Genomic DNA, 57671 nt, shown 5'->3' on the forward strand with positions numbered 1-57671 from the left:
TCACCACACCCACCCACCCGGCCGGTGGCCGACGACCCGACTCACAGCGCATCTCGACTGCAACAGCGATCCATCACTGATAGGCAGAGAAGCTCGGAACGTCAACCAACTCTCGACAGTAGTAACGTGATCTCGTTTTTAGACGATCGGCGTGACCAAGAAAAATGGATTCGCTGAAAACCTATGACTGCGAAAAAACTGGATCCTGAGGATCGACAGTTTCTATTTTTCTGGCCTGAACGAAATCTCTGATTTTTTCGCACCAGGCTTCGCTGAAAAATTGAGAGGTGCTAGTCTTCAGCCAGCGAGCACAACAGAAGTTGGTGGCTCAGCTTCGAGTCCACGACATGGGTGGACCCCACGACCGCCGGCCAAAGCGAGAACGTGGGGTCCCTCGGTGAGGACGAAGTCTGATGGGTCTGCCCCTGCAGAGGGCGGGCCCATCAGCGCTTACAGGTGTGCCAGCCAGATCTTGAAGGCGTAGTACGCCGTCTGTGCCAGTCCCCCTGCGAGTCGAGCCGCCTCGGCAGCTCGACTCAGAAGCTTCGTCTCCACCGGCTTGGGGTCCCCCTGCGGGACGCCGTTGCCGGTCACCTGCATCACCTCCCTCCTGGGTGAGAACACGTGTGTCTCACCCCCTCTTCGAGGGAGGGCCTGCTATTCGAGAACATTACACGATGACTCCCGCCTTTCCGCTCAGAGATGGGGAGACTGATGTCGTTAGCGGGCCATTCCGGAGGCGACAGGCCGGGGGTTTGTGTTTTCCGAGGAAAAGCGCTTCTGCGTCCTGCGGGCCCTCACCTGCGGATTTCTCCTGGCCTCTGGCCTGGAAGCCCTACGAGCTTCGGGGTCGGCCCGGCATCTGGATTCCGCCAGCAAGTTCAGCAAGCTGCCTTCGGGCGACTCCTGACGGGACGAAGGGCCTGGCGCGGCCATGCCCCGGGTGCTCGCGCGGTGGACCCGGCTCCGGCCCGGCCTGGGCGATGAGGCCACCGGCCGCCGGGTCTCCTCCACTACCAGGCGGTGCTCCTCCCGGGCGGGCGGGTGGGCCTCTTCTTCCGACGACGGCGGCGAGGCCGAGACGTAAGCGACGTGTTCCTCCATCTCGCGCGCGATGGGTCGGTTCCAGAAGTCCCGTACAGACTGCGACGGTAGCCGCAGGGGTCTGTACGGTCCGCGCCCATGACTCATACGAACAGGACTCAGCCTGTCCTTCGCAGGCCGCGCCGTCAGCCGGGCCGCCCTACGCTCCTCACCCCGGCCGTCGCGGATCTGCTCACCCGCGCGACGGCCGTGGGCCTGCCCATGAAGCAGGCCGCCGACGCCGCCGGGGTCGGCCGATCCTCCTTCCTGAGCTGGATGCGTGTCGGCGAGGACGTCGTAGAGGAGAAGCAGGGCGGGAGGCTCGACGTCGACTCGCCCGACCCGTGCGCGGCCCTGTACGCCCGAGTGACCCGAGCCCGCGCAGCGGCGGCCGTCCGCGCCACAGGCAGCATCGAGGAGGCAGCCCGCGGCGCGGTCGTCTCCGAGACCTACCGGACGTGGACCGACCCGATCACCGGTGAGACCCGCAGCGAACGACGGATCCGCCGGCGGCCGGGTGACTGGCGCGCGTCGGCCTGGCTGCTCGTGCGACTGGGCCCTGAGCCGAAGTCGCTCGACGAGCTGCTCGACGAAGAGGACGCGCGGATCCGTGCGGAGCGGTGGGAGGACAGCATGGAGCGGGCCCTCACGCCGCACCTGCAGGAGCTCGCCGCACGCCTGCAGAAGACGCTCGCGTAGTACGAGGCGGAAGACTCAGCCGCCCACTCACCGGCTCCGGGAGGGTCCTGACCGGCCCTGGGAGGGAGGCCGGTAACTGGGTGCCCTCTGTGCCTCGATACGAGCGTTGTGGGTCTCCTGCGCCTGCCGGACCTCTGTACGCGCCCGCGTCTCTGATTCGTGAAGCACCGGATGGTGCTCAGAGATCCGGGCCCGCAGAGCCTTCTCGGTGCGTGCGTCGGTGGCGACGCCCCGGTACATGACCCCGTTCTCCCGGGCCTTGACGGCCTGGCCGTGGGCGCGGGAGACGCGCTTCTCGTCGCCGGTGTCGATCTGCTGGACGCGGGCGGGGATCCGGACCTCTCGCATCTCGGTGAGCCGCGCGGCGAGGGTGTCGACGTCCGGCACCTGGTGCTCGGTGGCACCGAGCACAGTCGCGTACGGGCTGCTGCGCACGATCTCCCACGCGGCCTCGGCGGCGCGGGAAGCCGCGATGCGGGCGTCGGAGGCTGCCACCCACCCGGCGGCGCGGTCCTCGGTGGCCTGCTGGGTGAGTTGGCGGTGTTCCTTGCGGGAGGTGCCCGCCATCCGCAGCGCGATTCGACCCTTGCCCTCGGCGGCCGCTAGGACGCGCAGGTGCTCGTCGGCGGCCGCGGCGACCTGGGCGGCCGCCTCCTCCCGGGCCTGCTCGACACGGGCGACGGCCCGCTGCTCGTCGGCGCGATCGAGCAGCGGGTAGATGGGCGCGACTTCCCGCCGGCCCCGGGTCTCGCCGCGGGCCCTGTCGGCGGCGAGCTGCTTCTGCAGGGCGCGCTCGGTCGCCTCGGCTTCGGCCGCTGCCTTGTCTTCGCGCCGGGCGTCGACGGGGCCGTTGGCGATGAGCCGGGTGAGCTCCTGGTCGGTCCGGTCGCCGTACGGGCGGCGGTTCCAGGCCCGGACCCCGGCCAGCTCCCACTCCTCCTGCATGTCGGCCAGGCGCTGCTTCTGCTCGTCCGTCAGCCGGTACTCACGCTGCTGTGGTTGGGCTTCGCGCTGGCGTGGGTCGTGAACGGTGGTGGACCGTGCGCGTGCCGCGCTGGCCCTGACGGCATGGGTGCGGGTCGGCGACGGCACGATCGCCGGGGCCGGGGCCGGCGGTTCGTGGAGCAGGTCGGAGACCATCGCGTCCGGCCGCGACTGCCCGAGGTACCGGGCGAAGGCGTCGACGGCGCGCTCCAGGCGCTCCTTCTCGGTGCGTGCGTCACCGAGCCGGGCCCGGGTGTCCTCGCTCTCGATGACCGCGAGCGGGAGCCACAGGTGGTTGGCCTTCTTGCCGCGGGTCAGGCCCGGGTACGTCGCGAACGCGTTAGCGCCGTGCCCGTACAGCAGGCTCGTGTCGCAGGTCATCCCCTGCGAGGCCGCGATCGTCATGGCATACCCCAGCGACAGGGCCCCGGAAGCGACCTGGTCCGGCGTCAGCCACACGGACACGAAGGCGTCGTCCTCGCCCCGCGTACGGGTGCGCCAGGTGATCTCGATGCGCCCGTCTTCGGAGATCTCGCTGACGACGGCCCGGTACCCGTTCAGCAGGTCCGGCCCCTCGCCGCGGCGGCTGCGGTAGTCGTTGGCCCGCACCCGTACGGCGTCGCCGGTGGCCAGGGTGAGCCGGTCCCCGCCGGGCAGGGCGTAGGTGTGCTCGGTGCCGAGTTCGCCGGCGGCGCGGCGGATCTGCTGGGCCCCGGCGTTGAGCGCGTCGACGTCGGCGTTGCGGGCGGCGAGCACCACCAGCTCGTTGACGAGGTCGTACGTGTCGGGCCAGCGGTCGCGCCGGAGCTCGTCCCACGCGGTCAGGATCTGCGAGCGCGCCTCATCCGCGGACTCGGTGGGGTGGATCCGTCCCCGGTCGGCGAGCAGGCGCAGCGCCTGGTCGTGGTCGCCGGTGCGCCACACCTCCAGCGCGTGCCGTTCGGCGGCGTCCTCCTGGCGGCGGTTCTCATGCAGCGCGCGCCCGCCGACCAGCCGGTGGACCTCCCTGAACCAGCCGCCGGCGCCCACAGCCTGGAGCTGGAGAGGGTCGCCGATGCCGATGAGCTGCGTGCCGGTACGGGCCGCCTCGCGCATGAGGACCTCGGCCGACCTGTCGTCCACCATCGTGGCGTCGTCGACGACCAGGACATCGACGCCGGTGAGACCTGTGCCGGTGCGGATCTGCTGGATCCAGGCCGCGACCGTACGGGCGGGGATCCCCGACGCCTGGGTCAGATTTTGGGCGGCGACGGCGCTCAGGCACGCACCCGCGTACGTAGTACCGGTGGCGTCCCACCCGATCCGGCACGCCTCCATCAGCGTGCTCTTGCCGGCTCCGGCGACGCCGACGACCGTGTCGATGCCGTGCCCGCCGGTCAGCATCCGGGTCACCGCCGCGCTCTGCTCGCCAGACAGCTCGAAGCCGGACGCGACCTCGAAGACGCCGACCGCCGCCGCCTGATCCGAGGTCAGCGCGACCCGGCCTTCGCCGTGGCGTGCGAGCGCCTGATCCCGTACGTACGCCTCCGCATCCAGGATGTCCTGCGTCGTGTACCGGGCCGTCGACGTCATGACGGTGGAGCCGTAGTCCGGCACGCGCACCGCGTACCCGGCCACGTCCAGGACGTCGTCGACGAGCTCGTCCAGGCGCCCGGATCTGTCGTCGATCCCGTCCCGCAGAGCGTTGCCGACCGCTGCGAGCAACTGCGCGCGGGAGAACGTCGTATCGCTCCGGGTGAGGCCGGCATCGGGGTGGAACACGAGCGCGGCGAGGTCGGCCGGGGGCGGGATCTGCGGACCGCTGCCGGGACCGTCGATGCCGAGCCCCCCGTCCGGGCCGGGTGGTCCGGGGGCGGCGGCCGCGACCATCGCGTCGACGTCGACACCCGCGTCCTCGGCCCGCTGCCGCCAGCTCTCCCGCATCCCCGCCGTGCCGGCGGAATGCTTGGCCCGCTTGGTCTGCAGGGAGACCTTCGCCTTCTCCTGACGGCTCGCGTCGGTGCCGGCGGTCCGGTCGACCAACGTCGCCCGGCGGGAGAACTCCGTCCGCAGCCGCTCCGGCACCCCCGCGACCTCCCATGCCCCGGTCTGCTCGTTCTGCTCGCGCCGGACACCGAACCGGGCATAGGTGAGCGCCCGCACCCGCGCCTTGAACAACGCGTCGGCGGCCGCCGCGTGCCGGTGCAGGTCCTGCCCGGAGTTCGCGATCGACCGCCACTGCCCGTCCTCGCACAGCGCCAGGTTCGGGATGGTGACGTGCAGGTGCAGGTGCGGGTCGCCGGGCTGCCCATCCCCCATGGGCCGCGCCGCCTGGTGCTCCACGGACCAGCCCATCAGCCCCCCGGTCGCAATCCGGACCGGGCGCCCCTCCTCGCTGCCGACCGCGTAGCCGACCCAAGATTCGAGCTCGGTGAACACGTCGCGCTTCGCCTGGTGCACCAGGTCGCGCAGCTCCCGTTCCTCGAGGTCCGCCATCACGCCCTGCAGGACGCTGTCGGACTTGGGGAGGTCCAGCACGAGGTCCCATCCGCGGACCCGGTCATCGACCCGGACGTCGGCGTGCTCCCGAGCCTCGGCCAGCTCGCGCTCGCCGTAGACCTCGTCCAGGGAAAGGCCGGCGGCGCGCGCGAGCTTGTGCAAGGTGGTCACCTGCATCCGGTGCATCTCACCGAACCGGTGCACCATCCGCTGCTGCTGTGCCAGAACCTTCTGCTGCTTCGGCTTGCCCTCCAGCAGCTCGGCGGCCGTCAGGCTATTCTCCCCCGCCGCGGCCTCGATCGCCTCGACCAGCCGGGCGGTCGTCAGCTTCGCCCTCTCGTGGGCGCGGACCGAGGTCTGCGTACGGATGAGCCGGGCGCCCGTCTCCGGGTGGCAGCCGGTCATCAGGCGCCGGGCGGCTTCCTTGCCGTCCTCGCCGAGGACCTGGCCGTCGGTCAGTCCGATCGCCTGCAGACCGCTGCCCATCCACACCAGAGCAGCGCCCTGCAGCCGGTGGTCGGTCCGCTCGTCGACGGCGCCTTCCCGCACCACGGTCTGCTCGGCCGACGCCTCCACCACCGCGCACCCGGCCTGCTCCCGCAGCCGGTAGTCGATCTGCTCGTCTGCCGTGATCTTCGTCAGCCAGGCCACCGGCCGCCCCCGTTCGTGCTGCCCCGTCAGCAGGGCATGCGTCTTACGCTTTCCGGAGCGCAGGGAGTCCCGACAGGGGAACCCCCTTCGTCCTTCCCCAGAATTTGATCATGGCTGGAACGTTCGAGGTCAAGCACATCACCGTACGCCGGAATCCGGCGACGACCTGGGCCTCGTGGTCGCCCCCTCCCCCGCTGCACGCCACCGTGAAGAGATCGTCAATGATGAAATCGTGCGCGACAGCGCGTTCGTCATCACATCGCCGGGAGGGACATGTCTTTCGAAGAGGAGTGGGCCGACCTCAAGGCCGCGGCGGCCGCACGGATGCAGCTCAACGGTGCGCCGACGAGGGACCCAGGCACGACACCAACCGGCGCGGATCTCGTCGTCCACGACGACGAGCTGGGGAAAATCGGCCATTTCGCCTACCGGCTGCACAACAACCTCAAGGCGGACGGAAAGCTCGCCCAGACCACGACCAGGACGGCAGGCACGAGTCTGACGGCGGACGGGTTCGAGATGGGCAAGGCGCTGGCCTCCGCATCCACGGCGTGGGCAAAACAGGTAGGAATGCTCGTTGACGCCTGCGCGCACATCTCCAACCACCTCGACTACACGAAAGCGTCGAAGAAGAAGGACGACGATTGGGCAGCCACCCAGGTCAGTGCGACAAAGATCTCTGACTACTACGACGTCCCCGACGAGCACGCACGGCCCTCAGTACCGAAGCCACAGGGCCCGATCATGTGATCCGTCGCTGTTCTCCATCCGATCCTTCTTCATCTGAGCGAGGTGCCCGATGCTGGCCTTCCAGCAGCTTCTGAATCTCAGGACGAAGCCGCTCGATTCGGCAATCGACGACTGGGTTGCCATGGCCAAAAAGCTGCGGGAGCTCGCCAAGGACGCCGAAGACATGAACGTCTTCGCGCAAGGGACGGCCTGGAAGGGCCAGAACGCCGGCGTCACGAAGCCCTTCGTCACGAGGGCGGCCGGCGAATTCCAGGACGCGGTGACCCAGGCTGAGAGCATCACCAACCTGCTCAAGGGCGCCTACAGCGAACTGACGAAAGCCAAGGCCGAGCTCGTGGAGATCTACGAGAACCCGCCCCACGGCCTCAAAATCGACCCGTACGGGGTCGTCATCCATCTGGAGAGCTCGGACCCCGGCTCGGACGACGTCGACGTACTCGTCAAACGCATGGAGGCCATACTCCAGCGCGCGGCCGACGCCGATGCCCTCTGCACCGGTGGCCTGGCGGCTCTCACCGAAGACCCGCACCAGTTCAGCTCCGTGCACTACGCCTCCTTGCGAGACGCGAAGACACTCAAGGAGCAGGCGGCGCAGACGAAACTGGACACAGCCGAGTACGTGCCTCCCGAGAAGTGGGGCAGCGGCACCGTAAAGCCTGTCGCTGAATTTCTCAGCTACCGCTCCTGGATGGGCGGTGGCGAGTCGCTCCTTCGTGGAGACCTGAACGGCGCGGTTCAGGGATTCATCGGTGGCACGCCCGCTTACGCGGCCGGCGAGGCGAGCAAGCACCTCGAGAAGGGTTCGATCCTGAGCGACGTGAAGGGAAAGCACCACCGTCCAACCGCTCTGAACACGGTCGGCAAGTTCGGAGGGAAGATCTTCGGCGCTCCCGTAGCCGTGGTGGCGACCGTGGTCGACTTCGCCTACACCCCGTCGAAGAAGGGCCCGGAAGACACTCATGTCGATGCCCCGGCAGCACCGGGGAAGACGAGGTATTGATGAAGCACCTGCCAGGCACGCCACCCTCCGGCCGCCGGCGCTCGGGTCCGCCGGAGCCCGGTCGCCGGAGCCCGAGCGCGAGGCACCTGCTACGTCCCCGGAGTTCACGGTCATTCGTCCTTGGTCTGTGCATGTCCGTCGGCGGGCTCGCCGGCGGGGTGCGCGCCACTCTGGACGGGAAGGGGATCGGGACGATTCTCGGCATCTTCGGTATCGGGGTTCTCGGGCTCGTTCTCGCCACCGCGTGGGTCGTGACATACGCGCGCGAGCGCTGAGAATCTTGAGTCGGACGTAGTCCTGCCTTGGTCGTCACAGGAGGCACGGAACGATCCGCGTACCTCACAAGCGACGGCAGGTCGACAGCGCAACGGCTGGAGAATTACGCCGCCCGGCCCCATCTGAAGCTCAGATCCGTTCTCGGCGGATGCCCTGAACTCGATCCCCTCACCGGGCACGTCCGCGCGTTCCGGAAGATGCTCACCCAGCTCCAGGGCGACCAGCTCCCGCAAGGGATCTACGCGGTCCAGGCCCACGAACCGGTCGTGCGCCTCCCGGGCGGACTCGCGGGCGGCGGTGAAGTGGGTGCGGCGGCCTCGGGGGGCGAGGTAGTGGTTCTCGACGGTCTGTGTTCAGCGCACACAGGTCGGCCAAGGAGGGATCCAGCGAGTCAGATACGCGCGGCCCGTGCGGTGCCCAGGTGGCTCACACAGAGCACTGCTGTCGTGAAAGCCCACAGGGTCAGGGAAGCAGGAGCGTGGTCTGCATGACCTGCCGGCCAAGATTCCTTTCCGAAGTCATCCCCTGTGCGGCTTGGGGTCGTGGAGTCTGGTCCATGTCCGGATGTCCACGCCTCTGCTGTTGATGTCCTGGATCACGTGGCTGGCGTAGAACCTGGCCTCCTCGATGAGTTCCGACGAGACGCCCAGTTCTCTCGCGAACTCTGCATCCGTGGGTTCGCGCCCCAGAGTGCTGAGCGCACGTCCGTACAGCTGCGCTTCCTGCATCTGCCGGACGATCCGAAACAGGTGTGCGCTCCTGGCCTCGGCCCTGCGAACGGTGGTCCTCCTGATGACCCACACGACTCCTAGCAAGGCACTCAGCACCAGGACCGAGAGAGTCGTGGCCCACGGCGAGTACCCATCGAACCTTCGAACGGCAGTCCTGATCCCGGGGCTGCTGGCAGGGATCAGCTCTCCTCCCCCGAAGGACGCGAAACAGCTCACGAGCGCGAAGGCCAGGCAGCCTGCCGTGCCAGCCAGAAGGAGGGTCAGCGCACGTGTCCCCCGCCTGACGTGCTGGGCGACCGTTCCCCTGTGGAGTCCTGTCATGCCGGCGATCTCGGCATGGGTGTAGTCGAACCCTTTGGCGAGCATGATCATGCGCTGCTGCTGCCTCGGCAGGGTTCGTAGAGCCGCCTCAAGATCGAGATAGTCGGCTGCGTCGTCCTGACCGACCGCTTCGACAGAGGAGACGTGGATGAAGCGGTCCTGATCCACGGAGTGCAGGTTCGTATCGATCGGCTGCGCCACTCCGATCCGGCGGCTCTCGTCGCGGACCTTGTTGGAGATCACCTTGTACACATAGCCGGCGAGGTTGTCGATCGGCTGCTTGGAGCAGTTGGCCAAGGTGACAGCCAGCGCCTCCTGCACCAGGTCGTCGGCACCCAGCCGTGACTCCGGAATGCCCTCTCGCGCAAGACACCGGCGGGCGTGGGCGAAGAGATCCCGCTTCTTGTCCACGTACATCACAGCCAGCGCGGCTGCTGCCTTCTCCTCCGGTTCAACCACGGCTCTTCCTCCCCCGTTGCCTTCCGGCTCCTTCGCGTTGGCTCAGAGGGTGGACGACAACGCTCCTCGCCCGCTGCACTTCGGCCGCCTTCGCCCGGACGATCTCGGCCTTGGCGAGGGCTCGCGAACTGTCAGCCCAGCCCTGAGCCCGGATCAAGGTCGCCTCCCCTTCGGCGCGATGGCGCGCCGCCAGGCTCTTGACCAGCTTCTTCACAGACGGTGCCAGCACGACCAGCACCAGCAGAACGACGAGCTCCATCGCCCCTTCTCCTCATCTCCGTCCTGTTCACCTCCGCTCTTCGGTGGCGGTTCCAGGCGCTTCGAGATGTAAGGGGAGCGGCAGCCCGTTCTGCATGACCTGCCAAAGCTCCTCACGCCGTCCTCGCAGTGAGAGAGATTCATGCAGAACTGCCCCGCGTGTGCGGGTGCGGGGCGGCCGGCCTCCGCACACCTTCTCCTATTGCTACCACCCTGCTACCTTGAATGTATGACCTCCCAGAAGAAGCAGACTCAGCTCCGGCTGGAGCCGGGAGTGCTCGCAGCCGGAAAGGACGCGGCGGCAGCTCGCGGCCTCGATTTCAACCGGTACATCGAGCGACTCATCGCCGAGGACACATCCGGAGCCCGAGCCGCCGGGATGGCGGGTGCCCAACGCCTCCTGGACGAGCACGGTTCCTTCCTCGACGCCCTCGAGAGGGATCTCGACTCCCAGCACTCCCCCGCACCCAGCCGGGGTGCCGCTGCGTGAGCATGTCCTTGCACGTGGACCTCTCCTGGATCCTCGAAGTAGCCGAACGCGCCGGCCACCACGACCCGGCCCCGGAAGACCTGGGGGTCCCCCTGGCCGCGGTCGCCCGTCACCGCGCGGAACTCCTGGAGACTCCGGTCTACCAGGGTGTCTTCGCCAGAGCTGCGGCTCTGGTGCACACCCTGGGGCGGCTGCGCTGGCTGGAGCGGTCCAACCTGAGCGTGGCGAGCGCCGTCGCCGTGATGTACCTGGAAGCGAGCGGCGTTCCTGTGGCACCGACACGGGAGCAGTTGTCAGCCCTGGCACACGAGTTGTACGACCCGCACTGCACAGCCGCACGCATCGCGGCTCTTCTGCGGACCTGGCGGGACTGAGATCGGTGCGGGTGTTGTCCGCGGACAACACGCTGCACGCGCGGGCCGTGCGTAGGGGGCCATTCGTGTTGTCCGCGGACAACACGCTCTCCACCACTGTCTGAAGACCCGACCACAGCGGCAGTGGCTGCCCGTTCGCCGTGAACTCGGGCGACCACCACAAGATCGCTCAGGGTTGTACCGCGGGCCAGCAGGGCCGCGGTGGATCCGGATGGCGTTGGTCTTGCAGGGCCCGATGGGTCCCCGAGGAAGATTGACATGGCGCCGTTGTTCGCCGAGGCCGCGTCATAGATGCCGCCCGAGCATCTACGCTCGATGCCCGGGCGGCAGTGATCGCGCCGGATGGGTTCCGAGGGGGAGTAAGCGATGCGCGCGGGGTGGATACGGCTGTGGAAGTGGACGGCGTACGGCGGGATCGGACTGAGCTTGTATGCGGGCTGGTTGACGTTCGATGACATCCGGGACCATGCCTCCAGCGAGCGCCACATCAGCGCGGCGTGTGATCGGCTGGTGTCCGGGGCCGCAGTGATGGATCTGCAGGGCGGGATGATCCGGGCAAAGGGCAGCGACTACGAGAAGTCCAGACTCGATGTGGACGAGCTGCCCGGTTCCTGCACCGTCTACAAGGTGCCTGGGCCCGGCAAGACCACGAGCCTGTTCACGCTGACTGTGCGGGGCAGCGACGCTTCCACACCGTTGTACTGGGTCGGTGATGACGGTGATCTCGAGCCGTTCAGTGACAGTCGCGGGAGTCAGAAATCTGATGTCACAGCGATCGCTGACCGGCGCCCCGAACCGCGTCCGATCGGCGATGGTGCGCTGGGCCGGTACGGAAACTGGTACACCACCATCCGCGCCGAGTGCGGCCCGGGCAGCCGTGCGACGGCTCCGAAGCTGCTGAATGTGACGGCCCGCGCCGACTACGAGGACGTTTCCGCAGCGGACCGTGAACGCCTCGCCCACATCGCCCGCTCGGCCGCCGAGAAGCTCACCGACCGGATCGGCTGCCGGACCCAGCTGCCCGCCCTGCCTGACGACCAGTTGGCGTCCGTCCCGTCTGCCCTTCGCCCCGCACAGTCGGCGGGCGGTTCATGCCTCTGGTTTGCCCGACACGTCAAGGAACGAGAACAAGGCCGACTGCCCGACCGTGCCCTCGCGGCACCGACCCGGGACTCCTACCCCGTCGAAGGCTGTCTCCTGGCGGTCAGCCCCGACCAGGTGGGCCGTATTGCCGACGGCTTGCACGACGACGACCTCGATTACGCACGCAGTGCGCTCACGCACTCACCATGGTGGCTGCGCACCAGCTCCTACTTCGGCGCGGAGGCGCACACGGTGGGATACGACGGCAGTGACAACGAGCCCAAGGTCGTCACCGCGGGAACGGCCGGACACGCGGGCGGCGCGTGGTGGGCCTCCTCCATCTGCGACGGCAAGCCTGCCCTGCACACCCTCAGTTCCAGCTACACCTATGACAACGTGCTCGGTCCCCAGACGCTGTCGGCGCTGTTCCACGCGTACGTCGACGACATCACCAAGCGGCGCGGCTGCACCCGAGTGACGTATCCGGACGCGAAGGACTTCCGTACGCCCTGAGCGCCATCCCCACTGAGCACGTCATCTGGCGGATGATGCCAACTCGAATGCCCGCGCGGAGCAGGCCCTGATCGTCCAAGGACTCCGCCACCGTCGGGATGGGACCCTCCCCGCGTGCGCGGGGAGCAGTCCTCGGTCACGACGCTGACCGAGGTCTCGCCGGGGCCATCCCCGCACGCGCGGGGAGCAGGCGATGTGGCGGCCCACGCCGTCAGGGTCGGCGAGGCCATCCCCGCACGCGCGGGGCGCAGTTGACGTCGTCGAACTTCCCGACGCTGTTGCGGGGGCCATCCCCGTACCCGCAGGGAGCAGAGGGAAAATCTCCGTCCGCCGCAGGTCAGAGCGGGGCCATCCCCCGCACGCGCGGGGAGCGGGTTTGTGACGGGCCAGGATCTTGAGGTGTGGGGCCATCCCCGCACGCGCGGGGAGCAGATGTCGATACGCCAGTTGACCAGGGCCGGGACGGGGCCATCCCCGCACGTGCGGGGAGCAGCTGATCCAGCCGGTCCGCGAAGCGCTGGACGTGGGGCCATCCCCGCACGCGCGGGGAGCAGGACTGGATCCACTGGGTGCGGTCCCGGCGGGGGGGGCATCCCCGCACGCGCGGGGAGCAGAGCACCGTACGCGCGTGCCGGTACTCCGACGGGGGGCCATCCCCGCACGCGCGGGGAGCAGACTCCCTGACCTGCCGTTCTATTGGCCGCCAAGCCGATTCTGATGCACTTTCATCGAATCCGACATTGTTCCCCAACCCCTCAATTCGGGCGCCACTTCAAGCGGTTCGACTCGATCATCTCTCCCGCAACGGGGCGACACGCCACAAATTTCCGACCCCGCCTGCACCACAAACCCGCATCGAGGTGAGTAAGGTAACCGCATGACCGTCCCATACTCCCCCGACGACAGGGAAAAGGTAGTCGCCAAGCTGCCCGCCGCCTTGCGACAAGAACTCAAGGTCAGGGCCGCCGAGTTCGGCGTCGACATCAAGGACGCCGTGACCGAAGGCGTCCAGGCGTGGCGTGCAGATGATGCCGAGCGCGCCCCCGTGGACACCACAGGCGGCAGCTCGTTCTCCACCTATCTCCCCACCGGGCTGTACGGGGAGTTCAAGGACGACTGCAAGCAGCGCGGCATCCCCTTCAACCAGGGCATCGCCCAGGCGATTCGCCTCTGGCTCGACACGCACCCCTCCCCCCGTAGAGGCGCGACGCGGCCCAGCTGGGCCCGCAGGTTCATCTTCGGCAACCAGAAGGGCGGGGTCGGGAAGACGGCCACGTCCTCCGGTGTCGCCCAGGCGCTGGCCGAGGCCGGCAACCGCGTCCTCCTCATCGACTTCGACCCCCAGGGCCACCTCACCAAGCAGCTCGGGTACGACCTGTTCGACATCGAAGCCCCCAGCCTGGCCAAGCACATGCTGGGCGAGGCGAAGGGAGAACTGCGTGAGCTGCTCGTCCCGATAGAGGACGGTGCCTTCAGCGGTCGGCTGTTCATGCTGCCGGCCTGCAAGGACGCATTCCTGCTCGACGCCAAGCTCGCCACCAGCCGCTTCGTCCGCATCAAGGAGACCGCGCTCGAGAAGGCGCTGGAGCCGCTGGAGAGGGAGTTCGACTACATCGTGGTCGACTGCCCGCCCAGCCTCGGCTACACCATGGACACCGCGCTGTACTACTGCCGCACACGCGAAGGTGAGACGCCGGGCCTGTCCGGCATCTTCATCCCCGTGCTCGCGGAGGACTCGTCCGCCGACGCGTACGACATGCTCTACGACCAGATCCAGGACCTGTGCGCCGACATGGAGGTCGAGATCTCCATGCTCGGCTTCATCGTCAACATGTACGACAGCCGCAAGGGCTACATCGCCACGTCGTCGCTGCACAGCTGGAAGGAGATCGGTGACCCGCCGGTCATCGGTGTCATGCCTGAACTCAAGGAGCAGCGCGAGTCCGTGCGGCTCAAGCAGCCTCTCCTCTCCTACGCCCCGGAGTGCGAGCAGTCCGAGATCATGCGCGCCATCGCTCGGAAGGTCATGTCATGAGCGTCGCTGACCGGCTCGGCACCGGCTCCTCCTTCGGGGGCGTGCCGCGCGGCCGGAGCGCCCGAGGTCGGGCAAAGGCCATAGTGCAGGGCGATGTTCCGGCGTACGAGCTGCGGCGTCTGCAGCTGGACGATGTCGCGCCGACCCCGCTCAACCCTCGTCGCAACTTCGGTTCGGAGGAGGATCTCACCCGCTTCGGTGAGGAGCTGCGCGTCGCCCAGCTCGCGGCGTGCGTCGCCGTGTCCCGTCCCGCGTACCTGAGGCTGTGGCCCGAGCACGAGGCGCAGATCGGCGATTCCGCGTACGTACTCGTCAATGGCGAGCGGCGATTCCGCAGCGCGGTGCACGTAGCTCTGGAGGCGTTGGACTTCGTCGTACGCGACGATCTGGCCGCCTCTCGCGAGGAGTTCGTCGATCATCTGCTCAAGGAAAACCTTGAGCGGGAGGACTTCGATGTCGTCGAGCGTGCGCGCGGCGTCCTCGAGCTCGTACGGGTATGCAGCGAGGAGTCGGAGAAGGGGGCCCGGGCCCGGGCTGCCAAGCGGTTGGGGCGTGACCGTTCCTGGGTCACCAATCAGCTCGCGCTCCTCGAACTCCCCTCCGAGCTGCTGACGATGCTCAGCTCGGGATCTCTCGCCGAACGTGACGGCCGTCTGCTCGCACGGCGGCTGAAGGAGGAGCCGGCGCTCGACGGGGCTGGGCTGCTGGCGCATCTCAAGGAGACCCGGGAGCAGGAGGCTCGCTCGCGCGAGGAGGAGAAGCGTCTCCTGCAGCAGGCCAAGAAGACCGCGGCGACGCGGTCCTCCGCCCCGGCCGAGAGCACAGGAACCGTCGACCTCTCCCCCGCACCCGAATCCGTGTTGTCCGCGGACAACACGCCGCGCGAGACGGAGGCCGCTCCGTCGGCCCCGCATCCGACCCCTTCGCCTGGCAAGAATCCCGTCCCCGCTGAGGAGCGCGTGTTGTCCGCGGACAACACACCTGCCGAGGAGCAGCGCCCCCCGGCGGCAGCGGCGCCCGTCCCTTCTCCGACGTTGTCCGCGGACAACACGCACGGCACCACAGAAGACCCTGCCGAGCCTGCGCCCCAGGCGTACGGGACAACTGCACCGGCGGAGGAGCGCAGTCGGCTTCTTGTGCGCCAGCTCGGGACGTCAGTCGAGGAGCAGGCACGTACCCTCGCGTCCGGCCTTCCTCCTGAGCAGCTGACGCAGCTGATCGAAGAGCTCCACGCATACGTGTGAGAGGGCTCATCGGTTCGGTGCGCCGGAGGCAATCGCCTCCGGCGCACTTCTGTTTCCAGCTGCGGCAGGGACCGCCGGGGGGCCGGCCGGCTGCGGCCGGCCTGCGCAAACGGCTCAGCCTCCCCGGCGTACCGAAGAGGCAGGACCGGCCGGCTCAGACCTCTGGGTCGGCCTGTCGCTGGGACAAGGTGATCCGGCGGCGCTCCAGGTCCACACCCAGGATCTTGACGCGTAGAGCACGTCCGATCTCGATGCCGAACTGGGGGTCCTCCACCTGTGTGCCGGTCAGCTCGGAGTTGTGCACCAGCCCTTCCAGACCGTTCTCCCTCTCCTCTATGCGCACGAAGACACCGAAGGGAACGAGCTTGGTGACGGGTCCGAGAACCGAAGTGCCGACCCGGGCCGTCAGCTCCTTCATCGGGTCGTCCTGCAGAGCTCTGAGCGACAGGGCCAAGCGCCCCCGGACCGCGTCCACACCCAGGACCTGTACGGGAATGCGTTGGCCCACGGAGACGACATCGGACGGATGAGCCAGCGGGCGCCATGACAGCTCTGGGATGTTGATGATCCCTACGTGCCCCTCGACATCGACGAAGGTGACGCCGAAGGGGGCTGTCTCGATCACTGTGCCTGTCACAACCTGGCCGGCCCGCAGTGATTTGAGGAAGGCCCATTTCCGGTCGTCCGGTGTCGGCTCGGTCCGCCAACGCGCCCGTACGACGCCGTCGCTGTCGGGCAGGACAGCAGTGAACAGTGGCACGCAATCATCGGCGTACACGGGCATCAGGGCTGCCGCCGTGGCGCCCGTCATCCGCACGGTCAACTCCGCGTGGTCCGCCTCATCTGCCAGAGCACTGTGAACCCGGCCGTCCGTGTCCTGCCACACTGCTTCCACCAGGCCCTCCTCGGGAAGTGAGCCGAGGACGGCGCCGACATCGGGGGAGAGGGCAGGCCAGACAGCCAGTCGGGCACGCGGCACAAGTCCAGCGCGTACGGCGCCGAGGGTCTCACCACTCAGTTGATGCCACCGGGAGGCTCCCTCGACGTACGTCTCCTCGAGCAGCCCCGCGCGTCCTGAGGCAACGGCCCAGGCCAACGCTGACCAGAACTCGGCGTCTGCCGGCCGTTGCACGTCCGGCGATTCCGCCTCCACGGCGTAGGGGGAGGCGTCCAGGTTCTCAGGAAAGAGGCCCAGCGCACGGGTCCGCGCCACCGCAACCTCGCTGGGCCGGCTGGTGCAGACGTACAGGTACTGGTCCCATCCCACATGCACTTCGAAGATGCCGTCCGCCTCCAGCCGGCACCAGGCGCCACCCTCGCGCAGCATGCATCTCACCAACTCCAGAGCGGTGGGCAGCTGCACTTCCGCTCCGTCGTGGAATCCGTGCAGGCCGTTCGGGAAGAGAGCGCCCAGCCCGTAATCGTCCGCTGCCGCCGCAACTCCGAGGTGAGCCAAGGACGGAACTCCGGGTTCGCGTACGGCGAGACGGTCGATCCCGGCGTCTGCGGCGAATGCGGCGACCGCCTCGAGGTAGGCCGCTTCGGACTCGCCGCGATCGCTCACGATGTCCTGGGGCCCGTGGTAGTGACCATGCTCGTCACGGTCGGCGGGGTCGTACTTGGTCACGCGGTAGACGTAGGGAAGCACGGCTCCATCCTGGGGCATGAGCTTCTTTGGACGACAGGTCGGGAAGATCGCCGCTACGAGGACGTGGCGAGGAAGCAGGGGTGGGAGTGTGTTGTCCGCGGACAACAACTGAGGGACTAAGCGCCTTTCTGGAGCATGCCGGGGCGCGTGCCCAGGCAAGGCCATGTCGGGATGAGCTCTTTCGGTTGTTGTCCGCGGACAACAACCGAAAGAGCTCATGAACTGAGATCAGGGGCCTACCACTAGCCCGCGTGCGCGGGGAGCAAACACCCGGCATGTCCGCAGACGTGTAGGCGGTGGGACCATCCCCGCGTATGCGGGGAGCAGATCGTCATGGCGTGCGGCATCGTCCCGGCCCTGGGACCATCCCCGCATGCGCGGGAAGCAGAGGACGTCCGCGAAGGGGTTCACGGTGCCGTAGGGACCATCCCCGCCCGCGCGGGGAGCAGGCCGTACCGCCGCCGTAACGGACGTCGGGCGCGCGATCATCCCGCGTGCGCGGGAAGCAGGCGGACAGCGGCTTGCGCAGCGCGTCCAGGAAGGGAGCATCCCCGCGTGCGCGGAGAGCAGACGTTCGTCGGCCCGAACGGCGTCCACAGGAGGGGACCATCCCCGCAGGCGCGGGGGGAGGGGTGGCGGTCAGAGCTGCGTAAGGCGTCTCGTCCGAACCATTCCCCACTGGCGGAGGAGCAGACCCATAGCTCCCAGCGCGTGTCCGAGTAGTGGGGGCCAACCCTGCGGACGCAGGGAGCGGCTGACGACACTGATCGCGAGACTCAAAGGCGCGGAGTCATCCCCGCGCGTGCGGGGGAGCCATGTGAGCCGCGCTGTATGACGTCCTGCTCGTATGGGCCATCCCCGCATGCACGGAGATCAGTCGGTCGGTGTGCAGCTCCGCCGCACCGTTGAGAGCCATCCCTGCGTTTACCGGGAGCAGTCCGGGCCCCGATCAAGCCGTTGCGACGATGAGGCACCCCTCCTTCGCAAGTGAGCAAGCGGGTAGTGAGCGCGAGCCCCTGCTCGCGGCGCCATCCGAGCCTGGACAGGGAACAGGAGTCGGAGTGCAGGCTGAGACTATCCCTCGGCCACTGAAGACAGAGGGTGCCGAGCGTCTGACCACAATCCGGGTTGGGACCATCCCCGCGAGTGCGAGGAACGGGACCGCAAGATGGCCCTGGTCCTCCCCGACGTGGGGTCATACCTGCGGGCGCACGAGAAGCGGATCGGCGCACTGCTCTAGCCGCGCAGGAGGTTGGGACCATCCCTGCTGACGCGGGGAGTACATCGGTCGCGGCTACGCCGCCCCTAGGCCAAAGGGGCCATCCCTGCGGACGCAGGACACAAAGACCTGCCGCCAAAGGTACTTGAGCTTCGGGCCACCGCCGCACTGGCGGAAAGCAGAGTGCACTGCCCCATGGGATGAAGGCCTGGTCGTGATCTGCCCCCGCCGAGAGCGGGCGGCAGCCCCGAGGCCCAGCTCGGTGCAGGCGCTATCCCTTCATATGGAGGAGGCCCATGTCTCTCGTTCGGACAGCGTCGGAGTCACCGCCCTACATCGGCGAACTGCCAGGCGGTGCCCGTCTGCCGACCAGTTCCAGGACCAGGACATCACTGTCGCTGAACCTCACCCCTCCGAAGGAAGCCCGCATTAGCCTCGATCCGAGCGAACAGCACACAGGCGGGGAGCACGGGTGGCACGCATCGTCGGAGTACACGGAATTCGGCAGTCGCAAACCTCGAAGTCACGGCTGACTGCGGAGTGGAGCAAAGCGATCAACCGTGGGCTCGGCAGCATTGAGCAACCCGTCATCGGGGCAGGCGCTCTAGAACTGCCCCACTGGACCGGGCTCCTGGCGCGCGGAGCCGACCGGCTCGGCGCAGAGGATGACCTCTTCGGTACGGCAGCGCCCCTGAGCCAGGAGGAGATGGCGTTCGTCACCGACGCCTTGGAGGAAGTCGTCCACCGCGACGACCTATCGAGTTTCGAGGAAATCGAGCTCCAGACATTGGGATTGCCCCGCCTCTGGCCGGCTCGCCTCACCCGCCTGGTGATGGCATACGACCACCGCTACCCCCGCGGCGGAGGCAAACTGTTCGTCTCCGCGATGCGCGAAGTGCGGTTCTACCTCTACGAGCCCGGACTTGCGGCTCGTGTCAGGGAGCTGGTCGCAGATGCTTTCGGCGATGACACCTCCGTAGTCGTGGGGCATTCACTGGGAAGTGTGATCGCCTACGATCTGCTGCGTCGGAGCCAGATCCCTCCGGAGCGGGTGGCCAAGGTACGCACCCTCGTGACGTGCGGCTCGCCTCTGGCAATCCCAGCCGTACGCCGCGGGCTCGGCATCGTCGACGGCGAGCCGTTGAAGCTGCCTGGTGACATCGCGTGGGTCAACGCCTTCGACCCAGGGGACTTCATCACCGGCGGCAGGGGATTGAGCCACACGTCGTCGGCTATCACGGACGCGCGGGTCCGCAACGGTGTGGTCGATCCCCACAAGGCCCTGACCTATCTGCGAACCGCTCCGGTAGCGCACGCCATCGCCGGCGGGGAGCGGTGAGCGAGCCGAACACCGACGAGTGGGGTAGGCGACGGCTCGTCGAGATCGCCATTTCGGATTACGACGACGACACCTACCCCACACCACAGGACCGCGAGAACTTCAGGAAGGGCATCGAGGCCCAAGTGGCCGTTGTCGAGGAATGGTGGGTTTCGAGCGGCTCCTCGTACGGGAGACGTGGTTTCGATGTCGTGAAGCCGAACGGCCTGCGCACCGTCCGCGATCTGCGTTCCTTTCTCGACGAGGAGGAGCTGGCAGACGCCGACGACGACGAGGTCCTCGTCGCCTACATCACCGGCCATGGCGTGAGCCGTGATTCCGAGATTCACTTCCTGCGTCTGCCCGACTCGGACCAGAACCGGGTTCTCAACACCGCTTTCCAAACCGCCGAACTCGTCACAACTTTGCTGGACTCCCACGCCTCGCACGTCCTCGTGATGGTCGACTCCTGCTTCTCCGGAGTATTGAGAAGGGACCTGGACAGGCGACTTGCCGCCCTCAGCGACGAACGGCGCGGGCTGAAATCGCTCGTCGTACTGACGTCGGCTGACGAGTACACATCGCCTCGCCTTGAGGCTTACTCCCGCCTCCTGAAGGCGATGATGACGCACTTCAAGAAGGAGTCCGCAGGCTACGCCCTTCCATACCTGAGCTATGGGGACTTCTTCACCGCGATGACGAAGGTCTACCTACCTTCACTCATGGCTGACGTGCAACCGGTATGGCCGCCGGAGTCGCTGCAACGCGACAAGGAACATCAGGAACCCAGCCCCTGCCTGCCCAACCCCGGATACACAGCGAAGCCCGACGTCGTCGAACCGGCGCGTAGCGCCGTCGCCTGGAGCCCCGCCGACCGCGACTCGTACTGGCTGTCACGGGCATCCGGCCAGCCATCTCCAACCTCAGGGGTGACCGGCTGGTACTTCACCGGACGGACAGCTCAGATGAGGCGCGTGAACGAGTTCCTCGCACGGGAGGAGGGCACGCTTATCGTCACCGGTGAAGCTGGCTCGGGGAAGTCGGCGCTGCTCGCCCGAGCCGTCACCCTGAGCGATGCCCGCTTCCGGTCTGACGAGACCTACCGTCATGTCATCGAGACGACCGCACCCGACCTCCTCGTGCCGGTGGGAGCGATCGACGCTGCGGTGCTCGCGCGCAATGCGGATACCGACGAACTGACCGCCGCTCTGTACGAGGCGCTCACCGGTCGGCTGCCTGAACGGGGGGCCGGGATCAGGACGGTCGACCTGATCCTGGACCATGCCCTGGATTACCTCCGTCGCGAGGGCCGGGCCCTGACCGTCGTCGTGGACGGCATCGACGAGGCAAGGAATCCGACCCGGACCATCACCGACCTCATCCGACCACTGTCCGAGCAGTGGTCCGACGACGGACGGCCTGCAGTGCGGATGCTTCTGGGCATTCGCAGCGCGCACGCCCCTGTCGCGGGAAGGCTGCAGCCTTCCCGCGACAGGGCATCCGACCTCCTGAACCTTCTGGTCCGCTCCACGGAGTCCGGTGAACCGCTGCGGACGGACACCTGTGCCGCACCAGACATCGCCGCGTACACAAACACTCTGCTCAGGGCGTTGTTCGGACTGAACGACGACGCCGTACACCCTGATGTCCAGCTACTAGAAGAGCTCGCGGCCGCCGTGGCGGAAGAGGTTGCCCCGTCGTTTCTCGACGCCCGGCTCGCTGCGGAGTCACTGGAGAGGCGTAGCAGCCTCCCGGCCCCCGATGACCCTGAGTGGCGTGCCTCCCTCCGTCAGGGCACTCAGCTGCTCCTGCTCCGCGACCTCGAAGAGGTAAGCCGCAACACCGGCCTGCCAGCCGAGGCCGTCATCCAGGTTCTGCGGGCCCCAGCACTCGCTCGGGGCGCTGGTCTTCCGTGGGCCGAGGTGTGGCCGTGCGCTGTGGCTGCGCTCATGCCGCTCCCTACTACTGCGGAAAGCTTGATCCGTCAGGTTCGTGAGAGTCGCCTCGCCGGCTATTTGACGACCGCTGTCGAGGACGGTCGGTTCGTCTACCGACCCATCCACGAACGTGTGGGGGAGCTGCTGCGGAACACTCCCCACCTGCTCCTCGTCGAGTCGCTCACATCCGCTCACTTGCTCCCGGCCCAGGCGAACGTCAGCGAGGACCACCGCCGGCTGGCCGTCGCGTTCAGCTCCATACAAGAGTCCGACAACAGCCCACCGCATCCGTATCTGCGCCATCACCTCGTCGAGCACGCGGCGGCAGGCGAAGTGCTGAACGACAGCGTCGTCACAGGGAAGTTCCTCCCGTACGAGACGAGCGGGAATGTCCGTGGTGCGCTCGGACTGTTGTCGGAGCACACTCCGGACACCACACGGCTGTTCGCGTGGACAAGGATCGAACCGTTCCTGGGCGACGCTCCGCCCCCGGCACGCGCGGAGAGCCTGAGCTTCGCGCTCTGGGAGCACGAGGACGAGCGCCCCGTACGCACTCCGGCCATGGGCCACCCGCCGGAGTCCTTGGGGCGCCTCCAACCGCAGTGGAAGGACTTGACGGTCCAAGGCAACGTCCTTGCACGTCAGGAGGCACCGATCCGCTCCCTCGCATCCTTCGGTCTGCACGATGGGACGCCGCTGGTCGCGGTGGGTTGTGACGACGGCACCGTACAGGTGTGGGACCCCTCCACCGTGACTCCTCTCGGATCATCGATTCACCTGCCTGGTGGGACTGTCCGGGCCATTGCCGTTGTCCCTGGCCCGACCGGCCGGCCATGGGTGGCCGTGGGGACGGACGGCGGAGTTCAGGCGTGCGACCCGTTGAGCGGAGAAATCGTCGACCTGCCGGTGCGAGAACCCGCTCTCTGCATGTCCTCGTACACCGACGAGGACGGCCGGGTACTGCTGGCAGTGGGTACGGCGGAGGGGATCGTCCTGTTCGACACCGCCGGGATACGGCGAACGGCCGATGCCCAGGTGCGGCGCATCCTCGTCGGCTCGGTGACGGCGCTCGCGGCCCTGGAGCGCCCCGGCGGGCCCACCCTCTTAGCAGTGCAGGGCACCGACTCCGCCGACGTTCTCGATGGCAGTTCTCTCCGAACGCTGTGCAGAGTCCCGGTCCCAGGTCACGACGTCTCCGCGCTCTCGCTGATCGACGGGCGCAATGGCGAGGCTCTGCTCGCCCTCGCCACGCGGGCACGAGGCGGCGCGGTTCTGTTCTGGGAAGCCGTATCCGGTGAGGCTCGCCCGCACAGCACGATCCGGCGTGGCGCGTCCGTCCTGACCCCCTGCCGACAGGAGAGCTCCCGGGATCGCACCCTGCTCGCACTCGGTGGGACCGACGGCTCGGTGCAGCTATGGGACCCCACGACGGGTGAGGAGTCCTGCCGGTTTCCCACTGACCACACGGACGAGATCAGGGGGCTCACCGTCGTACCCGGCCCGGAGGGCGTTCAGGTGCTGGTATCCGGCTCTGCCGATCGGACCGTACGTGTCTGGAACCCAGAAGTCTGGCAGCGGCGCGCAGTAAGCCGTCGCGGCCCTCGGACCGTCGCTGGAAGACGATTCGCCCTGTCAGCGCACGGAGACGGCGGACCTCACGTCCTGGTGTCGGCCGGCCCCGACCGCAACCTGACCGTGCGCTCGGCGGAGAGCGGCGTGGTCCTCGACACCATCGCTCTGCCCCACCGTTCAGCGGCCGAGGGCCCTGTGAACGCTCTCGCCACGTACAGGTCGTCGGACGGCTCCACGGCGGTGGTCGTCGGCCTGCCGGACGGCAGCGTCGCCCGCTGGAACGGAACCTGGCTGCCGCTGAACGTCTGGACGTCGGCCGAGGACCGGTCCACGGCATTCGCTGTTTTCCCGCACGAGGGACGGACCGTGCTGGCTGTGGGGACAAGCAGCGGCTCGATCGCGTACTGCGACACGGAAACAGGCTTGGCGCTGGGGTGGCGCCACGGCGGGGGAGCCGGCGGGCCCATCCACGCCCTCGTACATCTGCCCCTGCGCGCAGGGGGTGTACTGGCTGTCGCCACCGGTGAGGGGGTTCTACTGTGCCGCCCGTTGCAGGTACCGCATCACGAGTTGCCGGCATCAATGGGCCCGGTGGCCTCGCTGGCTGCCTATCCAGGCGAGGACGGGGAGGACGGGTACCTGGTTGCCGGGGGAGCGGACGGCAGGATCCACGTGTGTTCGCCCGACCCGAGTGAGCCGACAGCCTTCACTCTCCCGATCCGCCATGACGGGCCGGTGTCCGCCCTCTGTGTCATCCGGTCCCCACACGCCCGGCCATTCATCGTCAGCGCGGGCCTGAGCGATACGACTCTGCGTCTGTGGGATGCCGGGACCGGGGAGGAATTGCTACGGCTGGTCACGGCAGCCTCGCTGACGTCGCTCGGAATCGTGCCCGCGGGAGAACGCGGTGGGGGATCATCACAGCCACTCATCATCTTCGGTGGTCCTGCCGGTGCCGCCGCCGTAGACCTTCTGCCATCGTCGATGTAGCCCGGCTCGGAACGGAAACCGACGTTCGAGGACCTGTGGCCTGGTCATCGGCACAGGTGGCCACTACTATCGGCCCGCCGCTGCGCACTGCAGCACCATCGCTCCGCAATGCGGGGATGGCCCTTGTGGGGACTGAAGAAGTATCGCCCCCCGCCACGCGGGGACGAGGACTGTACGCGGAAGTCAGCCGCTCACGCCATCCGCCCAACTGCTGACCTGGCGTGCAGCTTTGCCCGATGTGCCATCGCTTCCCACTCTTCGTCGGGCGACGAGACATCACCGGCGGCGTCGCTGCGGGAGAGCGCCACGCTCTGGGAGACCAAACCGCTGAAGGCCGTGAGGGACAGCGAGTCCGATGGCCCTATCAACGAAGGAAGTCCCCCAGCCTCGATGCCGACGTACCGAGCGACGGCATCCACCAAGGCTACGCGGATGGCGTCCCAGGGCGCGCCCCCTGTCGCTCGGTAAGCCTTGGCCACGGTATCGGCGTGCAGTACGTCCGCCCCTTGGCGATTGAGCGCGTATGCCGCCGTGTAAAGGCCCTGATGGACTTCGGCACGGCAGCGCTCGCCATCCACGAATCCAGGGCAGTCGCATCCTGTCAGTCTCGGCAGCACAGCCGCCGTGACGTGTTCGGGCGCCGCATGTCGGATACGGGACCCCGGAGGAGGCAGCGGCAGACCCGCTTGCGCCGCTTGCTCCCGCCATACCGCACAGGCTCGCTCCCGGTCGGGGGAGACCCCCTGCCCGGCACCGAACGAGACCATCTGTGCTGGACAGGCGTGACCGACACGACTGACACCTGCCAGGAACCCGGCCGCTAGGCGGGCGCTTCGCTCGTCTGCGGCACCAAAGCCGTCAGCGACGTCGGCCCGCTGCGCAGGGCTCAGCACCTGCTCCCACATCTCGAGCATGACCGCGCTCGCGGTGACCATCTCGAAGACCAGCGGACTCCATGCCGGCTTGTCCTTCGACACCCTCGGGCCGGGAGAGCGAATGCTCCCCCAACACCATTGATGCGAAAAGCTGTTGAGTTCTCCTGAATCATGCACTTGGCCCCCGTCCGCCATGTTACGTTCTCGCGCATCTCATCAGGCAAATGTGGTGACTGGAGTAAGGATCAGGTGACATTGTCCGAGTTACAGCCCCCTCCGGCAGGTGAGTTACGCCCCTCCTGGGACCCTCGGAAGCAAGCATGCGTTCCGGTGCTGACAGCGGCCAAGGAGAACACGCCAGTCACCCTGATCGACGCCCTGCGGCATGCGGACGAGATCCATGCAGTCTCGGGAACAACACCGGGGGAGTCCGTCGCCCTCATCGAGTATCTGCTCGCCATCTGCTACGCCTCCGGCACCGGCCCAAGGACCGCCGACGAGTGGCTCGCACAGGTGGAGGACAGCCATCCGCTGACCGCAGCCGCCGACTGGCTGGAGAGTCGCCCCGACGAGCACTGGAACCTCTTCCACCCCACGGACCCCCTGGGGCAGAACGCCCTCCTGAACCCCTACATCGACCGGCACGGGACGGGACCCGCCCAGCTCGTCATCGAGCACGCCGGCGACTACAACCAGTTCTTCGACCACCATCACCTCGAGCACCCCGCCCCCCTGCCTGCCGGAGCCGCCTTCCGCGCGATGCTCACGCAGCACGCCTATGGCCCCGGCGGCCGGGCGAGGATCTCCGGGCAGGAAACCCTGGGCCCCACGCTGACCAATCTGGCCGCAGGGCGTCTCGGCACCCGCATCCGCGTCATCGCACTGGGCGAGACGCTGGGCGACACCCTGCGGCTCAACCTCGTGCCCCTCACCGGCGACCCCGGCCACTTCAACCGCACCTGGACGGCGGCTCCCGAACCGCGCCGGGGCTTCCTCAGCAAGCCCGCCGGACGGCGCGTGGAGGGACCGGCTGACCTGCACACGGTCCTGGGCCGCTCGATCCTCATGCGGCCCGCTCTCACGGAGGGCGGGGAGCCAGCCGTCGACCGTGTCCTGCTGGGGGCTGGTGAACTACTCGCATCCCTGGCACCCCACCACATATCGGACGCCGTCTACGAGAAGACGCCTGACGGCGGTGTGAAGCCGCTCCGGCCTTCTCCATCCCGAGCCTTGTGGCGCGAGGCCCACGCCTTGTACGCGGCAGTGGCGGACCGGGACCACGGGCCAGATCTGTACGACCGTCTGGCCCGCCTCAGTGGCCGGCAGCTCAATCTGTGGGCGGTCGGGCTGATCGCCAAGCAGACCACGGCGCTCACCTGGGTGTCGGACACGTTCCCCTTCGTCCCTGGCCGCGAACGTGATCTGCGTTATGCGGCCGAGCGGGGCTCTCTCGTCGCAGAGCACGTGGCGTCGGCCCTCTCCAGAGCGGCCTATGTGGCGTGGACCGTGACTTATCCAAATCCCAAACCGGCTGACAAGAGCGGACAGATCTCCCGATTCGACGCGCGGCCGGAGCACTGGGCGCACACCCAGGAGCCGTTCCACCTGTTGCTGGACGACACGGCGGCCGCTGAGAACGAGAGGGCAGTGGACGCCGCGCTTGTCGAATATGCGGGTGTACTCGCCGGAGCCGCAGGTCGTTTCCTGCGCAAGCGCCTCGACTCGCTTCCTGCGAACTCACGTGGTTACCAGGCGCGGGCCCAGGCTGTCCGACGTTTCGAAGCGGACCTCTCCGGGTCCGCAGCACCGGACGAAGTGAAGGGGGACAGCACGTGAGCGACGACGCGCAGCCCACTGGGACCGCAAAACCGAACGGCACCGATCCACGCGAACCCACCCGCAGCCAGGAGCTCACGCAGTGGCTGGTGGGCCTGGTGAACAGCCGCGACTACGGACGACTGGCCGAACTACGCCGACCCACGATCAGCCAGAACGCCCATGTCGAAGCGGGCTGGAAGGCGGGCTGGAACGACGAAAAGCGCCGTGAGATCTTCGAACAGGTTGCCTTCTTGTTCGCCGTCTACCACAGGGGAGCGGTGCAACCCTCCTGGGGCTACGGAAGTCTCGGTCACTCCGCACGCAGGATCGGCTCCAGCATCGGACGTGGTCCCGACGACGCGGGGGCAGCCCGCCTGATCGACCGCATCGTCTCCAGCCGCCGGCCCCCTCTGCGTCATCTCCAGCACACCATCACCCGGCTGCGCTCGTGCGGCGAGCCACCGCCTTCCTGGGCCCGCCTCGCGGACGACCTGGCCCGCTGGACCGACCGTGAGGCGCGCATCCGCTACCGCTGGGCCGTGGACTTCCACGCGCCGCCGACCAGGGCCAGGGCCCCCAAGGCCGCCCCGACCACGCCGAAGGACTCCCTGACGTGAGCACTCAAGTTGCCCTCAAGGGGCACCAGTTCCTCTCTCTGCACCTGCTCGAAACGCTCGTCGCCGTCCTTCCTGTGCGGGACGAGAACGGTGCGCCCAAATCAATCGTCTACGGCGGCGTAGAACGGCACATGATCACCAGCCAGGCACGCCGCCGCGCAGAGCGGGTCTACTCCCGGGACCGCGCGAACACTGCGAAGGGTCCTCTTGCAGGGCACACCATGGGCATCCGCACGCGCGAGTGGGCACTGGTAACAGCCCGTGCTCTGGAGAGCCGCCATGGCTGGACCAGAGAACAGTCCGTGGCCACCGCACGTGCCGTGCTCCAAGGCATCGGCCTCAAATTCGGGGACCCAGCCAAGCAGACGGTGGTCAACCTGACCAAGGTGTTGCTGTTCGCACCTGCTGACGCGGGCGACCGAATCGCCGATCATCTCCAGTCCGTGCGGAACTCGATCACGACCTGGGCCGAGGGATACACAGCCCTGTCCTCGGCGGCCGCGGCCAAGAAGTCGAAGGGGCGCCGCAAAAGCAGCACCGAGGAGAACAGTGAGGACGATGAGGCTGAACCGGCCAAGCTTCCCGCGCTGCCCAAGGCGACCAGGGACGCGGTTCTGACGGCCCTGGCACCCCGAGACGCCATCGACATCGCTCTCTACGGCCGCTTCCTGGCCGAGATCGCGGACTCGCCGAACGTCGACGGCGCGATCCAGAGCAGCCACGCCTTTACCGTTCACGAAGCCGAGCACACGGATGACTTCTATGCCGCGGCGGACGACGTCAAGCTCAACCGCAAGAGCAATGCCCTCGACTTCCTCGACACGGCGGACGACGCGGGCGCGGGAATGACTGGCTACCAGTCACTGATCTCCGGGACGTTCTACCGCCATGCCGTCCTCGACCGTCACAGGCTGAGGCAGAACCTGCGCGCGGCCGGCATGTCCGAGCAGGACTCCGAAACCGCCGCCGTGGCCGCGGAATCGGAGTTCGTCAGCGCTTTCGTCAACGCCTTCCCTCAGGCCAAGAAAAACTCCACTGCCTCGACCGGGGCGCTGCCTGCCCTGGTTCTTGCCTTCGACGGAGACCGTCCCTTCAACTATGCCTCCGCTTTCCAGCGACCCATCGACGAAGCAGCCGAGGGCGCTCCGGCCGGTGAGCTGGCTGTTCGGCGCCTCCTCGCGCATCACGACTTCGTCCGTACCCGTCGGGACGACATCACGGCCGCTCGGGTGCTCACCTACGAACCCGCCGTGCACGCAGTCCTGCAGGAGCTGGGTGTAAAAGACGTTCCGTCGGTCGAGGGGCTGACAGCGTGAGTCCGCAGGTCCTGCTGGTCCGGCTTGCCGCGCCTCTCCAATCGTGGGGAATGGTGTCGAGGTTCTCCCGACGCGACACCCAGCCCCGTCCGACGAAGTCCGGGGTGATCGGTCTCTGTGCCGCTGCGCTCGGTCTCGACCGGGCCGACGACCTGGGTGAGCTGGCGAAAATCCGCTTCGGAGTACGGGCCGACCATCCGGGAACCCCGATGCGCGACTACCACGTCGTGGGTGCCGGCCGGTTTCCCGTACGGCCTCGCGATGTCATCACCGACCATCGCAGAGCGGCGAAACTGGCTACGTCGATGGCAGCGGCTGAGGGCTCTGCGTTCGGGCATCACGAGCTGACCGACTGGTACGGAGCACCTAAGTACATCGGGTCCGAATCGGGTTCAGGCGCTCTGGTCTCGAAACAGCTCTCCCGGAACGCCCTCGTCACGGAGCGCTGGTACCTGGCGGACGCAGCCTTCGTCGCCGCGTTGGAGCACCCGGACCGGGACTTCCTCTCCGATGTAGCGGCGGCCCTGGAACACCCGAAGCGTCTGCTGTGGCTGGGACGGAAGGCATGCCCCCCGTCGGGGACGCTGGCCGGACCGCTCATCGCCGATTCCGTCGAGGAAGCGTTCCGGTGCACCGCGCTCCTGCCAGGGCATGGCAACGGCCTGTCTCCGTCTCTTCGCCCCTGGGCGTGGGTCGAGACCGCACCAGGCACCACGACAGCATCGCCCATCCAAGACCAGCCCGTCTCCTTCGACTCGGAGCGGAGAACCCACAGCACGAGGTGGGAAGTACGCACCCGCGTCACCATCGCCGAAAATGCCACCGAATGGGACGTCATCCCGTGACCGAAACTCGCGCCACCGCCCGTTTTGTGGCCACTCATAGCGTCCTGTCGATGGACACCCGACATCCGTACACCGCAAAGTCCCTTGTCGATGCGCAGGACATGCACCGCACAGTCATGAGCGGCTTCCGCGGCTGGGTGGCGGACGGCGAATCCGACGCCCGGGCACAGATGGGCATCCTTTCAACATGGTCGGTCGACCTGAAAGCAGGGGCGCTCGTCCTGGTCGTGCAGTCGCGTGTACCGGGGGACTGGGCCGGGGTCCCGCGCGGAGCACTGACCGACAAGCCGCACGTTCTTACCGTCGACCGTACCCTGCGGGCGGGAGACTCCCTGACCTTTCGGACCGTCATCAACCCCGTCCGCAGCCGTCCGTCAGGAGCTCCGTCTCCCGAGCGCACCCGCGGCCGACGCACTGAACACACGCGACCCGACCACGTACGGAACTGGTTCATCCGTCGCCTTCAACCCGCGGGAGAGCCCCGGACGGGACCGGACGGCGTTGTACGAATCGGTGCCATCGCAGGGGAGGACTCCCTGGCTGTCAGGATGCTCCCGGCGGTCACGAGTCCCGGTCATCACAAGAACCTGCGGATAGCCCGCGCGGAGATCCGGGGAACGCTGACGGTGACCGATCCTTCTGCCCTGGTGGAAGCGATGACGCAGGGTATTGGGCATGGTCGAGCATATGGCTGCGGACTCCTGTTGACTCGGTAGGTGCAAGCCCGCGCAAGGATGGGCCCGCGCACTACGCCGGGCACCGGCTCAACGACGAGTGCTCCCCGCCTGTGCGGGGATGGTTCCTACGACCTGCCGTACTCAAACGGAGCCTGGGACCATCCCCGCGCGCGTGCGGGGATGGTCCCAGGACCGGCGGGAGGTCCGGGTGGTGTTCTGGTGCTCCCCGCGCGTGCGGGGATGGTCCCTGGTCCATCATGTCGCCGAGATATTTGGCGGAGTGCTCCCCGCGCGTGCGGGGATGGTCCCCATTCCTGCCAGCAGCCGACGCACCTGCGCCTGTGCTCTCCGCGTGCGGGGATGATCCCGCGTATGCCTACAACGAGGAGGCCACGCTTCCGTGCTCCCCGCGCGTGCGGGGATGGTCCCGTCTGCCGCATCGAGGATCTGCCCGACCTGTAGTGCTCCCCGCGCGTGCGGGGATGGTCCCACCCCGGCCGAGGCACGGGAGACCGGACGGATCTTCGCCGCCCACCTCGGCACCTACCCCCGTACCGCCCCGGCCACGGGCCTGCTCGCCGCGCAGGCCCGCACAGCGGCCGACCACCAGCGGCGGACGGGTAACTTCCTGGCCCCGCCCTTCGGCCCGGTCGAGGGCGTCGCACCCCTGCCCGCCGGGACTGGGGCCGCGCCCTTCACCGGCCCCGCGCCGGACGTGCTGTACGGGTGGAACGCCGACGACATGTCAGCCTTCCCCGAGGGCCTGTCCGATAGGGGAAGCGTCACCGAACGCACCCAGCTCCTCTACGAGGAGCCCCTGCGGGACCTGCACGCGCGGCTGGAAGCCCACGGCGCCCGCGTCCACCGCTACCGGCTGGACTGGCGCCCCTCCGGTTCGCCGCACGGCGCCACGCACTGCGTCGAGATACCGCTGCTCCTGGGATCGGAGCACGCCTGGCGGCACGCCCCGATGCTCGGCGACCTCGGCTGGTCGGAGGTGGATGCCGTGGGCCGGGGGATGCGCGCGGCCTGGGCAGGCCTTCGCCCGGGCAGGGGACCCAGGCCCCCTGCCCGCACAGCTCGTCGCGCTACCACGCTGACAGGACCCTCTAGGGTCGTCTCACCGTGTGACGCCGGGGCATCTGTCGCCGGCGCCTTAGCCCCTGAGGAGGATCCGTGCCGTCGGTGGAAGATACGCCAGCCCCTTCGGAAGCGAGCCTGGCCATGTCAACGCTTGGATTTCTGCCGAACACTCTGGATTCCCAGGGATCGCCGATCTGGCTCAGCGAGTTGGCCAGTGAAGAGCCGAACCACACCCTGCACGTCGTACGCGACCTCGAACCGGCACAAGCGCTAGAAGTGCTTGGGGCCAATCCGCAATCGTTCCAACCCTGTGAGCTGCCCAGTGCGAAGCCGGACAGGTGGAGCTCCCTCCCCGGTGCGGCTCTTGGCATCGAACCGGGAACTTCTGCCGCGTTGCTGGCAGGACGCATCGGTGCGTGGACATTCGTCTACGACGACTCCGGGTTCACCGGCCACGATGACACGACGTCACTGTCCGCCAACGGTCGGGCAGCGGCCACGAGCATGTACTCCATCAACGCCGACGCCAGCCTCACCTACGCCGTCGACGGGACGGAACTTGCCTGGATCAACGTCGACGACCTGAACCTCAAGAAGGATCTGCCCGGCATGCCTGACGCGCTGCGCGCCGCTTTCCACGCGGCCGGCACCGTCGAGCACGACTATCTCGAGCCGGGCCAACCCGACTACGACATATGTATGCGCGCCGTTTGTGCTCTTGCGAGCCTGTTCTGCACTGTCGAGGACCTACATCGACTCCCGCTACTGGTCACACCGTTCGGTTGACCCTGAGCCCGTGAATCACTGCACCACCGACTCGCTTCAACGATCGGTGCGGGCCGGGACGAGCGGCTCGCCAGGACGCGGCCGACCAGTCGGGGCCAGAGACCTGTTCTCTGCACGTGTATGACGGCAGGCGGGTGCCTGCAGCCCCCGGCAGGTGCCCGCCTGCGCCTGCCGGGGGCGCACCCCCGGGCGACAGCGCCTGGAGCCTCACAAGCCCTCACCGGCACTTCTTCATCCTGCTGGTGCACCAGGCGATCGCCGACCTGGTCTACACGCACGACCGCCTGGACATCTCGAAGCCCTCGATCATCTGAAAAGCCGATTGAAGGAGAGATTGCCCTACAGGGGGAGGGACCAGACTCTCTCAGTCCCTGGTCCCTTCGGTCCCTCGGTAAAAGGCCAGGTCGGGGCGGTGCTCCTAGGGACCGGAGGGACCGAAGGGACCAAAATCCCCTGTTCCAGCTGCGTGCAGGCGCGTGTATGCGCGCGTACGTAAGACTGACCCTTACATATCTCTGGTGCGCTGATAACTAGCAAAATGGGTCCCTTCAGTCCCTCCGGTCTTCGGTATATGTGCTCTGACCTGCGAAAACACCACCGGGACTGAAGGGGGACCGTTCAGTCCCCCCGCCCTTGCATGCTTTCAGTCCCTCCGCCGGACAGTCAGCGGACAGTCGGCCGGAGCATCCCGCCCCTGCAGGAGACCAACCACCCGACAGACGGGTTCTCACTGCCCCGAACCAGGGACCGGAGGGACTGAAGGGACTGTTTTTGCCATAAGTGCTCATGCCTCCCACAGAGAGGCAACCCCGTCCGCTAGGCTCTGCCTGCTATAAGGGAAACTCAGTCCCTTCAGTCCCTCAGTCCCTCAAGTGGTCCCGCCTGACCAGGCAATATGTGCAGGACCGAGCGAGGGGCAACCTGAAGAGCAGCTTTGGCCGTACAAGCCGCACAAGAGGAACGGACCGACGAACAGTGCAGCGCCCCGCCGACACCGCTTCCTCCGGGATCGCGCAGCAGCCGCGTCCCGTGGACGTGGCCCGGTGGCTCGCAGGCCGTGAGTGGCCGGTCCACCCGCTCGCACCGGGCCGCAAGACGCCGGCCGCCAACTGTGAGCAGTGCCGGGTCCGCAGCCACGAACCCGCCGGCTGCCCTTGCCATGCGCAGGGCAAGTGGTGTCATGGCTTCCACAGCGCGACGACCGACCTCGCTCTGGTCGACGCCTGGTGGAGCAGGGAGCCCCGCGCGGGCGTAGGCGTCTCGTGCGGGCCTGCCCACCTTGTCGTCCTGGACGTCGATGCCCATGCCGCTCAGGTCCCGGACCGTGACCGGCTCCTCCCGGGCATCCGTATCCCTGAGCAGGTCAACCTCGCCGGCCTCGCCTCAGGCTTCGACACGCTGGCCCTCCTGGCTGCCTACCGGCAGAAGCCGAATCCGGCCGAGGACGAGAGCACTCTGCGGGTCCGCACCCCGTCCGGGGGACTTCACATCTGGTACGTCAACTCCGAACCGGCTGTGCGCTATCGCTCCTCCACGGGGTCGAGCCCAAGGACCGCGCTCGCCTGGCAGGTCGACGTGCGGGCGCACGGGGGATACATCGTGGCGCCGACAACCCGTACCGCAGCAGGCGTCTACACGCCCCTGGGAGCCGTACGGGACCCTGCCCCGCTCCCCGCCTGGCTGGCCGCTGAGCTGATGCGCACGGGCCATGTGACGCCTCGTGTGTCCCCGGTTCCCGGCCCGCGGCCGCATCGCCCGACCAGGACCCCACGAACCGGCGGCGCGCAGGCGTTCTTGCAGCCGCTCATCGAGACCGTTCGCGCGTGTGCGGCCCAGGCCGAAGGCACCGGCTTCACGGAGAAGCTCAACCGGGCGGCGTTCACAGCGGGAGGGCTCGCCGCAGCAGGACATCTGAATCAGGCCGAAGCCCGCCAAGAGCTCGCAGAAGCCGCTCACTATGCTCGTCCCCACCAGAACCGCCGTAATGAGACGATCATCGACGCAGCCCTTTCCGCAGGCGCCAGCCGCCCGTTCCACCCCAAAGGACTCGCATGAGTAGCGCCGAGAGCAGCCGCTTCGATGCGGCCGCCGCCGCTCAGCAGATGCTCGACCTCGAGGGCGCGGCCCCCGCGTGGGTGCCCCCCCAGCAGGTACAGGCGCCTGTTGTGGCCGAGGCACCGGCCCTGCTGCCGCCCATGCTCACCGACCGCGGTAACGCGAAGCTCTTCGCGCAGCTCTACAGTGACCAGTTCCGCCACGTGGAGGGCCTCGGCTGGTACTGCTGGGACCAGTTCCGGTGGAAGCGCGTGGGCGGCGAGAAGGCCGCTCTGTGGGCCGCGGGCGACATGGCCGAGCAGATGTCCCCGACCGATCCCCGCGGCATGTTCAGCGACCGTGAGATCGCCCAGCACCGTCGGCGCACCATGTCCACGAGCGGGATGAAGGCGTTGCTCCACCAGGCGAAGGCCGCGCCCGCGCTCAGTCTCGACCCCGACATCCTCGACGGCGACGCCTACTCCCTGTGCACACCCGCCGGCGTCGTCGATCTCCGTAACGGCCGCCTGCACAAGCCCGATCCCATGAAGGACCTCCACTCGCGTGCCACCCAGGTGGCGCCCCAGGCGATGCCGACCCCGCGCTGGCACGCCTTCCTGGACGACACCTTCGGCGCCGACGCCAAGGGTCAGGAGATGATCGACTTCCTGCACCTGCTGCTCGGGTACTCCATCACCGGCGATGTCGGCGCGCAGGTCCTGCCGTTCCTCTGGGGCAAGGGCGCCAACGGCAAGTCGGTCCTCCTGGACGTCATGATCCAGGTCATGGGGGACTACGCCGACGCGGCCCCGCCCGGCTTCCTGATGGACAAGGGCAACTTCGCCGAGCACTCGACGGAACTGACGGAGCTGCACGGCCGCCGCATCTTCGTCTGCAGCGAGCTCAAGCCCAACGACAAGTTCGACGAGGCCCGGGTCAAGCTCCTCACCGGCGGGGACAAGATCAAGGCCCGCCGTATGCGGCAGGACTACTTCAGCTTCACCCCGACCCACAAGCTCTGGCTGCTGGGCAACCACCAGCCAGAGGTCGGCACCGGCGGGCACGCGTTCTGGCGCCGTATCCGGCTCATTCCCTTCGAGCGAGTCGTCGCGGCCGACCGGAAGATCGACAACCTGGCCGGCGAACTCGTCCAGGAGGAGGGCCCCGGCATCCTGCACTGGCTGATCCAGGGCGCGATCCGCTACCTCACCACCCGTGACCCGCTGAGCGGCCCGTCCTCCGTACGCCTGGCCACCGCCGCGTACGAGACCACCGAGGACCACATCGGGCGCTTCCTGGGCGAGTGCTGCCTGCGCCAGAGTCCGGACACCGGGGACCTGCGTGTCGAACAGGGCCTCCTCTACGCGACCTACACCAGCTGGTGCAGTTCGGAAGGCATCAGGGCCGACACCGCCCGGGCCTTCGCCGGCCGCATCCGGCAGGAGGTCGGACTCGCGTCCCCTGCAGAGATGCTGAAGTCCAGCGGCAAGAAGTACTACCCCGCCGTCGCGTTGCTGAAGGACGACATCGTCCATCCTGACGGACCGACAGGAGGACGCCCATGACGAACCAAGGCCTCCTGCCCAGGATCCGGACATCGCCTTACCATGGGAGTGTCCCGAATCACCGCACTGCCCGGTCCGCGCCGAGTAGCCGTAAGCACCACCACATCACCGACAAGGAGCTGCGTCCATGAGCTCGCTGCTGCATGAAAGCCAGCTCGCACACGAAGCGAACGTGGTGTGGCTGGAGGACCTCGACGACCTCGACTACGTCCGTCAGGCGCTCGACAAGAGCGCTCGCCGTGGCGGGAAGCCCCGTTACGCCCGTGACGGACGCATGGTCGGCTATGCGGAGCTCGACAGGGACGCCGAGGCCAACCCCGACAGCGGCCTCTTTCAGCGCCGCACCTTCTTCCTGCTGCCCCACGACAGACCGAACGACCCCGAGGGCCTCTACAAGGAGGGCGCCCCGGGCGAGGCGGTCGACCCGAGGACGATCGAGCCGCGGCGGGTGGGGGAGAAGACCCCGCGTTCGCAGGGGAAGCGCAGAAACGAGATAGTGCCCTCCTGAGAGCCCCTCCCGAGGGTGCGCTCCCGACGGGCATCCCCCTCCGTCGAGATCCGGCATCGGATGCCCCTCGTGCGCTCCACCAGGGACGCGGCACGAGGAACATCCTGCCGAGGGCGGACTCACCGGACAGTCATCGGGACCGGCGCAGTTCCCTGACGGCGGCGACGGTGCCCAGACAGATGATCATCGTCGATCCGAAGGCGGTGCCGCCGGACAGGACCGCGTCGGTGAGCCCCGAGCCGCTGTGTTCCTTCAGCATGATCACCACGAGGGCGACGACGGCGGAGAAGAGCACCATCACCAGCAGCCACAGCGCCCAGGTGTGGGAGGGCGAGGGCGGTGCGGGAGTCGGCGTGGCCGGGGGAGTCACAGGGGCCCCTTCATCGGTGGCGGAGGTGGGCGGACGGGAGCCGCTACGGACGGTCGTCATGAGCGCGTACCGGTCTTCGGCGGCGTGACATCGGCGGCATCGTCCGGATCCGAGAGCATCAGACGTTCCGCCACGGTCGTCCGGGTGTGAGCGACTGCCGCAGCGAGGCGGCCGTGGGCCGCGGCTTGAGCGTCGAGCGCGTCGAGGACCGCGACGACGCGCTGCTGCTCCGGGTAGGGGGGAAGCAGTACGGGCTGGTTGCCCAGCGCCGCAGCACTGATGGACGGCGCACCCGTCGCGGTCGCGCGGTCCCGTACCCAGGCAACCGACTCGGGCCGCCCCAAGTAGGCCGCGAGATAGCCGGGGTGGACGTGCGCCCGTTGCCTCTCGCCCATCCTGAGCCGGATCACATTGGCGCTCATCAGTCGGCCGGCCCCCGCGTCCCGTACGAGGGCCGGAGGGCCCATGGCCCCGGTCCGTACGCAGACGATGTCCTCGGGCCCGAGCAGGAAGCGCTCCAGGCGCCGGGCCTGTTCCGCCGTCACGTGCCGGTCGTCGGCCAGTTCGGCGATGCGGCCCTCGCGCAGATTCTGGGGGTAGACCAGAGGCACACCGCCGTCGGTCGTGACGTGCCCTTTCAGCAGGCTGTACGACGGACCCGCCTGGATCGTGCACAGGTCGGACAGCGTCACGCGTTCCCATCCGGTGGCGTCGAGCAGTGCCCTCTCCTGCTGCGCGTGCTCTGCCCGCTGCTCCACCTGTTCCAGAGCGGAGGCCGCGGCGACGTCCGCTTCCCAAGCCTGCTGCTTACGGAGCTCCAGTTCGGCCAGGGCTTCCGCGTGCGCGGTCTCAGCGGTGTGCCGGCGGGGTCTGTACGCGTCGATGTGGTCCATCGGGCTGAGCGACCAGTCCTGCTTCCCGACAGCCTCCCGGGTCACGACCGCGGTCGGCACGGCCGGGTTCCGCCCGCTGTCGTCGCCCGGGTGCGAGCCGCCTCGGTAGGCGTCGAGGATCGCCTCTACGTCCGCGTCCTGGAGGGCACGCTTGCCCCGGACCGGGGTCCCCACCTCCCGCGCGTCGAGGAACAGGATCTCGTCACAGGCCAGTGACGGATGGACCAGGAACCACACCGAGACGGGCACAGACGTGTCGGAGAACAAGCGGTCCGGCAGGGCTACGACGGCTTTCACCACGCCGCGCTCCACCATGGCCCGCCGGATCTTCTTCTCCGAGCCGTTCGCGGAGTTGCCCGCCTTGTTGGGCATGATCACGGCAGCGACGCCGTCCTCCCGCAGTGAGCCGAGCACGTGCTGTACGTATGCGAGGTTGTCGTTGCCCAGGGGAGGAGGCCCGTACGGCCAGTTGCCCTCGATGCGCGGTTTCCCGGTGGAGTCGCGCATGTTGAACGGGGGATTGCTCAGGACAAGGTCGAACTGCTCTGCGGGGGACGCTGTGGACGCGGCCCAGGGCGGTGTGCCGGAGGAGACATGCACGCTCGGCCGCGCACCGAGAAGGGCCAGGTTCATCGTCGCCAGCGGTGCCGTGTCCCGCCCGTGGGTGAGTCCGCGGACCCGCATCTCGCGCGGAGCCGTGCCCTGCTGAGCACACCAGGTGGTCGCCGCGGCGAGCAGCTCCCCGCCCCGGGCGTACGGATCGTAGACACCCAGCGGGGCGCCGGCTGCCGTGTTCTCCACCGCGATGCGGACCATGACGCGCGCCACGGCGCGCGGAGTGAAGAACTCACCGCTGTCCAACCCGGCGAGCAGCTCGTACTCGTCGAGCATCAGCTCGAAGGCTCCCGGGCCGAGTTCCCCCACCAGGCGCACCACGTGCCTTAGATCTCCGTACGAGCGGGGCTCGAGGCGCACCAGCGCCTGGCGCATCGCCGGACGCATGCCCAGCAGCCTCAGCTGCTGGTCGACGGCCGCGGCGACGTGCTGGAGGAGGGCGGCGGCGCCGTCCGAGCCCTGCCCGGTCGCGGACATCTGGAAGACGCCGTCCCAGTGGGCCCCGCCGGACCGCCGCAGGAAGTGCAGCGATACGAGCAGGTTCACGTAGTCGACCCTGGAGCCGGCTCCCCGGACCCGGTCGCACAGTTGCCCCATGAGCTCACGCACGTGGTCCGCGGTACGCGGATCGGGCCGGCTGCAGGGCACGGCCGGCCGGGGCGCCTCCGTACCGGCCGGAGTGCTTTCGACGAGGGTCCGGCGCGCCCGTGCTCCGTACGTCGTACCGTCCGGATCTCCGTGCAACCGGCTTCGGGGAACGGGCCGCTCATCCAGCCAGGCGAGGATTTCGGAGCGCCGGAACAGCTCCAGGTCCCCGCCGCGCTCGGGGGAGGGGAAGCCGGGGATGCGGCGCCACTCCGTGATGGAGGCCCGTGAGACGCCCGCCAACGCGGCAATCTCTGCTTGCGAATGGAGCTGATCCCGGTGGTCAGCGATGGACATGATCTGAACTCCCTCGTGGCCGCCGCTCGGCGGCCCTTCGCTTCGAACCATAGGGAGTGAGAGCTACGAGCGTTGCCTGCGCACCAGCGATGCGCACATAGTGCGCTGGCATCTCTTACCTTCCCCGGTAGGGCCTGGATACCTCAAATATAGGCGCCATATGGCCTTCTGACTGCCCGTTTCACCTCCTCCTGAGACCTGGTTATCCTGAAGGGCCTTCAGGACTGTCTCGTCGTTCCGAGGATTCTGAAGGGAAGAGGACGACGGACGGAGTCACGATGTCGGCGGTGCGCGCGATGATGGATGTGTGGACTACAGCCTTGTGATCGCCGCCGCCCAGGCCGCCGGCCCTTGCCCGCCCGGCGAGGAAGCCTCCTGGGGTCGTCGCGTCCAGACGCTCACGGTGGACCTGCACATGGTCGCCAAGCAGGCGGCGCAGGACGTCGACCGTCTGGAGAGCGCGAAGACGTTTGTCGCGTTCCTGGAGAAGGTCGAGATCGAGGAGACCAGCCGCCGCGGCCTGCTCACCCTGCGGCCGCCGTCCGGGGACGCGGAGAACATCCGTACGGAGCAGGAGGAGACGGACCGCGGCCGTCAGTTGATCGAGCGGGCCCGCTCGCTGGTCGGACGGTGGGTGCTGGTCTACCGATACAACGAGGAGAAGGCGGGAAACCGGCAGCACAACGTACGCATGCTCGCGCACCTGGTGGACCTGGGCGACGGAGCGATCTCGGTGAACATGGCGAAGAAGGTCCTCCTGGACGACGCCGGCGGAGTCGTGGCGCGGGCGCAGGGCGCCTGGGAGAGTGCGGGCCTGCCGGACACCGGCACGGTGGGCGTCGAGCAGCTGCAGAAGGCCCGTGCCGAACTGGCGGGGTGAGTATGTCTGGCGATGTTCGGCGTTCCGCTCGCTGGTCTCTGTAGAGTCGAGCCTTCCAGCTGCCGACTCACCTCTCAGCGAGGCAGTTCGAACTTTGGCCGTTATGGTCGTGATGCCGGTTTCTGTGAAAGTGTGCGAAAACGCGTCCCCCCTGCCGTAAACCCGCAGGTCGCCCAGTCTGCTCCCCGCGCACGCGGGGATGGCCCCCGGCCTCGCGCATGCGGGAGATGATCCCGCCCCTGCTCCCCGCGCACGCGGGGATGGTCCCTCGATCACGTCGAAGATCCCCGACTGGAACGGGTGTGAGTAGTTGCGGTACAGGAAGTGCCGTTGAGATTGATCATGGTCGGCTAGCACACGGGATGCGGCTGCCGCTGAGGTTCGTGGAAAGGCCGCCGGGCGGCTGTTGGCGCTGGCTACGGTCCGCCTCGTGCCGGTGGAGTTTCTGACTGATGAGCAGGCCGAGGCGTACGGGACGTTCACCGAGGTGCCCACGCGCCCGGAGCTGGAGCGGTTCTTCTTCCTCGACGATGACGACCGTGATCTGATCGCGCTGCGTCGTACGGACGCGCACCGGCTGGGCATGGCGGTGCAGATCTGCACGGTCCGCTACATCGGCCGGTTCCTGTACGGGCGGGCGTGGACGCACGCCGAGGGCCCGGTGGCACTGTTCAACCACGCGGTGACGTGGCTGCGGAAGAACCGGGTGCTGCTGCCGGGGGTGTCGGTGCTGGCCCGGCAGGTGTCGGAGGCCCGTACGGCGGCCGAGCGGCGGCTGTACGAGGCGGTGGCCCGCGCCGCGCACCGGGCCGATCCCGCGCTCGCGCCGGCGCTGGCGGAGCTGCTGGTGGTGCCGGAGGGCAGGCGGGTCTCGGAGCTGGAGCGGCTGCGCACGCCGCCGGTGAAGTCGACGGGCACCGCGATGGTCCGTGCGATGGAGCGGGTTGAGGAGATCTCCGCGTTCGCGCTGGGGCGGGTGAATCTGTCGCGGGTGCCGGTGAACCGGCTGTCCACGCTGGCCCGGTACGGGCAGCTGAGCAAGGCGCAGACGATCGAGCGGGCACCGGAGCCGCGGCGGACCGCGCTGCTGACGGCGGTGGTGCGGCAGTTGGAGGCGCAGGCGGTCGACGACGCGCTGGACCTGTTCGCGGTGCTGATGGCGAACCGGCTGATCAGCCCGGCCCGGCGGGCGTCGGACCGGGAACGCTTGGCGATGCTGCCGCAGCTGGAGAAGGCGGCGCGGATCCTGGCGAAGGCGTCGAGGAGCCTCACCGAGGAGCTGGACCTGGTCGCCGAGCATGACGCGGACCTGGACGTCGCCGCGCTGTGGGCCGCGGTGGAGGAGACCGTGCCGCGCACCGCGGTGGCCGGGGCCGTTGCGACGGTGGAGGCCCTGGTGCCTGAGGACGACGGGTCGGCCGAGGCGGCGATGCGCGAGAAACTCGCCTTGCGCTACAACACGGTGCGCCCGTTCCTGTCCCTGCTGGGTGAGTTGGAGGCGCTGGACGCGGCCCCGGCCGGGCGGCGCATCCTGAAGGCGGTCCGCCGCCTGCCCGCGCTCTCGCGCCGCCGGGTCAAGGACCGGCCGCTGCTTCCCCGCGAGGTCGACGGCGACCTGGTGCCCGCGATGTGGAAGCGCGCGGTGTTCTCCAACGCCAAGCTGCCCCAGGGGGCGGTCTACCGGGACGCGTACGTGGTGTGCGTGCTGGAGCAGCTGCACCGCGCCCTGAGCCGGCGCGACGTGTTCGCCGCCCCGTCGAACCGGTGGGCGGATCCGCGCGCCCGGCTGCTGGACGGTCCGCGGTGGGAGGCGATGCGCCCGGACGTACTGGCGGGCCTGTCCCTGACCGAGGAGGCGACCGAGCACCTGGCCCAGCTCACCCGCGGGCTCGATGCGGCGTGGCGGCAGATGACCGACCGCCTTCAGGAGGCCGGCGCCGACGCGAAGGTGGAAATCGTCGTTCCCGAGGGCGGCGGCCGGGCGAAGCTGTCGGTGGACAAGCTCGGCGCGGTGGGCGAGCCGGAGTCGTTGACCTGGCTGAAGGCCACCACGGAGGCCATGCTCCCCAGGATCGACCTGCCGGACCTGCTGTTCGAGGTCCACTCCTGGACCGGGTTCCTGGACTCCTTCGGGCACGTCTCGGACCGCCCGTACCCGCATGGAGGGCCTGCTCGTCTCCCTGGTCGCGCTGCTGGTTGCGCAGAGCTGCAACATCGGCCTGACCCCGGTCATCGACCCGGCCAGCAAGGCACTGACCCGCTCGCGCCTCTCGCACGTCGACCAGAACTACCTGCGCGCCGACACCATCGCCGCGGCGAACGCCGCGCTGATCGGCGCGCAGTCCCGTATCGAGCTGGCCCAGATGTGGGCGGCGGCCTGCTCGCCTCCGTCGACGGCCTGCGCTTCGTCGTCCCGGTCAAGAGCATCAACACCGGACCCTCGCCCAAGTACTACGGCTACAAACGGGGCGTGACCTGGCTCAACGCCGTCAACGACCAGGTCGCCGGGATCGGCGCGATGGTCGTGCGCGGCACCCCGCGCGACAGCCTCTACACCCTGGACACCCTGCTGAACCTGGACGGCGGGGTGAAGCCGGAGATGGTGGCGACGGACAACGCCTCGTACTCCGACATGGCCTTCGGCCTCTACAAGATGCTCGGCTTCCGCTTCGCGCCACGCTTCCGCGACCTGGCCGACTAGCGGTTCTGGCGGGCCGACCTGCCCGACGGCGAGGCGGCGGCCGCCGGGTACGGGCAGCTGGAGGCCGTGGCCTGCAACAAGGTGAACCTGAAGCGGATCGCCACGCACTGGCCGGACATGCTCTGGGTGGCCGGGTCGCTCATCACCAACCAGGTGCGCGCGTACGACCTGCTGCGGATGTTCGGCCGCGAGGGGCACCCGACCCCGCTGGGGGCCGCGTTCGCCGAGTACGGGCGCATCGACAAGACCATGCACCTGCTCGCCCTAGTCGACCCGGTCGACGACACCTACCGGCGGCTGATGAACCGGCAGCTGACCGTGCAGGAGTCCCGCCACCGGCTCGCCCGCGCGATCTGCCACGGCGGCCGGGGCCAGATCCGCCAGGCATACCGCGAAGGCCAGGAGGACCAGCTCGCCGCCCTCGGCCTGGTCCTCAACGCCGTGGTGCTGTGGAACACCCGCTACCTGGACGCCGCCGTCGCGGCGCTCCGCGCCGAGGGCCACGACATCAAGGACGAGGACGTCGCCCTCCTCTCCCCGCTCAAGGACCGGCACATCAACTTCCTGGGCCGCTATCTGTTCAACATCCAGGCCAGCGGCCCCGGCAAGGGCCTGCGCCCGCTGCGCGACCCGGACGCCCCCGAGGAAGCCGACAACGAGGAGTAGGGCCGCCGCCCGCCGCCCCGTACGCGGCGAGGGGCCCCGGCGCCGAGCCTGGGCCCCTCGTGGCGGGTGGTGGAGGTCAGCAGCAGTCGCAGCCGGGGCGGCAGCCGCACGCGTCCGCCCCGGCGCCGGCGGACGGCACCGCCGCAGCCGTGGGCACGCAGCAGCCCTTGCCCTGCCAGGCGTCGCGACCCTCCTTCACCGCGATGACGGCGATGACGAGCGCGGCGATCGGGTCTGCCCAGGACCAGCCGAGGGCGGCGGTGAGGACCAGGCCGACCAGCAGCACGGCGGACAGGTAGGTGCACAGGAGGGTCTGCTTGGAGTCGGCGACCGCGCTGGCGGAGCCGAGTTCGCGGCCGGCCTTGCGCTGGGCGGCCGACAGGAACGGCATGATCGCCAGCGACAGGGCGGCGATCACGATGCCGGGGACGGACCGTTCGGCCTCGCCGGTGCCGGTCAGCGCGCGGACTGCGTCGAAGGTGACGTACGCGGCGAGGGCGAAGAAGGACACCGCGATGATCCGCAGGGTGGTCTTCTCCCTCGCCTCGCGCACGGCGTGCTCGCGAGCGGAGAACTGCCAGGCGACCGCCGCGGCGGAGGACACCTCAATGACCGAGTCCAGGCCGAAGCCGATCAGGGCCGTGGAAGAGGCGATCGTCCCGGCCGTGATGGCGACGATCGCCTCGATGACGTTGTAGGTGATGGTCGCGGCGACCAGCAGCCGTATCCGGCGGGTGAGCGCCTCGCGGCGGGCCGGGGAGGGACCGAGGGAGATGGATATGTCCGCGGTCATGGTCAGCAGCAGCCCTTCTCGTCGGCGTCCGGGCACGTGCGGTCGGTCTCGACCGCGACCACGGCGGTGCGCAGGTCGTCCAGGGCGTGGCCGAGGCGTTCGTCGGCGAGTTCGTAGCGCGTGCGGCGGCCGTCGGGGACGGTGACGACCAGGCCGCAGTCGCGCAGGCACGCGAGGTGGTTCGACAGCCGGGTCCGCGAGACGCCAAGGGCGTCGGCGAGGTCGGCCGGATAGGCGGGGGCATCGTGCAGGGCGAGCAGGATGCGGCAGCGGATCGGGTCGGCGAGCGCGCGGCCGAACCGGGCCAGCACCTCGATGTCGGAGGCAACAGTCAGCACACCACAACAGTACATGCGATCCTGAATTCAGGAAACCATGGATCGTTTGTGATGCCCGGGGCTTCAAAAAACCTTCGTTTTCTGAAGATCGCCCGACAGGGCCTCCCGGACCCCGCAGGGCCTTCAAGAACCCCTTCAATAACCTGGGTCGTTCAAGAACCTCAGACCACCGTTTTCTGACATGCTCCGGGGTCATGACCGCCCTCGAACCGGCCGCCGGGCCGGACCTACTCGTCGCCGAACCGCTCGTCCGCACCGAGATCAAGATCGGATACGCCCGGGTGTCGACCGGCGGGCAGAAGCTGGAGCGGCAGCTGGACGCGCTCACCGCCGCCGGGTGCCGGAAGATCTTCGCGGACAAGAAGTCCGGCAAGACCGCGCTCCGCCCCGAGCTGAAGGCGTGCCACGCTTTCCTCGACGCCGGCGACACCCTCGTCGTCCCCCCGCTCGACCACTACGGCCGCAGCTTCCAGGACCTCATCAACATGGTCGCCGAACTCCGTGACCGCGGGATCGGCTTCACCTCGCTGCACGAGAACCTCGACACCACCACTCCCGGCGGCCGGCTCATCTTCCACGTCTTCGCCGCGCTCGCCGAGTTCATCCGCGAACTTATCGTCATCGGCACCAACGAGGGCCTGGCCGCCGCCCGCGCCCGCGGCCGCGTCGGCGGACGTCCCAGCGTCGCCACCGAGGCAGTCATCCGCGCCGCCCGCGACCTGCCGGTCTCACCCGGCACCCTCTACAACCACATCCCGGACCTGCGGGAACTGCGCGCCGGTGACGTACCCCGGCAGCTCCAAGCGCCCGCGAAGTAGCCCAGCGCCAGCAAGATCAATCTCAGCGGCACTTTCTGTACGGCAACTACTCACACCCGGGCAAGAAGGCGAACCACCTGTGGCTCCCGCTCGCGGTCATCGAGAGCGAGGACACCCGGGCCCGGCTCGGTGACGCCCGTACGGAGAAGGAGCGCCTGGAGCGCGCCATTGACAGCTACGCCCGGTTCCTCGGGCAGTCGAGGCCGGACGCCATGGTCTCCGACCTCCTGCACGAGCCTCCGGCCCCGGCCGTGGTTCCGTCCCCGACCCGCACGCAGAACGTCGTCGCCAGTGCGGCCCGCGCCCGCTCCACCACCGTCCACGACCAACGCCGGCGCGAGGCCCAACCCCAGCAACGTGAGTACCGGCTGACGGAGGAGCAGAAGCACCGGATCGCCGACATGCAGGAGGAACGGGAGCTCGCCGGGGTCGGAGCGTGGAACCGCCGCCCCTTCGGCGACAGGACCGACCAGCAGCTGGCCTGGCTCATCACCGCCAGCACCGCGGCCGCCACCGACGAGGACCGCTCCGCCGCGAAAGCCGAGGCGATCCAGCGCGATCTGCTGCAGCAGATCGCCGACGGCCAGGCCCACTGCCAGACCCGGGGACAGCGGGAGGTCGCACCCATCTACCCGCTGCTGGACCGCGCCGACGAGCAGCTCGCCCTCGCCCGCGCCGAGCAGGACCGTCAGACGGCCGCGGCCGCGATGGCGGCCAGCGCCGACGAGCATCTGCGCGCCCTGCAGGCCGCCGACGGCAAGGGCAGGATCGCGCTCCGCCTGGCGGGCACCTCCCGCAAGGAGCACCACCAGCTCACCCAGCAGGCCACCGAGGACCGCGCCGTGGGACGGCGGGAGTCCGCCGACGCCCGGATCGCGGCCTCCCGCGCAGCCGAGGCGGCGTGGGAGACGGTGCGCAGCAGTCCCTACGCCACAGTGCTCGGTGCCACCCAGCGCCAGGCCCCGGACGTCGACACCCTCGCGGCCAGGCTCACCGAGATGCGCGAGGTCCTGGCCCCCGCCCGTGTCCAGCAGATCGACACCGGCGACGAGAGGCGCCTCTCCCGTGCCCACGGCCAGGCCGCCAAAGCCCGGGAGACCGCAGCCAAGTACCGGGCTGTCGCCACCGATGCACGGACCGAGAAGGCACTGCGAGCGCGGATCGCCGAGCAGCACCCCAGGCTCCATGAGTCCGAGGGGCAGGCCCGTGCCGATCTCCAGAGGACTCGGGAAACCCGGAGCGCTCGTGTTGCCACCCAGAGCCGCCGCTCGTACCAGCCGCCATCACGGGCCCGCTCAGGTCCGTCCCGGGGTCATCGATGAGGCCCCGGGGCTGGCACCGAAATTACCGCCCCCACTGGCAGAAGGCATACGTAGAGGAAGAGTTGAACTGAATGGTCTCTCCTACGTCTAGTTTAGTTATATAGGAACTATTGTAATATATCTCAAAAGCCCTATTCGATCTATTTCGCGCCTGAAAGAATCCGGTCAGCAGGTTTTTCCCCAGAGAGCTGCACACCGAAATGGTCATATCGGGGTCAATGTTTCGAATATTTCCACCGGGCTCATAGAGGCATAGGCGATCACTGTTGCAGGTGGTGGCTGCCTGGGCGGGAGCTGTGGCCAGAAAACCCAGCGTCACGGCCGCTGCGATGGTGGTCGTTAGAATCTTGATTCGCTTGCCCGCTTTACGTGCTTTCACTGGCTCCCTTAATAGTTAACGTATCTACCAGCGTCGTAGCCTGTCCCTCAGGCGACAGCTGCGCTGCCCAACTGAGGCACCGCGGGACGGCAGTCGCCCCGGAATGGTCCGGCGGCTGCGTCCAACTAGCGCACTGGGGTCAGTTTTTGCAGTAGTAGTAGCGGGAACTGGGGTTGAACGTCGTTGCGTTTTGGCCGTGGCCTTCTGCGGCCAGGGTGATAACCCGCTCCGACTCGGTGACGTTACCGTCGCCGTTGTAGTCGTAGTAGATTTTGACGTTCCAATGGGTGCTGCGGTTGCGGATGTAGTTGTTGCCGATGGAACCCGGATACGGCGTCGACGTACCGCACGTGGGAACAGCGCTGAAATTGACGTTGATGATGTTGCCGTTGGGCTGAGTGAAGCAGATGCCCTCGCTAATGCAGATAGTGTCGGCCTGCGCGGCGGGGGCTGTTATTATAGTGCCCATTCCCAACACGGCGACTGCGGTTACGCCGAGCGCAGCGCGCTTCTTTAGGGTATTCACAGTGTGTCTCTCCGAGGCAGTTTTGTGCTCATGGACCCTCCATGGAAATGCTGGAGGGTAAGGCCTGCCTGAATATAAGGGATCTCGATGATCTTGGGTAGAGGATTGGCATGAATCTGTGATGGAAGATCCTTGCGCGACAGGGTTGACCTGGAGAAAAAGGCCCACAGTGTCGATGTGATCATGACCATAGTCAACGTTGGCCCCCGACGCCGGGGTTCGCCTGTATGGCGTTCTACGAACGCCGACCGTGCCCGACGGTCGGAGGCAACCACCAGGAGTCAGCGCAATCCGCCGTACATGCCCGCCTGTTTCTCGGAGCGGGACACGCGGGGCGCACTCACCGGATCGATCCAGGCCACGCGCCTCAAAGCTGGCAACCCAACTGGACCGCAGTGCGGCGGGAGGCTTACGCGAACGACCAGGGGGGCGCACGTCTCCCTCGTCGCGGTGACGGCCCGCAGCAACCGACAGAAGAGCGACCAGGACCCGGCGGACTGGATGCCGCCGTCCCCGGACGCCCAGTGCCGGTACGTCGCGGCACCTACCCGGGGCGCCGCCCTCCGGATGAGCCAGCCGCCGGCACCGGGCCGTGACGACGGCTGTCCGCGGTTGCGTGACCTCTTCTGTGGCTGTGAGAGCGAAGCCCTGACGCCCTAGCTTCGTTATGCGTAAGCACCGTGGCCTCCTTGCCGCGCTCGGAAACGGTCCCAGGGGTGACCAGCATGGCTACCGTCATCACCATGACCTCTGAGCGGCGTACCTCTCTATGGGCGCATCTATCCGGCGCTCTGAGAAGGCAGGCAGTGCCCGCCTCACGCGTTTCGCTGCCGAGGAGCAGTCGGACGTGGGCGGTGGACCCTGGCAACGACTCATGGTGGTACCGGCCGCCGACCGTGCCCGCCGGCATCAGAGAGATCCAGTGCCGTCAGCCGGACGACTACGACTTCGCCCGCCTGGTCTGGCAAGTGTGCGACGACTGCCGGACCGGCGTGGTCTTGAAGGTCCGCGTGACCGGCCCTTGGCAGCGCCGCGGCTACGCGACCCGGATGGTCCACCACATCCTCCGGGACCGGGAGCAGTACTCATGGAGTACAACCCCGCAGTTCGAAGACGGCCGAGCTTTCTTCCCCACGATCACCTCGGTGCCGTTGCTCGGACAGTTCGAGCAGTGCCAGCACATGGACGCGGGCTATGCCGGGCGCATGCACTCCTGGGAGTCCGTGGACGTCCCGTGACGCAGGAATCTCCGATCACGTTCCAATCATCCACCGGGGGCGGAAACGGTCGTCTGCGCCCCCGGCCATCCGGGAGCGGCAGGCCCGTCAGCGTTCCGCTGACGGATTTCGAGGTGACTCAGAAATCGAACAAGTGATCTAATTCTGAGCGTGGCGCACGTCTTCCCCGAGGGGCTTCTGCAGGCACAGATCGACTGGTACGCGACGTACGGGCGCATGGCGGAGGCGCCCGCTGAACAGACCGCGCAGCTGCGCCGACGGTTGCTCCGGGACGAGGATCCGCTCTCCACGCAGGAGACGGACTGGGACTTCGGCACGGGGCCTCCCTGACTCTCAGGTCCGGCGACCCACGGGCCGCCGGACACCAGCTGCTGACTCCAACTACGCAAACCATGCAGGCGGTTGCTGCCGCCCTCGGCGTGATGCGCGTGGACAAGATGGTGGCAGCCTCAAGAGGGCGTCAGAGCCGCCCGATGGTCTTTCGGCGGTCGTTGATGCATCGGTGTCTCAACGCACTGGCCAGTGCGTTGACGCGGAATGTGTCACTTAGCGTCAGCGCCTTGCCGCGTGCGTGACGGTGACCTGGGGCTCTGTCACCTTGATCCGAATCGACAAGAGTGTCACTCACCGGTGGTAGTGAACGAGTTGATGCAGGCATGCGCCAATCGCGTTTGCGTTGATATCTGTCGCGCTGCCACGATCCGCGCATCTGGGCTTGCACCGAGAGGGGCGGGCCCTGCCCTGATTGCTGCTGACTCCAACGACAAGCCGAACAGGGACCCCACGGCCTCGTGTTGCTGCTCGAGACCACCGAGAGCCGGTACCGCCCCGCGGTGCCGGCTCTTTTGCTGCGGTGGCGCTCTCACTCAAGGCCGCCAGGTCAAGGAGTGTCACGAAGACCGCCTGAACGCATCCTGCTCGCCCCCAGCGACCGCTGAACCGCGACGCGGCGACCACAGCCTGCGGCGTCGCCGCGTCAGGCCAATCAACGCGGTCTGTCGGAAGGCTGGTTGAGATCCTTACGCTCTGCCCATGTCGAAACAGCAGCGGGGCAAGAAGCACCGGACACCGCAGAAGCGAGTCTCCCGTCCCTCCTTACCGCGTCCGCGCAGGGCGGCTCCGGCGCTGCCGGGGAGCATGGACCTCATGGCGCGGATGCTGGAGCACGCCAAGCCGGATCAGATCGTGGAACTGGTGCTGCCCTTCCTGTGGACGGCACTCTCGGACGGCCGCGCGCCGGCGAACATCTGCGTCGATGCGTGTACAACGCTGCGCAACGCCTACGGCCAGCTCGGAGTGCGGGCCGAACTGCTGCCGGTCACCGTGGCCATCCAGAAGAAGAACGGCGCCGGAACCCTCTACGGCTCGCTCACACCGAGCTGGACGGGAACCGAGTGGAACGGGCACTGCGCCCTGGCCCTCCCCGACTCCGAACGGTTCGTGGACCCGACGATCGAGCAGTTCGCCGAAGTCCGGAAGATCGGCATGGGCCCGATGGTAGGCAAGGTGGCCATGTCGACCCGCGAGGACGGCTCGCTGGTGGAGCCGGGGGCACAGGTGGTGCTGCAGCGAGGCGACCTGGTAGTGACGTACACCGTCGCCAGCCCCGAGGCCCTGGCCTCCATCGTGGAACACCCGGAGGCGATCGCCCACACCGACGGTCACCGGCGTACCGGATTGAACACCGCGTCCCTCATGCTGGCCGCCCTGCGCGCCGAGGGCGTACGCGACCGGGCGATGCAGGCCCCGCACCAGAGGCTGCGCGCCCTGCTGCAGGCGGTCGGAGACGCCCCGTACGAGTCGGACGAGGCGCAGGACGTGCGGTTCCGCCTGCCGGACCAGAGCGGCCGGGAAAAGTGGCTGCGGCTGGACGAGATCCCACTGCCGCCGAGGACTCCAGCTGCCTGGCCCCGCTGAGCGGGGACCTACCGATCCGGAACGGCCGGTTTGTCAGTGCCTCCGGTCACGATGGCCACACCCAACGATCTCCGGGAGGGGACAGCGTGAAGCACGTCTGGATCATGAGGAAGAGGTACCGGCCGGCGACGGGGACCCCTAAGTCGACTCTGGTGAGGGCCGACGCCATCAGCTACCTGAGCATGCGCGAGAACCAGGTCCGGGCAAGCGAGCTCGGCTCCGACGAGGTCGTAGTCCTGGCCGACACCCAGGACGGCGGACGCGGGGCCCCCGAGCTGCCGGAGGACTTCCATACCGATCTGCTGTTCGCGGTCGCCATGGCGCGGCGCGACGCGCGGGACGCGACCGACGACGCGGACGAGCAGGACCGCATCCTGCTGGCCCAAATCGATGACGGCCACTGGGTCTGGAAGATGTTCCGACCCTCGGATCCGGAACCCAAGCCGAGCTGACGACTCATGCTGCACGCAGCCCCGGGGCCCAGGCCCTGACGACCCCGGGGGCTTTTCGGTGCACATGGGTACCTGCTTCAACGATGCCCCCGCCCGGTCATCGGCCGACCGCGGTAGTCGGAGCGGTACTTTGTGACGCGCAACACAGGACACTATCTGTGGAACGACTTCACGACCGCCCTTGCATCGACGACCCGTCAGGTGCCCACCAGCGGCAATTCGGGCTTAGCGCACGATCTGGCACGGATGTTCCTCAACCCCCGAGTAGCCGGGGCCGTCGGGCTCGCACAGGGGTTGGTGTACTCCGTGGCTACCGGTGGGGGTCCCGGCTGGAGTGCGTCCCTGAATGTCCGGATCGGGGACCGTGCTGGAGGAGTTGGCCGGATCGGACCTGGCATACGCTGCCGCTCATGACCAGCAAAATCCCCGCACGCGGGGGCATCGTGTCGACACCGTCAGGATTCGTGTATCCCACGACGCCTCAACCCCCCCGTTATTCAGCTGACAAGCATGTTGTACCAAGATCAATCAGCATGTCATGCGAAGAGTCCGCAAGCCCAGACGGTTCCCGGTCACCCGACGCGCCAAGGGACACAGGGTGATTCTGGAGGGGCGGAGCGCCTGTCACCCGTCAACGTATGGCTGCGCGAGGTACGAAAGAGATAACAGCAAGAGGCTTGGAGCACGAAGACACCTCATTGCCGGGAGGCCGGTGGGGCGCGATGATCGTATCGAACCTGGACGTTGCGATTCGGTTCGACACGGACCGATACGAAGCCTGCAGCAGAAAGGGAGAGTGATATTTCTCTGCTTCTTGCTGTTATCTTTCATATTCAGGCCCGGATCCGTACGCTGGAGGTATGCCGCCCGCCCGTACCTGCGCAGCCGACGCCTCCATCGCGATCGGCCACTTCCTCGACACGCTCGAAGCCCGCGGATACGTACCCGGGACGCGCCGGCTGCGCGCTTACTTCCTCAACGAGTATCTGGAGCACGCCCTTGGCGAAGAGCAGAGCACCGCACTGCCCGTCGACGAGCTGATGGAGCCCACCCGCGCCGAAGCCTGGCTCGCGGCCGCGGCCGCCGGCAGGACCCGCCGCCGCAACACTCTCACCGGGCCGGCCGCCGCGGCGGCCGACAACACCCAGCGAGTCCGCGTCCAGACGTGGAACTCCTTCGCCGAACACCTCGGCCTGCCCCTGCGCCTGGATGTGCCCGCGGCCGCACACGGCGACTGGCTCGAGCCCGAGGAATCCCACAAGCTGCTGCGCACCCTCGCGGTGAAGCGCCCCGTCGGCTCCAACGCCGCGACCGCGATCCGCACCGCCGCGGTGGCCGCCCTCGTCGCCGCCACCGGTCGCTCCGTACCAGACCTCCACCTCCTGGACGTCGCCGACGTCGACCTCGAGCACCGGCCCATCCCCCGGATCAGCCTGGACACCGGGCCCCACCCGCTCGACAAGGACACCGCCGACATCCTGCGCCGCTGGCTCAAGGTCCGCGCCGGCATCACCCAGCAGCTCGAAGGCAGCGACCCCGGCTATCTCTGGATCCCCACGAAACCCGGCCGCCCCCGCGGCGGCGAGGAACCACCCAAGCCCGGACTGACCCGAGCCGCCGTACGCACCCTGCACTCCGCACACCGCAACCTCGTCCTGCAGGTCTTCGGAGCACCCCTGCGTCCTGGGGCGCTGTTCCAGCGCCCGGCCCGGCCCACAGGCTGACCTGACGACCAACCAGCTCAGCGCCCAAGAGGTCCGGCAGCGGCTGACCGCCCCCTGGCCCTGTTCGACATGTTCCTGCGACGTGGACAGAACCACCGCGATCCGTGAGGAACCGCGACCGGCCTGAGATCACGGGCCCCCTCAAAGGTTCGGTTCACCGTCAACAGGAACGGGGTACAGCACGTCTATGCCCGTAGTGCGCCCTCTCCTCGTCCCGATCCTGGTCCTGTGCCTGTCAGTTACCGCATGCGGGTCGCAGGAGGAAACGTCTCAGGACGACAGAACGAAGCCGTCCGAGTCCTCGACGCCGGCACACGCCCCCAGCGCCTCTCGCCCCTCTGCCGAAGACCCCTCGGCGGAGAAGAAGCAATGGGCGGCGGAGACCATCCAGGTATGTGGCGACGCGCACAGGTCGGTACAAGCGAGGGAGCTGGCCGTCGACGCCGAAAAGTCAGGTCGAGGGGCCTCGCCCGAATCGCTGAACACCCTCGCCGAGATGTTCGGCGGTTCCGCCGACGACCGCCTCTTCAAAGCAGAACCGGAGGCGCAGGCGTCAGTGCAGCAAGCCACCACGCGCGAGCAGAGAATGCGGCAACTGAACCAATGGTGTCTGGAGAACAGGGTCGTCGACAAGAAGGGCGAGCCGATCGACCCTCCTCCGGGGTATGAGCCCCCGGTGACCTGACAGACCATGTCGAAGGCACCAGAGCCTGTGGGCCTTGCCCGTGGCGACCGGCGGAATCGACTTCCGCAGACACGAGGGTCATGAGGCGTTGGAGCGCCTTTTCCCACGTCCTCGCTGGTCACGGGAATCGAGGAGGCGTTCATCAACTCGTACAAGGACGGGTCCTTCCAGTACGTCCTCATCGCGGCAAACCGCATCTGACCTCGGACTGACGGTGAGGGCCCGACCTGGCGGAGCCCCCACCGTGCTCCCTGACGACCGTGCAACCCCAACACCGACACGGCGCAGGTACTCCTGCTGTGCAGTCGGCCGCGCGCCAGCACACCCGCGCCCCACGACACCCACCTCGCCGTGCCCCACCCCCGGCGGCCAGGGCAGTCCCGCCAGGGGTGGGGGCACGGCAAGGTGGTGGGGCCGAGCTCCACTTGCTACAGGCCGACCCAGCCGTACCGACGCGGAGGCCTGTCATCATCCGTCATCGGATCTCATTGGGATCGGAGCCGCTGTCGGGCCCTGGAATCACCGGGTTCATCGGACGCCCGCCGTGCCCGCCGTCAAACGGTCGAATGACGACAGGCGAGGTGCAGAAGAGGTGGTTGCGTGGCGGGGTGTTCAGAGGCTGGCGCGCCCGTAACTGAAGTAGCCGCGGAAAGAGATGTCGGACTTCGGTACGCAGCGCTCGCTGACGAGGTGGCGGCGGATGCCGGTGGCCATCGAGGACTCACCGGCTGTCCAGGCGTAGAAGTGGCCGTCGGGAAGGCGGACCTGCTTCACCGCGCCCAGGGCGAGGGCACCGGGTTTCGCGCCGGCGTCGGTGCGGGGCAGCCAGTGGACGTTGCTTCCCGGTGGTGCCGTGAGGTTGCTGCGGATGTCGTCGGATGACGGGACTTCCAGGAAGACCTCGGCGGGCAGGTTCGCCGCGGACTGTTCCAGGATGGCGAGGATCGCCGGCAGGGCGCTCTCGTCACCGACCAGGAGCTGCCAGACGGCGCCGGGGGCGGGTGTGTAACTGTGGCCCTCGTCGAGGAACGCGACCCTGGTGCCTGGCTCGGCGGCGCGCGCCCATCGGGTGCCCGGGCCGGCCGAGCCGGGGCTGTCGGCCGCGTGGAGTGAGATCTCGATGTCGAATGCCGACGCCTCGGGTCGAAAGCGCCGGATCGAGTAGGTCCGCACCCGCGGACGCTGCCTACCGCCCTGGAGCGCGAGCTGGAGAATCCAGCGTTCGCTGGTGGGCAGGAACACCTCCGAGGCGTCGTCGTCGGGGTCGGCAAAGAACAGACGTCCGGCCTGGTCAAAGCCCGCCCGCTCCAGGTGCTGGACGTCGTCGCCGCCGAGCGTGACGGTCATGAAGTGCGGACTGGGCTGCTCGCTTCCCTGCACGGTCAACGACAGCATCCGCCGCTTGCGCGGGCGCTGGATCCGGGAGGCCACCGCTACCTCCACCGGGCACGGGACTTGAGCGTCATCGTGGTCATGCGACCCACTGTCGACGCGGCGCTCCGTGCGAGGCCACCAGTAAACTGACGAGTGATGCCGAAAACCCGCCATCCTTCAACGCCGCCCGCCGACGCAGACGACGAGATCCTGCAAGGCGGTGCCTGGCTGCCGCACGGCTTCCAGCTCGATCCCCACAGCCATGTCCAGGGTCAGCTGGTCTACGCCGCCGCCGGCGCCTTGGCCACGGCGACGGAGCGCGGCACCTGGGTCGCCCCGGCGGACCGGATCACCTGGACGCCTCCGCGCTTTGCCCACTCCCACCGCTTCTACGGCCGGACCGACGTACGTCTGGTGTCGGTCCCGCTCGACTTGTGCGCCGTACTCATCGATCACCCCAGCGTCTTCGCGGTAAGTCCGCTGCTGCGCGAGGCCCTTCTGGCGCTCACCGACGAGCCGGAACGGCGGCCTGGCGCCCACCGACGCCTGCTCGCCGTGATCGTGGACGAGCTGGCCGACGCCGCCGAGACCTCCCTCCACCTTCCCGAAGCGAGCGACGACCGGCTGCGCGCCGCTACCGACCTGCTGCGCGCGGATCCCGCCCGGCCTTCCACTCTCGTCGAGCTCGGCCGGGTGGTGGGGGCCAGTGAGCGCACCCTCAGCCGCCTGTTCCACGCCGAGCTGAGCATGAGCTTCCACCGCTGGCGGACCATCCTGCGCATCCATCACGCCTTGGCGCACCTGACCGATGGGATGACGGTGACAGAGACCGCCATCGCGTGCGGATGGTCCAATCCGTCCACCTTCATCGACGCCTTCACCGAGGTCGTCGGCCAGACCCCCGGCCGCTACCGGGCCGGACTGCGCTTCCACTCGCGCTAGCTCCCCGCTCGGACGGTTTGCGCTGGTCAGGTGCCCAGCGCAGGACGACAGAGCCATATTGGCGGGTTTCCGGTATCAGGTGACGACTTACCGGTGGTTCGCGGCCGCCGGGTCTTCCACAGTGGACAGCGAGCGAGCGCCGGCCCTCCGACTTCACGGCCGGCACCGCGACGTACGCGCTCGGCGCGTACGGCCACTGCACGGATCATGAAGGGCTCGCACGCATGAATGAGACACGCGACGACACGGCCGTCGTCATCATCGGGGCCGGCGTCGCCGGTCTGACCCTCGGCAACTTCCTGCTGCGCAACGGCGTCGACTGCGTCGTGCTGGAGAAGCACCCTCGCGCCTACGTCGAGAAGCGCCAGCGCGCCGGAACGATCGACACCTTCGGGGTGCGCCTCTTCCGCGAATGGGGCCTGGAGGAGGTCCTCGCAGGCGACCCCATCCCGCACAGCGAGGGCGGCTTCTACATCGACGGCCACGCGATGCCCATCGACGTGGACGAGGACAACAACGAGAGCCTGTACTGCCCGCAGCAGGTCCTGGTGCGCAACCTCACCGACGTCTTCCTCCGCGAGGGCGGTGACCTGCGCTACGAAGCCGCGGACATCACCCTGGAGAACCTCACCCAGGGCCACCCCGTGGTGCGCTACCGGGACGCCAAGGGCGCGGCACGAGCCATCAACTGCGACTTCGTAGCCGGCTGCGACGGCTTCCACGGCGTCTCCCGCCGGTCCATCCCCGCCTCCGCGCTGACCGAGTACTCCCACGAGTACGGCTACTCCTGGCTCAGCGTCCTGGCCGCCACAGAAACCCGGCCCTCGGGCATGGCGATCCACGAACTGGGCCTGGCCGGGATGATCCCCCGCGGCCCCGAAGCCAGCCGCATCTACCTCCAGTGCGCGGTCGACGACACCCCCGAACGGTGGCCGGACGAGCGCATCTGGAGCGAACTGGAGGCCCGCTTCGGCACGCCGCCCTCACGCGGGCGGATCCTGTCCAAGCAGATCGTTCCGCTGCGCAGCGTGGTGTTCGACCCGATGAGCTACGGCAGCCTGTACCTCCTGGGGGACGCCGCGCACATCGTGCCGCCGATGAGCGCCAAGGGCATCCACCTCGCTCTGCACGACACCGAGGTCTTCGCCCGTGCGGTGATCCGCCATGCCACCGAGGGCGACCGCAGCCTCCTCGACAGCTACTCGCAGGCCTGCCTGCCGCACATCTGGAACTACCAGGCGTTCGCCACGTGGATCACCGACACCATGCACAACGCCGGATTCACCCGCTACGAGGGCGAGTTCAAGAAGCAGATCGCCCGCGCCGAACTCCAGCGCCAGTTCGCCTCGGAGTCGGCGAACAAGCTGTTCAGTGAACTCACAGCCGGGACCAACTAGGTGACCCGCAGCGTTGTTGACTCGGCTGATCGGTGGCTTGCCGTCGAGTGCGGTGTGGCAGCGGTGGTGGTCGTAGCTGTGGAGGAAGTCTGCCAGGACAGCGGTGCGCTCGCCGCTGGAGGTGTACGGCTCACCAGCATTCCGCCGGAGCCAGGAGAAGAGGGCTCCAGGCTCGTTCGAACCCAAACGACCACGCGCTCGGACGCTCCCGCGGCGGCCAAGAGCACCCTCAGCCACCACTTCAAGATCCTCCGCCCTGCTCGGCCATAACGGGAGCCACCCTCGCCCCTCGCCCAAGGAGCTTGGGAACGGCGGCCAGGCGGTCGGTGCGACCTGCGACTCGGTCCGTTCAGCTCGCGCCGGACGTGACGGGGCCAAGGCCGGGCGGCAGGTGACGCACGGCCGTTGCCACCGCCTCCTCGGCCGTGGTCGTCTCGGCAAGGACCTCGCCCTTGTACCGGG

The 57671-nt window shown here is 68.2% G+C and carries 44 protein-coding genes and 4 pseudogenes (1 of these 48 running past the window's edge); 34 read left to right on the top strand and 14 right to left on the bottom strand.

Annotated elements, in window-relative coordinates:
- Nucleotides 1–450 precede the first annotated feature (450 nt).
- Nucleotides 451–603, bottom strand: a complete 153-nt coding sequence (locus ACZ607_RS33535; protein WP_469741372.1) for a hypothetical protein — start codon at nucleotides 601–603, stop codon at nucleotides 451–453.
- A 579-nt stretch (nucleotides 604–1182) separates the two neighbouring features.
- Here ACZ607_RS33535 and ACZ607_RS33540 point away from each other — a divergent pair.
- Complete coding sequence (locus ACZ607_RS33540) at nucleotides 1183–1782, top strand: hypothetical protein (RefSeq protein WP_469741374.1); 600 nt, start codon at nucleotides 1183–1185, stop codon at nucleotides 1780–1782.
- Between the two features lie 27 nt (nucleotides 1783–1809).
- Here the strand turns inward: ACZ607_RS33540 and mobF are convergent, their stop codons facing one another.
- Nucleotides 1810–5895 (bottom strand): MobF family relaxase, encoded by a 4086-nt coding sequence (gene mobF / locus ACZ607_RS33545; RefSeq protein ID WP_469741376.1) that lies wholly within the window; start codon nucleotides 5893–5895, stop codon nucleotides 1810–1812.
- 273 nt (nucleotides 5896–6168) lie between these two features.
- On the opposite strand from mobF, the gene ACZ607_RS33550 reads away from it, so the two are divergent.
- Together ACZ607_RS33550 and ACZ607_RS33555 are read left to right on the top strand one after the other, a co-directional pair.
- The gene (locus ACZ607_RS33550) at nucleotides 6169–6645 is read left to right on the top strand and encodes a hypothetical protein (RefSeq protein WP_202076564.1); all 477 of its coding nucleotides are present in this window, start codon (nucleotides 6169–6171) and stop codon (nucleotides 6643–6645) included.
- 49 nt (nucleotides 6646–6694) lie between these two features.
- Nucleotides 6695–7645 (top strand): hypothetical protein, encoded by a 951-nt coding sequence (locus ACZ607_RS33555; protein ID WP_469741382.1) that lies wholly within the window; start codon nucleotides 6695–6697, stop codon nucleotides 7643–7645.
- Nucleotides 7646–8439: 794 nt separating this feature from the next.
- Here the strand turns inward: ACZ607_RS33555 and ACZ607_RS33560 are convergent.
- Together ACZ607_RS33560 and ACZ607_RS33565 are read right to left on the bottom strand one after the other, a co-directional pair.
- A complete protein-coding gene (locus ACZ607_RS33560; protein ID WP_469741386.1) occupies nucleotides 8440–9432 on the bottom strand; it encodes a sigma-70 family RNA polymerase sigma factor in 993 nt (330 codons plus the stop codon).
- Nucleotides 9425–9691 carry a hypothetical protein gene (locus ACZ607_RS33565; RefSeq protein ID WP_469741391.1) on the bottom strand — a complete coding sequence of 89 codons (267 nt, stop codon included), beginning with the start codon at nucleotides 9689–9691 and terminating at the stop codon, nucleotides 9425–9427. The genes ACZ607_RS33560 and ACZ607_RS33565 overlap by 8 nt, the downstream gene beginning before the upstream one ends.
- Before the next feature lie 228 nt (nucleotides 9692–9919).
- Between ACZ607_RS33565 and ACZ607_RS33570 the strand changes: the two genes are divergently transcribed.
- The 5 genes from ACZ607_RS33570 to ACZ607_RS33590 all read left to right on the top strand — a co-directional run bounded on the left by ACZ607_RS33570 (nucleotide 9920) and on the right by ACZ607_RS33590 (nucleotide 15429).
- Nucleotides 9920–10180, top strand: a complete 261-nt coding sequence (locus tag ACZ607_RS33570; RefSeq protein WP_147982252.1) for a hypothetical protein — start codon at nucleotides 9920–9922, stop codon at nucleotides 10178–10180.
- 2 nt (nucleotides 10181–10182) lie between these two features.
- A complete protein-coding gene (locus ACZ607_RS33575; protein WP_147982283.1) occupies nucleotides 10183–10554 on the top strand; it encodes a fic family toxin-antitoxin system, toxin component in 372 nt (123 codons plus the stop codon).
- A 366-nt stretch (nucleotides 10555–10920) separates the two neighbouring features.
- Complete coding sequence (locus ACZ607_RS33580) at nucleotides 10921–12150, top strand: hypothetical protein (protein ID WP_469741395.1); 1230 nt, start codon at nucleotides 10921–10923, stop codon at nucleotides 12148–12150.
- Nucleotides 12151–13027: 877 nt separating this feature from the next.
- Nucleotides 13028–14185 carry a ParA family protein gene (locus ACZ607_RS33585; protein WP_319654269.1) on the top strand — a complete coding sequence of 386 codons (1158 nt, stop codon included), beginning with the start codon at nucleotides 13028–13030 and terminating at the stop codon, nucleotides 14183–14185.
- A complete protein-coding gene (locus ACZ607_RS33590; protein WP_469741398.1) occupies nucleotides 14182–15429 on the top strand; it encodes a ParB/RepB/Spo0J family partition protein in 1248 nt (415 codons plus the stop codon). The genes ACZ607_RS33585 and ACZ607_RS33590 overlap by 4 nt, the downstream gene beginning before the upstream one ends.
- Before the next feature lie 154 nt (nucleotides 15430–15583).
- Here the strand turns inward: ACZ607_RS33590 and ACZ607_RS33595 are convergent, their stop codons facing one another.
- Nucleotides 15584–17056, bottom strand: a complete 1473-nt coding sequence (locus tag ACZ607_RS33595; protein WP_469741400.1) for a S1 RNA-binding domain-containing protein — start codon at nucleotides 17054–17056, stop codon at nucleotides 15584–15586.
- A gap of 1712 nt (nucleotides 17057–18768) precedes the next feature.
- On the opposite strand from ACZ607_RS33595, the gene ACZ607_RS33600 reads away from it, so the two are divergent.
- Nucleotides 18769–19635, top strand: a complete 867-nt coding sequence (locus tag ACZ607_RS33600) for an alpha/beta hydrolase family protein (RefSeq protein WP_469741402.1) — start codon at nucleotides 18769–18771, stop codon at nucleotides 19633–19635.
- Nucleotides 19632–24113 carry an NACHT and WD repeat domain-containing protein gene (locus tag ACZ607_RS33605; RefSeq protein ID WP_469741404.1) on the top strand — a complete coding sequence of 1494 codons (4482 nt, stop codon included), beginning with the start codon at nucleotides 19632–19634 and terminating at the stop codon, nucleotides 24111–24113. The genes ACZ607_RS33600 and ACZ607_RS33605 overlap by 4 nt, the downstream gene beginning before the upstream one ends.
- A 191-nt stretch (nucleotides 24114–24304) precedes the next feature.
- Here ACZ607_RS33605 and ACZ607_RS33610 read toward each other — a convergent pair whose 3' ends face one another.
- Entirely contained in the window at nucleotides 24305–25090 is a 786-nt protein-coding gene (locus ACZ607_RS33610; RefSeq protein WP_469741406.1) for an HD domain-containing protein, read from the bottom strand.
- A gap of 228 nt (nucleotides 25091–25318) precedes the next feature.
- Between ACZ607_RS33610 and ACZ607_RS33615 the strand changes: the two genes are divergently transcribed.
- The 10 genes from ACZ607_RS33615 to ACZ607_RS33660 all read left to right on the top strand — a co-directional run bounded on the left by ACZ607_RS33615 (nucleotide 25319) and on the right by ACZ607_RS33660 (nucleotide 36237).
- Nucleotides 25319–26824 (top strand): type I-E CRISPR-associated protein Cse1/CasA, encoded by a 1506-nt coding sequence (locus ACZ607_RS33615; protein WP_469741409.1) that lies wholly within the window; start codon nucleotides 25319–25321, stop codon nucleotides 26822–26824.
- Nucleotides 26821–27423, top strand: a complete 603-nt coding sequence (gene casB, locus ACZ607_RS33620; protein ID WP_469741411.1) for a type I-E CRISPR-associated protein Cse2/CasB — start codon at nucleotides 26821–26823, stop codon at nucleotides 27421–27423. The genes ACZ607_RS33615 and casB overlap by 4 nt, the downstream gene beginning before the upstream one ends.
- Nucleotides 27420–28739 (top strand): type I-E CRISPR-associated protein Cas7/Cse4/CasC, encoded by a 1320-nt coding sequence (locus ACZ607_RS33625; protein ID WP_469741413.1) that lies wholly within the window; start codon nucleotides 27420–27422, stop codon nucleotides 28737–28739. Before casB ends, ACZ607_RS33625 begins: the two co-directional genes overlap by 4 nt.
- Nucleotides 28736–29584: a type I-E CRISPR-associated protein Cas5/CasD gene (gene cas5e / locus ACZ607_RS33630; protein ID WP_469741415.1), complete on the top strand. Its 849-nt coding sequence runs from the start codon at nucleotides 28736–28738 to the stop codon at nucleotides 29582–29584. The genes ACZ607_RS33625 and cas5e overlap by 4 nt, the downstream gene beginning before the upstream one ends.
- A 50-nt stretch (nucleotides 29585–29634) precedes the next feature.
- Nucleotides 29635–30300, top strand: a complete 666-nt coding sequence (cas6e, locus tag ACZ607_RS33635) for a type I-E CRISPR-associated protein Cas6/Cse3/CasE (protein WP_469741418.1) — start codon at nucleotides 29635–29637, stop codon at nucleotides 30298–30300.
- 1137 nt (nucleotides 30301–31437) lie between these two features.
- Nucleotides 31438–32130: a DUF6461 domain-containing protein gene (locus tag ACZ607_RS33640; protein ID WP_469741419.1), complete on the top strand. Its 693-nt coding sequence runs from the start codon at nucleotides 31438–31440 to the stop codon at nucleotides 32128–32130.
- A gap of 134 nt (nucleotides 32131–32264) precedes the next feature.
- Nucleotides 32265–32444 (top strand): hypothetical protein, encoded by a 180-nt coding sequence (locus tag ACZ607_RS33645; protein ID WP_469741421.1) that lies wholly within the window; start codon nucleotides 32265–32267, stop codon nucleotides 32442–32444.
- 721 nt (nucleotides 32445–33165) lie between these two features.
- Nucleotides 33166–34185, top strand: a complete 1020-nt coding sequence (locus ACZ607_RS33650; RefSeq protein ID WP_469741625.1) for a bifunctional DNA primase/polymerase — start codon at nucleotides 33166–33168, stop codon at nucleotides 34183–34185.
- Nucleotides 34182–35729 carry a DNA primase family protein gene (locus ACZ607_RS33655; RefSeq protein WP_469741424.1) on the top strand — a complete coding sequence of 516 codons (1548 nt, stop codon included), beginning with the start codon at nucleotides 34182–34184 and terminating at the stop codon, nucleotides 35727–35729. Before ACZ607_RS33650 ends, ACZ607_RS33655 begins: the two co-directional genes overlap by 4 nt.
- A gap of 127 nt (nucleotides 35730–35856) precedes the next feature.
- Nucleotides 35857–36237, top strand: coding sequence for a DUF6009 family protein (locus tag ACZ607_RS33660; RefSeq protein WP_329212393.1), 381 nt, complete (start codon nucleotides 35857–35859; stop codon nucleotides 36235–36237).
- Nucleotides 36238–36367: 130 nt separating this feature from the next.
- Here ACZ607_RS33660 and ACZ607_RS33665 read toward each other — a convergent pair whose 3' ends face one another.
- Both ACZ607_RS33665 and ACZ607_RS33670 read right to left on the bottom strand, forming a co-directional pair.
- Nucleotides 36368–36607, bottom strand: coding sequence for a hypothetical protein (locus tag ACZ607_RS33665; protein ID WP_469741428.1), 240 nt, complete (start codon nucleotides 36605–36607; stop codon nucleotides 36368–36370).
- Nucleotides 36608–36663: 56 nt separating this feature from the next.
- Nucleotides 36664–38724, bottom strand: a complete 2061-nt coding sequence (locus tag ACZ607_RS33670) for a type I restriction-modification system subunit M/S (protein ID WP_469741430.1) — start codon at nucleotides 38722–38724, stop codon at nucleotides 36664–36666.
- 640 nt (nucleotides 38725–39364) lie between these two features.
- Here ACZ607_RS33670 and ACZ607_RS33675 point away from each other — a divergent pair.
- Entirely contained in the window at nucleotides 39365–39937 is a 573-nt protein-coding gene (locus tag ACZ607_RS33675) for a hypothetical protein (RefSeq protein ID WP_319654286.1), read from the top strand.
- 430 nt (nucleotides 39938–40367) lie between these two features.
- A pseudogene (locus ACZ607_RS33680) lies at nucleotides 40368–43304 on the top strand (Tn3 family transposase).
- A gap of 76 nt (nucleotides 43305–43380) precedes the next feature.
- On the opposite strand, the gene ACZ607_RS33685 reads toward ACZ607_RS33680, so the two are convergent.
- The gene (locus ACZ607_RS33685) at nucleotides 43381–44097 is read right to left on the bottom strand and encodes a cation efflux transmembrane domain-containing protein (protein ID WP_469741433.1); all 717 of its coding nucleotides are present in this window, start codon (nucleotides 44095–44097) and stop codon (nucleotides 43381–43383) included.
- A 2-nt stretch (nucleotides 44098–44099) separates the two neighbouring features.
- Nucleotides 44100–44435, bottom strand: a complete 336-nt coding sequence (locus tag ACZ607_RS33690) for an ArsR/SmtB family transcription factor (protein WP_469741435.1) — start codon at nucleotides 44433–44435, stop codon at nucleotides 44100–44102.
- A 194-nt stretch (nucleotides 44436–44629) separates the two neighbouring features.
- Here ACZ607_RS33690 and ACZ607_RS33695 point away from each other — a divergent pair, with 194 nt between their 5' ends.
- Nucleotides 44630–45253 carry a recombinase family protein gene (locus ACZ607_RS33695; RefSeq protein WP_469741437.1) on the top strand — a complete coding sequence of 208 codons (624 nt, stop codon included), beginning with the start codon at nucleotides 44630–44632 and terminating at the stop codon, nucleotides 45251–45253.
- A gap of 212 nt (nucleotides 45254–45465) precedes the next feature.
- Nucleotides 45466–46575: a hypothetical protein gene (locus tag ACZ607_RS33700; protein WP_469741439.1), complete on the top strand. Its 1110-nt coding sequence runs from the start codon at nucleotides 45466–45468 to the stop codon at nucleotides 46573–46575.
- A 518-nt stretch (nucleotides 46576–47093) separates the two neighbouring features.
- On the opposite strand, the gene ACZ607_RS33705 is transcribed toward ACZ607_RS33700, so the two are convergent.
- On the bottom strand, nucleotides 47094–47480 hold the full coding sequence (locus ACZ607_RS33705; protein WP_469741441.1) for a hypothetical protein: 387 nt from the start codon (nucleotides 47478–47480) through the stop codon (nucleotides 47094–47096).
- A gap of 380 nt (nucleotides 47481–47860) precedes the next feature.
- Between ACZ607_RS33705 and ACZ607_RS33710 the strand changes: the two are divergent.
- From ACZ607_RS33710 to ACZ607_RS33745, 8 genes and pseudogenes are all read left to right on the top strand, one after another.
- Nucleotides 47861–48020 (top strand): annotated as a pseudogene (locus ACZ607_RS33710) (HNH endonuclease); the annotation flags it as partial.
- 314 nt (nucleotides 48021–48334) lie between these two features.
- Nucleotides 48335–48718: a hypothetical protein gene (locus ACZ607_RS33715; RefSeq protein ID WP_469741443.1), complete on the top strand. Its 384-nt coding sequence runs from the start codon at nucleotides 48335–48337 to the stop codon at nucleotides 48716–48718.
- A gap of 150 nt (nucleotides 48719–48868) precedes the next feature.
- Nucleotides 48869–49048 (top strand): hypothetical protein, encoded by a 180-nt coding sequence (locus ACZ607_RS33720; protein WP_469741446.1) that lies wholly within the window; start codon nucleotides 48869–48871, stop codon nucleotides 49046–49048.
- Between the two features lie 816 nt (nucleotides 49049–49864).
- On the top strand, nucleotides 49865–50635 hold the full coding sequence (locus ACZ607_RS33725; protein ID WP_469741448.1) for a hypothetical protein: 771 nt from the start codon (nucleotides 49865–49867) through the stop codon (nucleotides 50633–50635).
- Between the two features lie 86 nt (nucleotides 50636–50721).
- Entirely contained in the window at nucleotides 50722–51087 is a 366-nt protein-coding gene (locus ACZ607_RS33730) for a hypothetical protein (protein WP_469741450.1), read from the top strand.
- Nucleotides 51088–51947: 860 nt separating this feature from the next.
- Entirely contained in the window at nucleotides 51948–52811 is an 864-nt protein-coding gene (locus ACZ607_RS33735) for a site-specific integrase (RefSeq protein ID WP_469741452.1), read from the top strand.
- A 187-nt stretch (nucleotides 52812–52998) separates the two neighbouring features.
- A complete protein-coding gene (locus tag ACZ607_RS33740) occupies nucleotides 52999–53496 on the top strand; it encodes a hypothetical protein (protein ID WP_469741453.1) in 498 nt (165 codons plus the stop codon).
- 105 nt (nucleotides 53497–53601) lie between these two features.
- Nucleotides 53602–53697: pseudogene (locus ACZ607_RS33745) on the top strand (SAM-dependent methyltransferase); the annotation flags it as partial.
- Between the two features lie 411 nt (nucleotides 53698–54108).
- On the opposite strand, the gene ACZ607_RS33750 reads toward ACZ607_RS33745, so the two are convergent.
- The gene (locus ACZ607_RS33750; protein WP_469741455.1) at nucleotides 54109–54927 is read right to left on the bottom strand and encodes a siderophore-interacting protein; all 819 of its coding nucleotides are present in this window, start codon (nucleotides 54925–54927) and stop codon (nucleotides 54109–54111) included.
- Between the two features lie 99 nt (nucleotides 54928–55026).
- Between ACZ607_RS33750 and ACZ607_RS33755 the strand changes: the two genes are divergently transcribed.
- Complete coding sequence (locus ACZ607_RS33755; RefSeq protein WP_469741457.1) at nucleotides 55027–55812, top strand: helix-turn-helix domain-containing protein; 786 nt, start codon at nucleotides 55027–55029, stop codon at nucleotides 55810–55812.
- 224 nt (nucleotides 55813–56036) lie between these two features.
- Nucleotides 56037–57209 (top strand): 4-hydroxybenzoate 3-monooxygenase, encoded by a 1173-nt coding sequence (locus ACZ607_RS33760; protein ID WP_469741459.1) that lies wholly within the window; start codon nucleotides 56037–56039, stop codon nucleotides 57207–57209.
- Here the strand turns inward: ACZ607_RS33760 and ACZ607_RS33765 are convergent.
- Together ACZ607_RS33765 and ACZ607_RS33770 are read right to left on the bottom strand one after the other, a co-directional pair.
- Nucleotides 57204–57338: pseudogene (locus ACZ607_RS33765) on the bottom strand (IS481 family transposase); the annotation flags it as partial. The gene ACZ607_RS33760 and the pseudogene ACZ607_RS33765 sit on opposite strands and share 6 nt — an antisense overlap.
- Nucleotides 57339–57558: 220 nt before the next feature.
- A protein-coding gene (locus tag ACZ607_RS33770) for a DUF6193 family natural product biosynthesis protein (RefSeq protein WP_469741462.1) crosses the window boundary here: on the bottom strand, nucleotides 57559–57671 show its 3' portion. It continues 601 nt past the right edge of the window; the window shows 113 of its 714 coding nt (coding positions 602–714); the start codon falls outside the window, past its right edge — the gene reads right to left on this strand; the stop codon is at nucleotides 57559–57561.

It is taken from the genome of Streptomyces sp. NPDC104381 (genome assembly GCF_055583745.1).

What these genes read in the sequence shown, in the direction of transcription:
- ACZ607_RS33555 (WP_469741382.1), top strand. Translation starts at nt 6,695, where the DNA reads ATGCTGGCCTTCCAGCAGCTTCTGAATCTCAGGACGAAGCCGCTCGAT.
- ACZ607_RS33575 (WP_147982283.1), top strand. Translation starts at nt 10,183, where the DNA reads ATGTCCTTGCACGTGGACCTCTCCTGGATCCTCGAAGTAGCCGAACGC.
- ACZ607_RS33695 (WP_469741437.1), top strand. Translation starts at nt 44,630, where the DNA reads ATGACCGCCCTCGAACCGGCCGCCGGGCCGGACCTACTCGTCGCCGAA.
- ACZ607_RS33740 (WP_469741453.1), top strand. Translation starts at nt 52,999, where the DNA reads ATGCCCGTAGTGCGCCCTCTCCTCGTCCCGATCCTGGTCCTGTGCCTG.
- ACZ607_RS33540 (WP_469741374.1), top strand. Translation starts at nt 1,183, where the DNA reads ATGACTCATACGAACAGGACTCAGCCTGTCCTTCGCAGGCCGCGCCGT.
- ACZ607_RS33685 (WP_469741433.1), bottom strand. Translation starts at nt 44,097, where the DNA reads ATGACCGCGGACATATCCATCTCCCTCGGTCCCTCCCCGGCCCGCCGC.
- ACZ607_RS33565 (WP_469741391.1), bottom strand. Translation starts at nt 9,691, where the DNA reads ATGGAGCTCGTCGTTCTGCTGGTGCTGGTCGTGCTGGCACCGTCTGTG.
- ACZ607_RS33735 (WP_469741452.1), top strand. Translation starts at nt 51,948, where the DNA reads ATGCCGCCCGCCCGTACCTGCGCAGCCGACGCCTCCATCGCGATCGGC.
- ACZ607_RS33700 (WP_469741439.1), top strand. Translation starts at nt 45,466, where the DNA reads ATGGTCTCCGACCTCCTGCACGAGCCTCCGGCCCCGGCCGTGGTTCCG.
- ACZ607_RS33755 (WP_469741457.1), top strand. Translation starts at nt 55,027, where the DNA reads ATGCCGAAAACCCGCCATCCTTCAACGCCGCCCGCCGACGCAGACGAC.
- ACZ607_RS33550 (WP_202076564.1), top strand. Translation starts at nt 6,169, where the DNA reads ATGTCTTTCGAAGAGGAGTGGGCCGACCTCAAGGCCGCGGCGGCCGCA.
- ACZ607_RS33580 (WP_469741395.1), top strand. Translation starts at nt 10,921, where the DNA reads ATGCGCGCGGGGTGGATACGGCTGTGGAAGTGGACGGCGTACGGCGGG.
- ACZ607_RS33760 (WP_469741459.1), top strand. Translation starts at nt 56,037, where the DNA reads ATGAATGAGACACGCGACGACACGGCCGTCGTCATCATCGGGGCCGGC.
- ACZ607_RS33655 (WP_469741424.1), top strand. Translation starts at nt 34,182, where the DNA reads ATGAGTAGCGCCGAGAGCAGCCGCTTCGATGCGGCCGCCGCCGCTCAG.
- ACZ607_RS33590 (WP_469741398.1), top strand. Translation starts at nt 14,182, where the DNA reads ATGAGCGTCGCTGACCGGCTCGGCACCGGCTCCTCCTTCGGGGGCGTG.
- cas6e (WP_469741418.1), top strand. Translation starts at nt 29,635, where the DNA reads ATGGACACCCGACATCCGTACACCGCAAAGTCCCTTGTCGATGCGCAG.
- ACZ607_RS33570 (WP_147982252.1), top strand. Translation starts at nt 9,920, where the DNA reads ATGACCTCCCAGAAGAAGCAGACTCAGCTCCGGCTGGAGCCGGGAGTG.
- ACZ607_RS33725 (WP_469741448.1), top strand. Translation starts at nt 49,865, where the DNA reads ATGGCGCGGATGCTGGAGCACGCCAAGCCGGATCAGATCGTGGAACTG.
- ACZ607_RS33660 (WP_329212393.1), top strand. Translation starts at nt 35,857, where the DNA reads ATGAGCTCGCTGCTGCATGAAAGCCAGCTCGCACACGAAGCGAACGTG.
- ACZ607_RS33585 (WP_319654269.1), top strand. Translation starts at nt 13,028, where the DNA reads ATGACCGTCCCATACTCCCCCGACGACAGGGAAAAGGTAGTCGCCAAG.